Raw genomic sequence first — 57671 nt, forward strand, 5'->3', positions numbered from 1 at the left:
CAGAGTCAGAGGGAGACGCTTATAAGATTTAACCTCATCGCGAACAAGTGAAGTGATAACTTCTTCATGCGTTGCCCCTAAAGCAAATTCACGGCCATGACGGTCTTTTAGTCTCATCAGTTCAGGACCATACGTATACCATCTGCCTGATTCCTGCCATGTCTCAGCCTGCTGCAATGCGGGCATAAGCATTTCCACGGCATCTATTTTCTCCATTTCTTCACGAACAATCTGCTGAATGTTTTGAATCACTTTATACGCAAGAGGCATATAGCTGTATACCCCGCTCGTATTCTGTCTGATAAACCCTGCTCTCAGAAGAAGCTGATGGCTTTTTGCTTCGGCATCAGCTGGAACTTCACGGAGCGTAGGAATAAGCGTCAAGCTTTGTCTCATTTCTTCGCACCTCTGATTGATTTACTTTTCGTTTACAAGAACAGCCGCTGGATATCGTTCCATGTGACAACCAGCATAAGAAGCATTAAGAAAGCTACTCCGATAAACACAACAAATGCTTCTTTTTCCCTGTTAATCGGTTTGCCCCGAATCGCTTCAATAAATAGAAATAACAACCTTCCTCCGTCAAGTGCCGGAATCGGAAGCAGGTTGACAATCCCAAGGTTAATGCTTAAAAACGCAGCAAACTGGAATAAGTTCACTAACCCTGTTTTCGCCACCTGATCTGTCATGTCATATATGCCGACAGGACCTGACAACATATCAAGTTTAAATTGGCCTGTTACTAATTTGCTTAAGTTGGTTAAAATGGCTTTAGTGACATCAACTGTTGATGTCGCGCCGTAAGCAACTGCTGAGAGAACGCCTTTTTCAGTCGGCGCATAGGAACCGAAACGCCCGATTGTTTTTTTGTTCTCATCTTTAACAGCTTCCGGAGTCACTGAAATATGAAGCGTTTTGTTATCTCTTTTTACTGCTACGTCCATTTCTTTTTCCGGATTTTCTTTTACAGCAGAGACAATGTCCGTCCAAGACCTCATTTTCTCTCCGTTAATGCTTTGAATATAATCCCCTTCTTTTAGCCCCGCTTCGGTCGCCCGTCCATTGTCAGTCAGCTGCCCGAGCACAGGCTCATTTGACGGCACGCCTTGAATCAGCCCAAGCATCACTAAAATGACGTAAGCTAAAATAAAGTTCATAATCGGCCCTGCAGCAATCGCTTTAATTCGCTGCCACACAGGTTTGGAACCAAATTGGCGATTATACGGCGCAATCTGCACTTCTTCTCCGTCTACAATGAAAAAGGATGTTTCACTGACGGTAAAGCTGGAAAGTTCATCTTCTTTCCCCTGTTCATAGCCGGTGATCTTCATGTCATGCTCTAAATCCGCAGTTTCTACTTCAATGACTAAAGCATCCGGGTATTTTTCCTTTTGATTGATGATGACTTTCTCAACTTGATCGTCTTTATTAAACAGAAGCCCGACCGTGTAACCGGGTTTTACCTCAATCATTTCCGGATCTTCGCCGGCCATACGGACAAATCCGCCGACCGGAAGCAGCCTGATGGTATAAACTGTTTCATTTTTTTTGAAAGAAAAAATCTTTGGACCGAATCCGATCGCAAATTCACGGCAGAGAATTCCCGCTCTTTGGGCTAGCAATAAATGACCCAGTTCATGGAAGAAAACGAGCGTTCCGAAAATAATAATAAACGCTATAACTGTATTCACGAACATACCACCTTATGTGAGTATTGAATTGACGTATCCCCGGGTATCTTTGTCCACTTCTTGAATGTCCGCCAGGTTCGGTTTGTTCATTACCTGATGGCGGGATAGTGCCTTTTCGATACAGTCTTCAATAGCCAAAAACGGTATCTTACCGGCTAAAAAGGCAGCGACAGCTACTTCATTTGCTGCATTTAGCACTGTCGGCATTGTTCCTCCCATTTTACCTGATTCAAACGCAAATTGTAAGCATCGGAACCTGTCAAAATCAGCTTTCTCAAAATGAAGGCAGCCGATTTCCCATAATTCAAGCCTTTTGGCATCTGGTAATGGCAACCGGTCAGGATAGGTTAGGGCATATTGAATTGGAACCCTCATATCAGGAGTTCCAAGCTGTGCGATCACACTTTTGTCATGAAACTCAACCATTGAATGGATGATGCTCTCCTTATGTAAAACCACATCAATTTGTTCATATGGGATATCGAAAAGCCAATGTGCCTCGATCACCTCTAATCCCTTATTCATCATTGTAGCCGAATCGATCGTAATTTTTGCACCCATTGACCAATTCGGATGTTTTAATGCGTCCTCAACTGTTACTGATTCGAGCTCCTCCCGCGTCTTGTCCCGAAAGCTTCCGCCGGACGCTGTAATGATGAGGCGTTCAATATTTTTTGCCTGTTCGCCTTGGAGTGCTTGAAATATTGCCGAATGCTCACTGTCAACAGGCAGCAGCGGAACATCGTATTTCTTAGCATGTTCTTTAACTATATGCCCGGCAGTGACAAGAGTTTCCTTATTTGCAAGCGCAATTGTTTTTTTCTGTTCAATTGCCTTTAACGTCGGGATAAGACCGACGCTTCCGAGCAAGGCATTGACAACAACATCGACTTCCTCCATAACTGCCGCTTCAATCAGGCCTTCTTCTCCAAGCCCGATTTGGCAATCAAATGAAAAAGAAACTTGTTTTAATTTATGATATGTATCCAGATCACCGACAGAGACAAACTTCGGCTGAAAAGCCTCTATCATCGGAACAGCCTTATCAATATTTCTGCCAAACGACATAGATACCAGCTGAAATTGATCTTGATGCGTACGCAATACGTCAAGCGTCTGTTCGCCGATTGATCCTGTTGCTCCTAAAAGACAAATATTTTTCAAAGTGCCACGACTCCTATTCTTTTTGCTGCATAATCATTCTCATATTCATATTAGACTTTTTTATGAAAAAAGGGCAAGCAGAAAGTACAAGAAAGGCATGACAAACAAGAAACTGTCAAAACGGTCCAAGATACCGCCATGACCCGGGAGAATATTCCCAGAATCCTTAACATCGTAATGTCTTTTCAAGGCGGATTCCACTAAATCTCCAAGTTGTCCGAAAATGGATAAAAACAGTGTGATCAACAGCAGATAGATATACGGAATCGGAAGATGTACAACAAGTTGAAAAATCGTCGCAAGTACAAGTGCGATGACAATTCCGCCTGCGAATCCTTCCACTGTTTTATTCGGACTGATTTCAGGCCACAGTTTTCGCTTACCCAGCGCTTTCCCGACAAAATATGCACCGGAATCAGTAGACCAAATCACAACACACGCGTAAAAAATGTATGTTAACCCATATTGGTCAAGATTTCTGATTTCTATAAAATAATGAAAACACATTCCAATGTAAATTGCTGCAAGCGTAATAAACCCGACTTCATCAAAAGTAAAGGTGTTTTTCACCAACACTGTGTAAGTCAGCAAAAGCAGTACCGCGAACAAAGCGACTTCCACTTTTGAAATACCGTCCGCCGCTAAAAACGAATACTGGCTTGGCAATAAGAACATCCACAATAATAAAAGACCGATCAAACCTGGCAGTGAAACCATTCTCAGCTTTTTCATCCGTAATAGTTCAAAAAGCGCTACACTGCCCATAGCATAAACTAATATGGTGAACGGCAATTTCCCGACAATAACCAAAAATAAAAATACAATTGCTGCCAGAACACCTGTCAAAATTCTTTGTTTCATGTCCACCATCCTCTAAATTCCGCCAAACCTCCGGCCCCTCCGCTGATACTCTCCTAACGCCTCTAAGAAGTGATCTTCTTTAAAGTCAGGCCACAGGACGTCAGTAAAGACAAATTCGCTGTAGGCAACCTGCCATAGCATAAAATTACTCAGTCTGATCTCCCCGCTCGTTCGAATTAAAAGTTCAGGATCCTGCAAAGATTCAGTCATTAAATAATTAGAAAAAAGAGATTCATCAATGTCTTCAATATTCAAAGATCCTTCCTTCACTTTTTCCGCGAGCGATTTTGCAGCAGTGACAATTTCAGTACGGCCTCCATAATTGAGAGCAAAATTAAGGATCATTCCGTCGTTTTGCGCCGTATCTTGTACAGCCTTTTCAATTGCACGTAAGGTGTGCGCCGGCAGAGCCGTTTCATCTCCTATAATCCGGACCCGTACATTTTCCTCAATAAGCTCTGGAAGATACGTATTTAAAAATTCTTCCGGAAGCTTCATTAAAAAATCGACTTCCATTTTCGGCCTCTTCCAGTTCTCTGTTGAAAATGCATACAATGTCAGTACTTTGACACCTAGTTCGTTCGCAAGCTTCGTTGTCCTTTTTACCACCTTCATCCCCTCATGGTGGCCTGCAATTCGGGGAAGAGAGCGTTTTTTAGCCCAACGGCCATTTCCATCCATAATAATGGCGATGTGTTCGGGAATTTCTCCCTTAAGTATGTCTTCTTTTGTATAACGTTCTAAGTTGGAAGCCGCAGTTTGCTGATTCTTCCAATTTTTGAGTATGTTGAGCATGAGATTCCTCCGTCACCCAAAAAGGTTGCATTCCCTGCTGATAATCAACAGTATTAACAAAAAAACCCCCTGTAAACATGAGAGGGTCTTTTCACTATTATCTATTGTACATAGTTTTTCATTAAACTTCCATGATTTCTTTTTCTTTGTCTTTTGTGACACCGTCAATTTTTGACACATATTCATCTGTCAGTTTTTGAACGTCTTCAGTGGAAGCACGCAGTTCATCCTCAGTAATGTCTCCGTTTTTCTCAAGCTTTTTGAGATCATCGTTCGCATCGCGGCGTACATTTCGGACAGCTACTTTCGCTTCTTCAGCATATTTTTTTACAACTTTGACTAATTCTTTCCGTCTTTCCTCTGTCAGTGCAGGAATTGCAATTCGGATCATATTCCCGTCACTTGTCGGCGTTACGCCTAAGTCAGCTTTTAAAATCGCTTTTTCGATATCACCAATAGCTGTTTTGTCATAAGGCGTTACCACAAGCATACGAGCTTCAGGCACGTTAATAGAAGACAGCTGATTTAAAGGTGTCTGCGCTCCGTAATATTCAACCGTTACTTTATCTAATAAAGATGGATTGGCACGGCCTGCACGTACAGAAGCCAATTCACGCTGATAAGCAGCAATTGCTTTTTCCATTTTTTCTTTTGTTTGAGTTAATACTTCTTTTGACACGTTATTTCCCCCTCACGATCGTTCCGATTGATTCACCGATAACGGCACGTTTGATATTTCCTTCTTCCATAATAGAAAAGACGATAAGCGGAATGTCATTATCCATGCATAAAGATGATGCTGTTGAATCCATGACTTCCAGGCCGTCTTTTAGAACGTCAAGATAAGAAAGTGTTTCATACTTAACAGCTGATTCATCTTTTCTAGGATCAGCGTTATACACACCATCAACATTATTTTTAGCCATTAAAATCACGTCTGCTTCAATTTCAGCAGCCCGCAGAGCAGCTGTCGTATCAGTTGAGAAATATGGGTTTCCTGTGCCCGCAGCGAAAATAACGACACGTTTTTTCTCTAAGTGGCGTATCGCTTTTCTTCTTATGTACGGTTCAGCAACTTGTCTCATTTCAATGGATGTTTGCACTCTGGACTGGATTCCGAGTGTTTCCAAGCTGTCTTGAAGAGCAAGCGAATTCATAACAGTCGCCAGCATTCCCATGTAGTCAGCAGTTGCACGGTCCATGCCCAGGTCACTTCCTGTTTTTCCGCGCCATAAATTGCCGCCGCCTACTACAACAGCCACTTCGACTTCAAGCTCAGCGATTTCTTTCACTTGCTTTGCAATGGATTGAATGACAGTTGGGTTAATTCCGTTTCCCTGTTCTCCTGCCAATGCTTCTCCGCTAAGCTTTAATACGATACGTTTGTATTTTGGTTTTTCCATGATAACCTCCAAGTGTAAACATTGCCGTTTTCTATTATGCAAGAGAAAAAAAGGTTTGTAAATATAGTTTTAAAAATAGGGAACACAAAGTGTGTCCCCTATACTGCCTGAAAAGACGCGACTTCGCCGCGAAATCTTTTCGCCATTATTTTTTCACTTGGTTCATTACTTCTTCAGCAAAGTTTTCTTGACGTTTTTCGATGCCTTCTCCAACTTCATAGCGAACATAAGTTTGAACAGTTGCGTTTTTCGCTGCAACAACTTGTTTCACTTTTTCATCTGGGTTTTTAACGAACGCTTGGTCTAAAAGACAAATTTCTTCGAAGAATTTGTTCAGACGGCCTTCAACCATTTTCGCTACGATGTTTTCAGGTTTGCCTTCTTGAAGGGCTTGCTGAGTTAAGATTTGACGCTCATGATTTCTTTCTTCTTCAGATACTTGATCACGAGAAATATAACGAGGGTTAACCGCAGCAACGTGCATTGCGATATCTTTCGCAGTTTCTTCATCAGTTGTACCGTTGAGAACAGTTAATACACCGATGCGGCCGCCCATGTGAAGGTAAGCACCGAATGCAGAGCTGTCGTCTTTTGTAAGAACTGTAAAGCGGCGAAGTGTGATTTTCTCACCGATTTTAGCAACTGCGTTTGTGATGTACTCCTCAACAGTAGCGCCATTTTCCATTTTTTGACCCATTGCTTCTTCAACATCTGCTGGAGCATTTGTAAGAAGGTGGTCAGCTAAAGTGTTAAGAAGCTCTTTGAAGCCTTCGTTTTTCGCAACGAAGTCAGTTTCAGAGTTGACTTCAAGGATAACGCCTTTGTTGCCGTCAGTTTTAATAATAGTAGAACCTTCAGCTGCGATACGGTCAGCTTTTTTCGCTGCTTTCGCAATTCCTTTTTCTCTTAAAAGGTCAATTGCTTTATCCATATCTCCGTCAGTTTCAGTTAACGCTTTTTTACAATCCATCATGCCCGCGCCAGTTTTTTCACGCAGTTCTTTTACTTGCTGTGCAGTAATAGCCATTAGTATTCCTCCTTATATGTTTAAACAAGAGTATGTATATCACACATTTTTCTTGAAAAAAGGTGATAAAAGGCAGTCCCTCTTATCACCTTTTGAATAGGTTACGCAGTTGTTGTTTCTGTTTCTGGTGCAGTTTCTTCAGCAACTTCCGCTTCTTCTTCGCCTTGCTTCGCTTCTAAGATTGCATCTGCCATTTTAGAAGTTAGAAGTTTAACAGCGCGGATAGCGTCATCGTTCGCTGGGATTACAACATCGATTTCATCAGGATCACAGTTAGTATCAACGATACCGATGATAGGGATGTTTAATTTGCGAGCTTCCGCTACAGCGATGCGCTCTTTACGAGGATCGATGATGAATAATGCATCAGGAAGACCCTTCATATCTTTAATTCCGCCTAGGAATTTTTCAAGACGCTCTAATTCTTTTTTCAATTGAACGACTTCTTTTTTAGGAAGTACTTCAAACGTACCGTTTTCTTGCATTTTTTCAATGTCTTTAAGACGTTTAATACGTTTTTGGATTGTTTCGAAGTTTGTTAATGTACCGCCCAACCAGCGTTGGTTGACGTAGTACATGCCAGAGCGTTGAGCTTCTTCTTTAACAGAATCTTGAGCTTGTTTTTTTGTTCCGACGAAAAGGATTTTTCCGCCTTCAGCAGCAAGATTTTTAGTGAAATTGTAAGCTTCCTCTACTTTTTTGACTGTTTTTTGAAGGTCAATGATGTAGATTCCGTTACGCTCCGTGAAAATGTAACGCTTCATTTTTGGGTTCCAACGGCGTGTTTGGTGACCGAAGTGAACACCAGCTTCAAGCAATTGCTTCATAGAAATGACTGACATGTTATTTCCTCCTAATATAATGGTTTTTTTCCTCCGCTTAGGTCATTTTTGTGCAGAACTGCCGCCTGCAGCACCCTCTGCATAAATCGTTAAGCGTGTGTATTTAACACCAAGACATAATATAACACAGCTTTATCCGACAATCAAGAATCCTTTACACCTTTGGAGCGAAATTTTAAAAATAGCTCGATTTCTGTCTTTCCGCTCTTCAGTTTCTGAGCTATTTGACTGGCTGAATACCCCTGTTCATATAAATCTATGACCTGGTCTTCAAAAGATTGGACATCGCTGTTTACGCTCTCTTCCTGACGCTCAACCTCAGTAATCAGGCCTTCAATATGTTCAGGAAGATTTTCTTCTTCTTGAACTGCATCCCGCTCTGCATATTTTTCAGAGCGCTGAAGGTCTGACTTTTGGGTTTCTTTTTCGGCTTGGCTTGAAGGTGAATCGGTATTTTCTATCAGTTTCTCATTTTCTTCTTTTAATTCAAGAAGAAATGCCGCTAAGGTGTTTTCCGTCTCTTCAAGTATCTTTTTTTGCTGTTTTTCTGTTTCTTTCACAGCCGCGAGCCTCGTATACAGGATAATGACAGCGTACAGAAGAACGCCGTGGAGCGCAAAGCTTAAAAGCCATAATAGTGTTGACATGTTTTTCACTCGCTAACCATGAAATTCATTATTGAATCACTTTTTCAAGCAGATTCTTTAATTTAAATAGTGCCTTTGAATGGATCTGTGATATGCGGGACGTAGAAAGATTTAATACTTGCCCGATTTCTGTCAATGTCAACTCCTCTTTGTAGAACAAACTGACTACCAGCTGTTCTTTTTCAGAGAGTTCGTGAATTTTTTCGGCAAGCTGTGCAATCAGTTCATCCTTCATAATCTTTTCCTCAGGCGGAACATTTTTGTCATCTCTGATCATGACCTGAATGTTTTCACCATCATCTTGATCATGAAGCTTTTCATCAATTGACAGCAGATTGGCAAAAAAACCTTCATTCATTGTTGACACTACATCCTGTACCGTCATTCCGAGTTCCTCTGCAATTTCTGCGGGCGTTACGTTCCGAAGATAGCGCTGTTCAAGCTTTTCAATTGTCGCTTCAACCTTCTTTGTTTTTTCACGTGAGGTTCTGGGCAGCCAATCTTCTTTACGAAGCCCGTCTATGATTGCACCGCGAATTCTAAACGAGGCGTAGGTATCAAATTTTAAGTCCCGGCTGGGGTCAAATTTTTCAAGGGCATCATATAAACCAAGCATACCAAGGCTCATAAGATCGTCTTTATGCACTGATTTTGGCAGTCCGACAGAAATTCTGCCTACATGATATGTGACAAGCGGCATGTAACGGCGCATTAAATCGTCACCGGCTTTAGGATCTTTCCACTCTTTCCAGCGCGTCCAAAGCACCTGATCTTCATAATTCAAGGATTGCATTGTTATCCCCCTAATACCTTAATTAAATCGTTTTTTCACCTTGTTTAACAGTTCGAATATGCAGCATGCAGGACTTCGGTTCAAATTCTATCGTCCGGCCGCTTGAGCCGCCCGTATCTTCACTAATGATGGGAATTTTATATAAAGATAGCTGTTCCTTTATCGCTAATACATTTCTCGGTCCGATCTTCATCAAATCATTTGTCGATTTAAATTTAAACATTTCTGATCCGCCGGCTAACTTTGCTTTTAATGCAAATTTCCGGCACCCCGCTTCTACCAGCATATCAATTGTGGTTTTCACGGCGGTGTCAGCGTACTTAGCCCGATTGAGTGCGGCAGTTTTCGATAACGTTGAATCCGGCAGCATAACATGGACAAGCCCCGCTGTTTGCTTTTCTTTATCGTAAAGCACCAGCCCCACACATGATCCTAAACCAGAGGTCCGGATAGTATCCGGAAAGCGGGCGATCTTTACGTCAGCAATTCCAACCTTTACAACAACAGCCTCAGTTGTACTCATATTGATGCACCCAAGGCGACAAAGAGCTTTTCAAATGAATCATAGTCCGGCAGCATAAACATATGCGCTTTCAGCTCCTGCTGATGGCCTTGGTCAAAAATTGACGTGTCGACAACAATGGCGTGTTCTCCAACCTGACTGAGCTCCATCAGCCCTTCGCTGATCACAGCGCCGAACATGTCCAATGAAACTTCAGGAACGCTTGGATAAAGCTGGAGTTTCGTCAAATCCGCCAAGGCTGTTAAATATGATCCTGCTAAAATATTGCCCAGTTCATGCAAAGCGGATGAGCTCATATGATCTTCACCTAAGTCCTCTATATCAAATTCGGGGTTTCCAATCAGCTCTCTGATAAACTGCTCCGCCTGATAAAAAGGCATTATAAAGAACATTGAACCCGTTAAGTCGCCTTCCATTCTTAAAAAGATGCTGGCAACCGGGATATCGGCGCCGCCGAAAAAATCGACAAGATCATCGAAAGACAGCAGCTTTGCAAACGGGACTTCCATATCTATCTTTCTATTTAACAGCAGGGCCATTGCAGAGGCGGAGTGGCCGGCGCCAATATTGCCGACTTCCCGCAAAATGTCCATCTGCTCTTCTTTGATTCCATTAAAAATACTCATGTCATAACCCCTTTAAGATTAAGCTTGATCGGGCACAGCGGACTGAGATGATTCTTTATCCAAAACCGCGTTCGCATCAATAATATTTAAAAGTCTGTTCTCTTGTTTCACAATCTGTTCGATCGATACATCTGTATCTTTCTGGACGCTTTCTGGAGCAGATTCTATTTCATTTTCGTGTACGGTAATCACATCATTCGCTTCATCCACAATCCAGCCGACTTCAATATCACGATAAGCAATAATGATAATTCGTGTTTCATCGGTAATTTCATACTCTGGCAAATTCAGGCGCTTTCTTAAATCAATAACCGGAGTCACCACCCCGCGCAAATTGATTACCCCGCAAATATATGGTTCGACGCCAGGCACTCTCGTCGGCTTTTGCCATTTTTCAATTGATTTCACCTGAGTGACGGAAATGGCATATTCTTTGCCATTTACCACAAAGACAATCATTTTTTCGCCTGTTTTAATTTCTGCAGTCATGTGAGACACCTCCCCGAATGGTTAAATAATCAGTGCATTACAATCAATAATGAGTGCTACGTCTCCGTCTCCTAAAATAGTAGCTCCGGAAATTGCAAAGACGTTTGTTAAATAATCTCCGAGTGATTTCAGCACAACTTCCTGCTGGCCAATAAAGGAGTCCACCACAAATGCAGTAGGTTTGTCGCCTTTTTTCACGACAATGATATGGAGCTGTTCCGCGTCTAATCTTGTATCTTCTATTTTAAACTCTTCTTTTAAATAAACGACAGGGACAATGTGCCCTCTGAAGTCAATCACTTCACGGTCATGCGTTTGTAAAATGTCTTTTCTGTTAATAACTGCTGTTTCAATGATTGAAGAAATCGGAATGGCAAATATCTCTTCTTCCAATTTGACCAGCAGAACTGAAATAATGGACAATGTAAGCGGAAGCTGGATGCTGAATAGAGAGCCTTGGCCTTCTACAGATTTTACACTGACTGAACCGCCAAGAGACTCCAGTTTATTTTTCACAACATCAAGTCCGACGCCACGACCGGAAATATCAGAAATTTGATCAGCAGTTGAGAACCCTGGAGCAAAGATCAATTCGTAAATTTGATTGTCTTCTAAGGTTTCAGCTTCTTTTTCCGTAATGACGCTGCGCTCAAGCGCTTTTTCAAGAATTTTTTTACGATTAAGGCCTGCACCGTCATCCTCTACTTCGATAAAGACATGGTTGCCGCTGTGATAGGCTTTCAGCACAACATTTCCCGATTCCGTTTTTCCTTTTTGCAGGCGCGTTTCCGGAGACTCGATACCATGATCAATACTGTTTCTGATCAAGTGCACGAGAGGATCTCCAATTTCATCAATTACTGTTCGATCCAGTTCAGTTTCCGCACCGATGATCGATAGTTCTATTTTTTTATTCAGCTCTTTTTGAAGCTGGCGAATCATTCTCGGGAACCGGTTAAAAACAGTTTCAACCGGAACCATTCTCATATTTAGAATAATCGATTGCAAATCTCCGGAAATTCTGGTCATTCGTTCAACTGTTTCAGTCAGTTCATTGTGCTCAAGCTCTTTTGCAATCTGCTCTAGACGCCCGCGGTCAATGACAAGCTCTTCGAATAAGTTCATTAAAGAATCAAGTCTGTCAATGTTGACACGAATTGTTTTAGATCCGCCGGCTGTATGCTTCGCCTGGTCATCGTTTTTAGCAGGCTGTTTTTGTTTCTCCTGCTTAACAGGTACAGGGGCTGATGAATCCGCCGACTTAGGTTCTTCCGGCTTTTCAGCTGATGTTAAAGGAGCCCCTTGAATGACTTCGACATGCTCAATTTCTGAAACTCCATTGATTAATTGTTTAATTTCTTCCGCTGATTGGTGTGTTAAGAAGCAAACTTGAAAGTCAGTGCCGAAATCTTCTGTTTCGAGCACTTCCGCACTTGGGATTGTTTTGGCTACTTCTCCGACTTCATTAAGCTTTTCAAACACCATATATACACGAACTGCTTTTAACATACAGTTTTCGTTCAGAGAAATTTTGATTTCATATCGTTTAAAGCCTTGCTCCTCAGCTTCTTGTATGACAGTCCGTTCAAATTCGTCATATTCCCAATCAGATGCTGAACTCTGTGCTTCTGCAGGTTCCGCAGAAGCAGCCATTTCAGCATGCGCACCATTAACATCAAGCTTGGCGCTTACTTCTGAGATATCTCTTTTACCATCTCCGCCGTCAATAATAGACTGAACCATAGCTTCCAGGTGGTCCAGAGCTTCAAACAAAATATCAAGCCAGTCTGCGGTAACTGCCATGTCTCCGTTTCGGAATGCATCCAGCACGTTTTCAAGCAGGTGGGTTAGATGTGCTAAATCCGTATAGCCCATCGTTGCGCTCATTCCTTTTAATGTATGGGCAGCCCTGAATATATCATGAACGAGCTGAAGGTCAGTCGGGTCTTTCTCTAAAAGGAGAAGCTTTTCATTACATGTTTGTAAATGTTCTTTACTCTCATCAATAAAGACATCTAAATACTGATTCATATCCATTTGAATCACACCCTCTCTTTTTTCACACAGCTTGTGATGGATGCTGCGATATCTTTCACATGTTTAATCTCATGAATGAGGCCCGCTTTAACAGCAGCTTTTGGCATCCCATATACGACACAAGATTCTTCAGACTCCGCAATGGCTTTCACATTGCCGGCCGTAAGCATGTCTTTGAGGCCGGCAGTGCCGTCACTGCCCATCCCGGTCATAATAACCGCTACTTTTTCATAGTCTGCCAGTTTACCGACAGAACGGAATAAATAATCGGCTGATGGTTTATGACGGCTCGGTGTATCGAGATTATCAAGAACGATCTGGAGTCCCCCGCTGTTTTTGATAACAGATATGTTTTTTCCGCCCGGTGCTATGTAAACACAACCGTTAAGAGCTGCTTCACCATCTTCAGCTTCTTTTACTTGAATGTCAGATAAATGATTCAGACGCTCAGCCAAAGAAGCAGTAAAACCTTCAGGCATGTGCTGAACAACAACAACTGGTGCGTTCAAATCCTTAGGAAGCTTCGGTATCACCTTTTGTAACGCCCTCGGACCGCCTGTTGATGTGCCGATACACACAATTTGTCTGCCTGTGCTTGTTTTCAGTTTGCTTAATTCAGGCTTTACAGCACGCACTATAGGCTCAGGCCGCACTGCCTGTGATACTGGATGTTTCCTCTGTCCGGAAAGTCCAGCCGCGACAACACGCTCAACTAATTGTTCTTTAATTTTATACAAATCCAGAGATATAGAACCCGATGGCTTTGTAATAAAGTCAAAGGCACCGATCTCTAAACAATTAATTGTGCACGCTTTTCCTTTCTCAGTCTGGCTTGACACCATGATGACCGGCAAGTTATAAATCTCAATAATTTTGCGCAGTGTGTCTGTCCCATTCATGACCGGCATTTCAACATCAAGAGTAATAACATCCGGCTTTAGCAATTCGATCTTCTTAAGCGCTTCTTCTCCGTTTCTCGCAGTTCCGATTACTTCTATCTGCTTTTCCTCGGTTAGAAAATCACTTATCATTTTTCTCATGAAAGCTGAATCATCAACTACAAGCACACGAATCAAATTAAGCCCTCCTCATTAAAAAAGAAGATAATTTCTCAATAAATGTCTGTTTGTCTTCTTTGTGTCTTGTTTCTTCTCTTTCAAACAAGGCGTCCGCTAAAAGACGGACTGACCGGCTGGCTTTTGCCTGAGGACTTTTTATGAAAAAAGGAACCTGTTCGACAACTGCTTTGCTCACGATCGCATCGTCAGAAATGGAACCAGCAAACTGAACCTGAACATCTAAAAACATATGAATCGTGCGGGAAAGGCGGGTAAAAGCCTCCAGCCCTTCCTTTTGATCATGGCACCGATTGACAGCCACCTTCATTGAAAGCTTATTTCCTGTCAAAACTAAGTGCTTGACAGCGCTGTATGCGTCCATAATGGCCGTCGGTTCGGGCGTTGTTATGATCAAAATATCTTCCGCTGATAAAATAAAAGGCAGCTGATCTTTTGATAAGCCCGCTCCCATGTCAAACAGGACATAATCGAACTGGCTTAACGCATGAGAAAGCTCATTGGCAAAAAACGTCCATTTTCTCTGATCCAGCCGAAACATCACATCAAGACCGGTTCCCCCTGATATATACCGCAAACCCTTTGGCCCAGTGGATAATGACTGCATCAAAGGTTTACGATCGGTTAATATATCGATAATTGTGGCGGACGATGAGTTTCCCATTAATATATCAATGTTCCCCATCCCGATATCAAGATCGATGAGCAGTACCTTCTTACCTTTATCCTGCAGCGCAAGGGCCATGTTTAAGGTAATATTGGATTTCCCGACACCGCCCTTGCCGCTGATGACAGCAAGTGTCTTTGCTTTTTGTGAATAAACCATTGGCAGAACACGCTGACGCTTTTCCATTTTCGCCCGTAAAGTTGCTGCTTGGTCAAATCTGTTCATCTGCACAGCATCCTTACAAAATCAAGAGGTGATACAGTCTGTATATCCTCCGGAACATTCTGGCCGTTTGTGATAAACCCGACACCTATTTTGGATTCTGAAAGTATATTAAATACAGAACCTAAGGAAGCAGTTTCATCTATTTTCGTAAAAATAAACTGATTGACAGGGACAGATGAAAACCGTTTGATAATATGCTTCATATCCTCATATTTTGCAGTCGCGGATAAAACGAGAAATGACTGAATACTGCTCTCAAAAGGGATTGTCTCTTTCAATTCATCAATGTACTGCTGTTCCTTGAAGTTTCTTCCGGCTGTATCGATAAACACATGGTCATACTCAGTGAATAACTCTTTCGCCTTCTCGAATTCTTCTTTTGTGTAACAAACTTCCAGAGGAGCCTGCAGCAGTTCGGCGTATGTTTTCAACTGTTCAACAGCTGCAATCCGATACGTATCTGTTGTAATAAAAGCGATTTTTTTCTGTTTTTCAAGCATAGATATGGCTGCGAGCTTAGCCAGTGTTGTTGTTTTACCTGCTCCCGTTGAACCAAACAGCACGATATACTTTGAATGAATAGGCTCCTGCCACTTGTCTGCTGAAGGCAGTGTATCACATAGTATATCTTCGAGTTTACCGATCACGTTTTCTTCCGTCAGACCGCCCGTTTCCACAGAGCAACGAAGCAATTTTTTCAGCGCGTTCGTCTTCGTTGACTCTTTAATCCCGCTTTCTTGCAAAAGCTTTTCTGTTTTTCGCAGCGGCTCAGGAAGTACAGATTGATAAACTGAAAAATCACCAGACTCATGCGGCTGCGGAAATTGAGGGGGATATGTCCTCTCCTCTATTTTCGGACTGCTGACCGGAGTTTTTAAGGTTTGTTCCGGCTCAGCTTCCTTCTGAGGTGTTTTTTTCTTAGGAAAGTCCTGATCCAATACGGCAATTACTTCAACAGCGGGCTTGTTAATGAGTCCAAACCATTTCCGCTTTTTAATCTTTTTCGAATTTAAGATGACGGCATCATTACCTAACTCTTTTCTGATAAGAAGTGCCGCTTCTTGCATTGAAGCAGCAGTAAATTTTTTTATTTTCATTAAATATCCACCACTCCAATGCTTTGTACCTCAACATTCGCCTCAAGTTCGTTATATGAGAGTACCGGAAGATCAGGGAAGTATCGTTCAAGAAGCTGTTTCACATACATTCTGACAGGCGGCGAACAAAGAAGAATCGCAGTTTCCTGACGTAATGAGAGCTGTTCGGCTTCTTTAGCGACAGAGCGCACAATACTTTCTGAAATATCTGGTTCAAGCGACAAATAATTTCCGTGTTCCGTTTGCTGTACACCGTCAGCTATTGCCTTTTCTACACGACCCGAACAAGTAACAACCTTCAACACTTCATTTTCTTTGGAAAACTGGGCTGTTATTTGTTTAGCCAGTGCCTGTCTTGTATACTCTGTCAAAAGGTCAGAATCTGTTGTTAATTTACCATAATCAGCAAGCGTTTCAAAAATCGTTACTAAGTTTCGGATTGAAACTTTTTCTTTTAAAAGCTTAGCCAGCACCTTCTGAATATCACCGACAGACAACGGATTAGGCGTAACCTCTTCAACAAGCACCGGATACGTTTCTTTCAAGTGATCGATCAGCTGTTTCGTCTCCTGTCTCCCAATCAATTCGTGGGCATACTGCTTAATCTTCTCTGTAATATGGGTTGAAACGACTGAAGCAGGATCAACAACTGTATAACCAAGCATGTCAGCTTCATCTTTTATCGATTCGCCAATCCATTTTGCCGGCAGTCCGAATGACGGTTCCACTGTTTCAATCCCTTCAATGAGATCATCTTCTGGTGTAGGCGACATTGCTAAATAATGATCAAGCAACAGCTCGCCTTTTGCTACTTCGTTTCCTTTAATCTTCAATCGGTATTCATTAGGCTGCAGCGCTATATTGTCTCTGATACGCACCACAGGAATGACGAGCCCGAGTTCCAGAGCCAACTGACGGCGAATCATTACAATTCGGTCTAATAAATCACCGCCTTGATTGGCATCAGCAAGTGGTATCAAACCATATCCAAACTCAAATTCTATCGGATCTATGTGCAGAAGCTGAACAACGCTTTCAGGGCTTTTAAGGTCGTCAACCTCAGCCTCTTCCTCGAGAATCTCATCCACTTCTTCTTTTTCCTTACCTGATTTAGATAGCATATAAGCGCCGAAAGCAAGCAGTCCTGCAAGCGGTCCCGTCAGAAAAATGCCAATCGGAGTGAAAATACCAAGAAGCAGAATTGTAGATGCTGCGACGTATAAAAGCTTTGGATAAGCAAACAGCTGACCTATAATGTCATGCCCTAAGTTTCCTTCAGAGGCAGCTCTTGTCACGACAATGCCCGTAGCTGTAGAAATTAACAGCGCCGGAATTTGCGAAACAATTCCATCCCCTACAGTCAGCATCGTAAATTGTGAAGCGGCCTCTTGAATGGACATGCCCTGCTGAAGCATTCCGATAACGATACCGAAAATAATATTGATCATTACAATAATGATTCCGGCAATCGCGTCACCTTTTACAAATTTACTGGCACCGTCCATTGCTCCATAAAAGTCAGCCTCTCTTGCCACTTTTTCGCGGCGGTGCTTCGCTTCCTGTTCGGTAATCATCCCTGCGTTTAAATCAGCATCAATACTCATCTGCTTCCCCGGCATTGCGTCCAGCGTAAATCTTGCTGCAACCTCGGAAACACGTTCAGCACCTTTCGTAATGACGATAAACTGAATAATAATCAGGATGATAAATACAACAAGTCCAACTAATACATTTCCGCCGACAACGAAATTTCCGAACGTCTCGACGACTTTTCCGCCTTCACCATGTGAAAGAATTGAACGGGTCGTTGAGACGTTCAAGCCCAAACGAAATAGGGTTAAAAGCAGCAACAGTGACGGGAATATCGAAAACTGAAGCGCTTCCTGCATATTCATTGTGGTGAGAAGCACGATCAATGCAAGAGATATATTAATAATGATCAAAATACTTAACAGCCATGGAGGAAATGGAATCACCAGCATTGCCACAATGAGGACAACACTTATTAAAACGGATAAATCTCTTGTTGACATGCTGCTTTTTCTCTCCTTTTAAATCGAAAAATTCAATATACTTTTTGTTTTGTTTTATATACGTAAGCCAGAATTTCGGCCAAGACTTTAAAAAATTCTTCCGGCACAGCCTGGTCAATTTCTACCTGATCATATAACGCACGGGCAAGCGGTCTGTTTTCGACCATCATGACATCATGCTCTTTCGCAATTTTCCTGATTTTTAACGCGAGGTGGTCAACACCTTTTGCAACAATATAAGGAGCGTCCATTTTTTCTTCGTTATATTTCAGCGCAATCGCATAGTGAGTCGGGTTTGTGATAATGACATCTGCTTTTGGAACTTCCTGCATCATCCGCCTCATTGCCATTTCCCGCTGTCTTTGTTTAATTTTAGACTTGATAATCGGGTCTCCTTCAGACTTTTTGTACTCATCTTTTATATCCTGTTTTGACATTTTGATGTTTTTCTCATGGTCAAACTTTTGATATAAATAATCGAGACCAGCAAGAATCAACAAAGCCCCTGCACCGCTCAGCCCCATCCACAGGGTGAGTTTTGAAACAAAAGAAAGTGCCTCTTCGGGTGTCAGAAGCGGGAGCCGGAGAATTTCTCCATAATGCAGCCAAAGCACAGCGAAAGCAGAAAAACCGACTACAGTGATTTTCAAAATGGATTTAAGCAGTTCTACTATTGCCCGCATGCTGTAAATCCGTTTAAAGCCTTTAATCGGATCAAGTTTTTCAAGCTTAGGCTTTATGACCTCTGTAGAAAATAAGAAACCCACCTGCATGTAGTTGCTAACGACCCCTGCGACAAGAGCGACAAGCATAATCGGCGCAAGGACAAATGCCGTATCCTTTAATAAGCTGATAAACAGCATATGCACATTTGATTCTGAGAGCTTCATTGTGAGCGACTTGGTATAAAATGTTTCTATAAATAACAGCAGCCTGTCCCTCATAAACGGCCCAATCGCAATGAGTGAAAGGAATATCACTAATAAAGAAACGGCAGTATTGACATCAGCACTTTTGGCAACCTGTCCTTTTTTTCGCGTATCCTGCCGTTTTTTTGGAGTGGCTTTTTCTGTTTTCTCTCCGGCAAAAAACTGCAGGTCAACTCTAAGCTTCATTAAGAAACACCGACCAATGCTAAAAGATTCCGCATCGTTTCAATCGTTAAACTGAAGACATTCCTCACAACGACGAAGATAACAGACATACACACAATGAGCATGATGAAACTGACAGCGATCTTTAAGGGCAGACCGACCACAAATACATTTAATTGTGGAACAGTTCGAGCCACAATGCCTAATGCTAAGTCAACCAGAAACAAACTGGCCACAACAGGTGCTGACATTTGAAAAGCAATAATAAACATCGCATTAAAGCTTTTGGCGATAAAATAAGCAAACTTCTCATCGCCGAAATTCGGAAATGCCTGATCAACTGAAATATACTGAAAGCTGAAATAAATACCGTCGAGCAGCAAATGATGGGCGTTGACACTGAGCATAAACAAAAGTGCCATCGTATAGATAAACTGGCCGATCAGCGGACTTTGTGCTCCGGTTTGCGGATCAATAACGTTCGCAATTGAAAAACCCATTTGAAAATCAATAAACGAGCCGGCAATTTGAACTGCGGCGATCATCATATAAGCGATTAATCCCAGACAGAGACCAACCAAAGCTTCTTTAAACGCCAGAAGCATATATTGCCCATCTATCTCCAAAGAGGGAGGTTTATCAATGGTGTTGAAACAAATGACCGCGAGAAAAAAAGCAAATCCAATTCGATGAACAGCTGGTACATTTCGGTGTCCGAATAGCGGAATCGTTACAAAAAAAGCAGAAATTCTAATAAAAACCAATAAAAAAGCAGGAAATAAATCAATAATCGAATTCATCTCTACATTACCCTGCAAAACGATTTAAATTAGAAAACAGCTCTGTTGTAAATGAAAGAATGGTAGACAGCATCCATGGGCCAAAAAAAATCAGGGCCAGAAGAACTGCCACGATTTTCGGAATAAACGCCAAAGTCTGTTCCTGTATTTGAGTTGTCGCCTGAAATATGCTGACGATTAAACCGACCAGTAAAGCAATAGCCAATAATGGCCCGCTGATCATTAGCGTTACGTATACGGCTTTTTCCGCCATAGAAATTACAAATTCTGAACTCACGTTTAGCACCTACCCTAAAAGCTCTGAAGCAAAGATTTCACAATTAAATACCAGCCGTCTACTAAAACAAAAAGTAATATTTTAAAGGGCAGAGAAATCATAACTGGAGGGAGCATCATCATTCCCATTGACATTAAGACGCTCGCTACGACCATATCTATAATTAAAAATGGGATAAAAATCATAAAACCTATTTGAAACGCTGTTTTGAGCTCCGATATGGCAAAAGCGGGAACCATTGTTGTTAGCGGGATATCCTTTAATGATTCGGGTTTATCCATTTTCGCGTAATTCATAAACAGCGCCAGATCCTTCTGCCTTGTGTGTTTACTCATAAATTCTTTAATTGGTTCCTCAGCTTTCGTATACGCTTCGTCCAAGCTGATTTTGTTGTCCATCAATGGCGTCAGCGCCTCTTTATTAATCTCTGAAAAAGTAGGAGCCATAATAAAAAACGTTAAAAACAGCGCCAGCCCGATCAGAACCTGGTTTGGCGGCATAGATTGTGTCGCCAGTGAAGTCCTGACAAATGATAGAACAATGACGATGCGAGTAAAACAAGTCATAAGAATCAATATTCCAGGCGCCACTGAAAATACAGTTAACAATAATAGTAATTTAACAGATGAACTTACGTTTTGCGGATCGCTTGAACTGAAAATATTTATAAACTCATTCATGATGACGTGGGCCTTTCTTTTTTCCTTCAGAACGGTTTTGTTTTAACTCTTCAAGCTGCTCTTTTAACGCTTTTGAAAATGAAGGCAGTTTTTGCTGCGATTGATGTTCAGAACCCTTAAGCGGCTTCACAATCTTTTGCCACTCTATTTTGCTTGACATTGCCTCTTCATGCTGGCTGAGAATAACCTCAATCTCTTTTTCATCCTCAATTTCTTTCAGCAGCTGGATCGTTTCTCCTACACCAACGACGAGCACATTTTTTCCGACTTTGATCAATTGGATGGATCTGTTTTGTCCGACCGATGTGCCGCCAATATTTTCAACATATTGAAAAGGCTTAAGGAGCCGATTTCTTTTGTTCATGAGCTTAACCAGCCCGTAAATCAGCATGACAACAAATAGTAAAGCGAAAATCATCTTCACGAAATCAAAAGCTGAGACAGAAGGAGCAGCAGCCCCCTCCGTCTCATCAGCAGTTTGTGTTGTTTTTTCTTCCTTTTGCTCTGACTTATCTGCAGTTTTTTCATCTTTCTTTTGAAACCATTCGTTTACAGTTGAATTATCAGAGTCTGCCGCGGCAGCCGTAATCGGATGTACACTGTATAGAACGAAAAAACAAATAAAAGCGAAGAAATATTGACTCTTTTTCAACAGCCGTACACCCTTTAACTTAATGTTTTGTTGATTGCTTCAAGCACACGGTCTGCCTGGAAAGGTTTTACGATAAAATCCTTGGCGCCGGCCTGAATGGCATCGATAACCATTGATTGTTGTCCCATAGCAGAACACATAATGATTCTTGCCTGTGCATCAATTTGTTTAATTTCTTTTAATGCTGTTATGCCATCCATTTCCGGCATCGTGATATCCATGGTAACAAGATCAGGAGAATGCTCTTTATATTTTTCTACTGCTTGTGCTCCATTTTCAGCTTCCGCTACTACTTCAAAACCGTTTTTCACCAAAATATCTTTAATCATCATTCGCATAAATGCTGCGTCATCTACAATTAAAATTCTGTGTGCCATAATCTATTTCTCTCCTTGTGTTTCGTTATTTTAAATTATTAATGCGCTCTGCTTGGCTTAAAATGTCAGTGACTCTTACTCCGAAGTTTTCTTCAATAACAACGACTTCGCCTTTGGCAACGATTCGCCGATTCACTAAAATATCTACCGGCTCACCGGCTAACTTATCAAGCTCAATAATACTTCCGGCAGAAAGCTCCAAAATCTCTTTTACGCTTCTCTTCGTTCTGCCAAGCTCAACAGTGATCGAAAGCGGAATATCCAAAAGCATATCCAAGTTGTTTATAGGGGCTTGAGAAGCCTCATTGGGATCAAATGCGGAAAATTCCACCGGTGAAACCTGAACTGGTGCTGCTTTTTTTTGTGTTCCCTGCCTTTTTGGCGGCTGTTGCTGTGGTTCCCTACGCGGCTCTGGCGTCACAGGCGCTTTCGGCTGCTCATATGTAACATCAGGCTGCGGCGTTGTTTCTTCCTCTGCACTTTCTGTGTTCATCAGATTTGAAATTAAATCTTTCGCAAATGTCAGTGGGTAAAGCTGCATAATGCTGGAGTCTATTAAATCTCCCACCTTTAAGTTGAAAGAAACTTTCACCAGCATTTCATCATCAGGAATACGGTCTGTTCCCTTTTCTTCAGTGACATCGAGCAATTCAACCCGAGGCGGTGAAATATCAATTTTTTTACTGAATACAGTAGACATTGATGTGGCTGCCGACCCCATCATTTGGTTCATCGCTTCTTGAACCGCACTTAAATGGATTTCACCCAGAGAAGGGTCCGCGCCTTTTCCGTCTCCCCCAATCATTAAATCAGCTATGATTGCCGCGTCATTTTGTTCCACGACCAGCAAGTTGCTGCCGCTGAAGCCTTCCGTATAATTCACTTCAATAGCTACATACGGTTCAGGAAACGCATCGCTGATTTTACTTTTAGGAATGACAGTTACGCTAGGAGTCGTAATATCGACCTTTTGATTTAAAAGCGTTGACAGGGCTGTCGCAGAACTGCCGAATGAAATATTTCCGATTTCACCGATCGCATCACGCTCCATGTCCGATAAGTCATGTACTTCCGGAACCTCTGGCTCATCCGGCGTACCGCCAGTGCCGTTAAGAAGCGCGTCAATCTCATCTTGAGATAATCTATTATTCTCCATCTTGTTCACCTCTTATGTCGTGATCTAAAATTTGCACTGCCTGTTTTCGATTCACCCGGCCGGCTTGTCCTAAAAATTTCGGCTTATCTCCGACCAATACAGTAAGAGGATCCGTGACTGATTTGTCCAAAGTTATGCAGTCTCCGACTTCTAAACTTAAAAACTCTTCTATTGTCAGTTCAGATGTGCCAAGCTCGGCCACGACAGGTATTTGTGCTGTCATGATACGTTTTTCAAGCGACTTTGTTTCCTCAGGCTTCGGCTCATTTCTATCTGATTGCATCCAATAGTGGACCGAAAGCTTCGGTATGAGCGGCTCGAGGACAATATGCGGGATACAAAGATTAATAACACCGCTGATTTCACCGATTTGGGTATTGAGCGAGATGACCACGACCGTTTCATTAGGAGATACCATTTGAACGAATTGCGGATTCACTTCAAACTCAGTCATTTCCGGTTCAATATCAGCAATTGACTGCCAAGCTTCTTTATAATTTCCCAGTGCATTTTCAAATAAATTAGAAATGATTTTTGTTTCAATTTCTGTCAAGCTGTCAACCTTATTATGACTGATTCCAATACCGCCCATTACCCGATCCATCATCGTATAAGCAATTGTCGGATTAACCTCCATCATAATTCTGCCTTCCATCGGATGGACATCAAACAGATTCAGAATCGTCATGTTCGGTATTGACCTGATAAATTCCTCATACGGGACCTGGTCAACTGAGCTGACAGATATGTGAATATAGGTTCTGAGCTGAGCAGAAAAGTGAGTCGTTAGAAGTCTTGCAAAATTGTCATGAATTCTCGTTAAACTGCGGATCTGATCCTTAGAAAACCGCAGCGCACGTTTGAAATCATAAACCTTCACTTTCTTCTCTTTTTCTTCTTTTTTCAGCTCTTCAGCGTCCATTTCACCAGTTGATATTGCAGAAAGCAGTGCATCTATTTCATTTTGGGAGAGAACTTCTCCTGACATTTTCCTCACCTCCGTATTCTGTCAAATGATTGTTTATTGCAGATTAAAGGAGGTAATATACACTTTTTCTACTTTTCCTTCTTGGAGGTAGCTATTTATTTTATCTTTTAGTTCCTTCTTAAAGGCTTCTTTTCCCTTGTCTCCATCAATCGCATTAGCATTCGTATCAGCCAGCAGTGATATTACAGCGTCCTTCACTTGAAAATCACGTTTTTCAAGTTCTTCTTTTGATTTATCAGAGTCGGTCTCAAGTTTAATAGCAAGCCGGATAATGTTATCAGACTTTAAATTTGTTGTGATCTCTTCTACATCAACAGAAGATGCAACGATTTCATCAATGCTTTTTTCCGTTTCACTTTTTTCGGACTCACCGCCTAGAACAAAATAAGCCGCCGCCCCAAGAGCACCTATTACGATAAGAATAATTAGTAAAATGATCATTAAATTTTTCTTCATTCCGGTTCCTCTATTCCTTGATCCATTGAAAATATTTGTATTGTTCGGTAGAAAGTTGCGATCTTTTCCAGAACAGCTTCTTCATCTTCTTTTACTACAAACTTCTTACCATTTGAAAGAGTAATTGTAGTATCCGGAAAGCATTCAATCTGTTCAATAAACAGCGCATTCAGTGTAAAGGGCTGCCCATTCAAACGAGTTACTTTAATCATAAAACAGCGGAGAAGCGATTATCGCCTCCCCTCCCTCCTTAACGTTTAAGGTTAACCAGTTCTTGAAGGATTTCATCTGATGTTGTAATAATTTTTGAGTTTGATTGGAATCCGCGCTGGGCAACAATCATTTCAGTAAATTCGTCAGTTAAATCAACGTTAGACATTTCGAGAAACCCTGATTTAAGGGAACCTGTACCGCCGTCACCAGGCTGGTTGGCTGCACTTGCCGCTCCAGAGTTTAAAGATTCACGGTATAAGTTGTTGCCGATTTTATCTAAACCGTCGCTGTTTGCAAAAGTAACAACCCCGATTTGTCCGCCGTCTTGTGTTTGGCCGCCTGCATCAACGATTGATACGTTACCATCAGAGCCAATACTGAAGCTTTGTGCATCAAGAGGGATCTGAATCGTTCCCCCAGTCATATTTAACACATGGTAGCCATCTCCGGTAACAAGTGTTCCAGTATTATCTAAATAGAAGTTTCCTGCACGTGTATAAACTGTTCCGTCACCTGAATCAATTTGAAAGTACCCGTCACCGTCAATCGCTAAATCAAGTGTTCTTCCTGTGCTTTGTGTTGCGCTTGTTGAATGAATTGTATCAATTGTGCCAGATGATGAACCTAAACCGATCTGCTTAGAGTTCGTACCTCCAATTGCTCCTCCAGCCGCAGAACCGCCGGCAATCGTTTGGCTTACCATATCTTTAAAGGTAACACGGCTCTTTTTGAATCCTACTGTATTCACGTTGGCGATGTTGTTGCCGATAACGTCAAGCTTTGTTTGAAAGTTTTTCATACCGCTGATTCCAGAATAAAGTGAACGTAACATAATGTATTCCCCCAGATTTTTTTATTTAGAAGACTGTGCGACAGTCAACACATTAGACGGGCTGATTTCAGTACCATCATTAAGAACCAGATAATATTTTCCTTTTGACTGTTTTACTGAGTTTACTGTGCCTGTTTTTTCTGTTGCACCTCCGTCAGCAGTCCAAGAAACTTCTTTGCCCATCCAATCAAGGTACGTTGTAAACGGATCTTGTTTTTCGACGAATTGAGCCATTGTGGTATTTAAATTCACCATTTGCTCCAAGCTTGAAAAAGTCGCCATCTGGCTGATAAATTCTTTGTCATCAACCGGGTTGAGCGGATCTTGGTTTTGGACTTGGGCCATTAATATTTTTAAGAACTCATCTTTCCCCAAGCTGCTATTGTTAGTTGCCACGGTGCTTGTTTTTTCAGGCAGTTTATATTCTGAACTGATAGATGTCATTCTTCTTCCTCCATTTCAACCATCGACAGTTCATCAAGCAGATCGCCGAAATCATTTGATTCCTTTTTCTGTCTTTGCTGTTTCTGCCCCTCTTGCTGCTGTCTCTGTTCATCAGCAAGCTGGCCGTATATCGGCTGATCCCCGCTTTGAACCGGGAGAGTAAAACGGTCAATTTGGACGGCCATATTCGGCAGTGATTGCTTCAGCTGAGGAAGATGCTGTTCTAGCAGTTCTTTTGCTGATTGACTCGATGCAATAATTTTACTCTGAAACATCCCATTTTCATTTGTCAGCTTGATTGTGACAAACCCTAAATGTTCAGGATTCAGCCGAATGGTGAAACTTCCCGTTGATCTGCCGAATGGCGTATATTTCATCTGCTTCCACGCATTGATAACTTGATCAGCCGCCGTTTTTATCTCGGCAGTCGGTAAATCAGATGAGAGCTGCTGCAGATCGAGTGGTTGAACTGCCCCAGTGTTCCTGTACCCTGAAAAAAGCATTTGGAGTCCTGATTTACTATCTACGGGCTGAATACTTCCAGAAGCATCCGACGCGCTTTTGCTGAATGAATTCTGTGAGAGCGGTGTGAGGACACGCTTTCCAAAGTCTTGCGATGATTCGGATGATTTCGATAACAAGAAAGCTTTCAGCTGGCTTTCAGCTAAATTCCATTCTTTAGTCCCTTTTTGAGGAAGCATAGACATTTGCTCCATTAAACTTTGAAAACTTTTCAGCTCTGACGCTGTCATCGAATAAAGTTTTGAACCCGACTCATCTTTAGTGAATATTTGCTGTTTAAGATCCTGAATGAGCTGTTGAGATACACCCTGTTTTTCTAACGCAGAAAGAAATCGATCTCCACTCTGATAAATGACATGAGCTTCATTTCCATTCCCGCGTTCAGTCAGCTTATTCCCTTCTAGCAGTTGGCTAATGAACATCTGAATAAGGGCAAGTTCTTTATCATCCTCAGATACTTCATTATCCTGATTCGATTGCTCTGTATCAACATTCAGTTCTCCATTACTGTCAGCAGCTGAATCATAGTCAGCCAGAGTCGTTTTACCTTCTGAGATCATTTTTTCTAATTCTGCGAGCAATTGATCCGTCCCGCCGGACATTTTTGATTCAACTGCTTGCAACAGATTCTGCAACAATTGCTGAGCAGTTTCATCCAGCTGTTTCCCTGTTAGTTTGCTTAATGTTTGCAGAAGTTCCGCTTTATGTTTGTCTTGATCTTCAGGACTTGCTTTTAGCCAATCACTGATCTTTTTAAGGGCATCTGCTAGCTGGTCTCCGGAATTAGGAGCATCTTTCCCTTGTTCTGAGATTTCATTCAAACCCGCCTCAGACATAAGCCAGTTTTGAAAAACTCCCTGGCTACCTTTCACGGTTTTAGCCGCAGTACCCGCTGTAGTTTGCAGCAAAGGTCCCGCCAATTCAAGCAGCTTCACCTTTAATTCCCCCTATTCTTGGCTGGCAGCAATTTTTTCTGTATAGGTTGCCGCTTGCTCAGGAGTCATTTTCGCCAATATGTCGGCAAGCTGCTTTTTGCTTAGGCCATTCAATATTTTCAGCGCTTCCTGCTCATTTAATTGGGCAATAATTTTAGCAGCCTTTCCGCTGTCCATGCTCTTATATACACTAATCACTTTGTCATCCTCAGAAGAAGAATTCGAACCTGATGTTTCTTTAGTATGGTCTTCTGATGACTTCTTTTGATCCTCCGCCGTCTTTTCAAGAGAACGAATCTTTTGGTTGAGCCTGTCGATTTCAGATTTACTCGTTTCTAAATCTTTATTCAATATACTGATTTCACTTTTTTGAACCTTAATGGTCTTTTCCAGAGCTGCCGTATTACTGCTATCCTTACTTGATGCTGTGTCTTTTTTATTTTCGGTTTCAGGAACCCATTCTTTAAGAATCGGCGTTTTTGCCGCAGCCTCCTGTATCGGCTTTAAGACATTGACACCAGCCGCCCAAAGAACAATTCCCCCTGCGATTAGAAGAAACATCAGCGGAAGGATAATGATAAGCAAAACCGAACGGAACTTACCTGATTCTTTCTTTTTGCCTGACATTACATTCGCCCCTAATGGCCTTGAATCATAAACTGCTTGATTGAAATGTCGTCCATTTCTTTCATCTCTGCAGCTTTGTCTTCAAGAGCAAACATTTTAAACTGTTTTTCACGCATTTTTTCAAACTTTTTCACTTCAATATTTTTCTCTGTCAAAATTTCTTGTTTTTGATTCATCTGATTTCGTTTCATAATGACAAGCTTTTGATAATGATAAATTGTGTTGTCAAGATTCGACACAAATTGCTGATAATGCCTCATTTCTTGTACACTCATACCGCTTTTCAATTTCTCTTCCTTATTTTGTTCAAGCAATTCCTTTTTGCTCATATTCTCATATAATTTTTCAGCAACATTTTCAAATTCAGAAACTGATTGCTGATACTCAGATAAGGATTGATCTTTCTCATTTTCTTTTAGTTCCAGCAGCTTTTGGAATCTAAATTGATAGGCCACGTTTATTCCTCATTTCCTGTCAAACTAGTTAATGCAGCAATGCTCTCTTCCAATAATGCCGATTCGTCTGTTCCCTGTTTTAAAAATTGAATAAGCTGCGGATAAAATTGTATTGCTTCATCGATTTCTCTAGATGATCCTCTTTTGTAAGCTCCGATATTAATGAGATCTTCCGAATTTTGATAAGTCGATAAAAGCTCACGGAATTTATTAGCTGCACTCAGGTGTTTCCTAGTCGATATGTTAGACATCACCCTGCTGATGCTTTTTAGTACATTAACTGCAGGAAACTGGCCTTTATTGGCAAGCGCCCTGTCCAACACAATATGTCCGTCTAAAATCCCGCGAACAGTGTCAGCAATCGGCTCATTCATGTCATCACCATCTACCAATACTGTGTAAAACGCCGTAATGGTTCCGTGCTCATTTGCACCGGTTCGTTCTAATAAACGTGGTAAAATAGCGAACACGGAAGGTGTATAACCCTTTGTTGTCGGCGGCTCGCCGGCAGCCAGTCCAATCTCACGCTGGGCCATTGCCACCCTTGTGACCGAATCCATCATAAACATGACATTTTGGCCTTTATCACGGAAATACTCGGCAATTGCCGTTGCTGTATATGCCGCTTTTAATCTCATTAATGCCGGCTGATCTGAGGTGGCAACGACTACAATCGATCGTTTCAGCCCCTCTTTCCCAAGATCTTTTTCAATAAATTCCCGAACCTCTCGCCCGCGTTCTCCGACAAGTGCAATGACATTTAAGTCAGCCTCTGTCTGCTTGGCGATCATCCCCATTAATGTGCTTTTTCCGACACCGCTTCCTGCAAAAATACCAATTCGCTGGCCTTTACCGACTGTCAGCAAGCTGTCAATCGACCTGACTCCGACACCCATCTTTTCTCGAATAGGCGGCCGTTTCATCGGATTGGGCGGTGATTGCTCTGTCGATACAGGCGAAAGCCCTTTCGGCAGAAGTTTTCCATCAAGCGGCTCGCCAAAAGCATCGATGACTTGTCCGATCAGTCCGGCTCCGACTTTAACCCGAAGAGATTCACCAGTCGCTTCAACAATACTGCCGGGCGCAATGCTTGCAGCCTCTAAATAAGGCATAAGCAAAATATTCTCTTCCTGGAAGCCGACAACCTCAGCTTTAATGACTGTACCTGATTGCCCTTTTGCGTAAATCAGGCACACGTCTCCAATTGAGCTTGCAGGCCCTTTTGATTCAATCATCAGGCCGATCACCCGTTTGACTTTTCCATACCGTTTATACGAGTCCGTCATTTCAATACAATCTATCAGACTCTGTGTCTTCATTCAGCTGCACCCGCTTCCAGCGCTGTCAGAAGTTTATCTTTCAATTGCATTAATTGAGTGTCAACACTCGCATCTACTCTGCCAAAAGGAGTTTCTATATAACATGATCCTTTTTGAGCTTTTTCATCAGCATATATGCCAAGCCGGCATTCTTTATAAAGAAGTTGCATGATTTCATCTTTTTGCTGAAAAACAGTCTCATAGTAATACGGATCCACATATATTGATATATCGTCATATTCTCTTACTTCGTTTACGACCTGTTTCACAAGCAGGAGAAATGCCTCTTTATCATCAGATTTTTGCTGCCACACTTTTCCAGCTAGTGCAACGGCAAGCTCGACGATTTCTTCTGAAGCGTCTTCAAGCTTATCCTCAACAGCTTTTCTGGACATTCCAGTTATGCTGTTCGCTTGGCCGATCAGCTCGGCATACTGTTCAAGCGCTTCAGTTCTGCCCAATGCCATACCTTGTTCAAAGCCCTCGGCTTTTGCTTCCTCGATCAGCTTCTGTTTTTCAGCCGCCCAATCATTTTTTTCCTGTTCAATTTGACGGCGAATATTTTCTATATGGCTGTTGGCCTGCTCAGAAATCCGGTCAGCTTCCTCTTTCACCCGCGCCATAAGCGCTTCTGGGTTCTCTTCAGCCTGCAAAAGGTGAGAATGATCAATGTGCACCTCTTGTATAGAGAGTTTTCTTCTATCCTTTTGTGGAGAAAAAGATGATTCTTGTTTAATGATATTAGACAATAATATCGTCCCCTCCGCCTCTTGCTATCACAATTTCACCGGCTTCTTCAAGCTTTCTGACGATGCTTACAATTCTAGACTGAGCTTCTTCTACATCTTTCAAGCGTACAGGTCCCATAAATTCCATTTCTTCTTTGAAGGTTTCAACCATACGCTGTGACATATTGTTGAATACAATTTCTTTGACTTCTTCGCTTGCAACCTTTAATGAAAGGAGCAGATCGTCGTTTTCAACATCGCGGATGACCCTCTGAATTGCGCGGTTATCAAGTGTAACAATATCTTCGAAGACAAACATCCGCTTTTTAATTTCTTCAGCAAGATCGGGATCCTGAATTTCCAATGAATCCAAGATCGTCTTCTCTGTTCCTCTGTCTACCCCGTTTAACACTTCCACAACGGCTTCAATTCCGCCTGTTTGTGTATAATCCTGAGTAAATGCAGAAGATAATTTTTGTTCCAGAATCCGTTCTACCTCATTAATAATTTCAGGTGACGTTCTGTCCATAACTGCGATTCTTCTGGCGACCTCAGCCTGTACTTCGGGATTCAGCTCGGATAAAATTTGCCCGGATTGAACAGGGTCTAAATAAGACAAGATTAAAGCCATCGTCTGAGGATGCTCTTGCTGTATAAAATTTAAAATTTGTTCAGGCTCCGCTTTTCTGGCAAAATCAAATGGTTTAACCTGCAAAGAAGAAGTCAGCCTGTTTAGAATGTTTTCCGCCTTATTCTCTCCAAGCGCCTTCTCAAGAACTTGTCTCGCATAGCTTAGGCCGCCTTGAGAAATATAATCTTGCGCAATGGCTATATTATGAAATTCTTCTATAATTTCATCCTTTTTTTGATGATCGACACTTCGAACCCCTGATATTTCCAGGGTAAGCCTTTCAATTTCTTCATCGGTTAAGTGCTTATATACAGAAGCTGACACATCTAACCCCAAGGAAATCATGAGAATGGCTGCTTTTTGTTTTCCTGTAAGCTTATCTTGATCACGTCTCGCCATTTCTAATTCCTCCTAATCCTCGGCCAGCCAGCTTCTCAGCAGTTTTGCAAAATCTTCTGGCTTGTCTGTCGCCATCTTTTCAAGCTGTTTTCGTCTGACTGTTTCCGCTGTTTCATTTTCCTCTTCGTTGATATCAGGCAGATTGATCGGTTCTTGAGGAACCTCATACTCATATTCCTCAAATTCATCCTCTTGCGTCCGTTTCTTTCTAACCAGCATAATAATGAGAATGATGATGGCAGCAATCAAAATACCTCCTGCAATATAAACCCAAATCGGCACACCTAAGGCTTCTTCTGTATCAGCGTCCATATTTACTTTGCCATCAAAAGGCTGGACGGATAAGACAATTTTATTATTGATGTCCTCGTCGGTAAGCTCCTGGTCTTGTGCATCCTTATCAATAGAAGTTCTGACTACAGTTGAAAGTATTTTTTGAATATCTTCTTGTCTTTCAGCTGAAAGCGACTCGATATTTTTTGCGTCCGGCGGCTCCACCATCACTTGGATTCCCAAATCTCTGACTTTATAAGGGCTCTCTGCGATTTCTTTATGAATCCGGTTAACCTCATAGTTGATTTTTTCGCTGCTTTTTTCATAACCTCCGCCTTCGGTATTTTCCCCGTCAGCTTCGTAATTTGTTACATCATCGTCGCCTGTTCCGGCGATTCCGCCATTGGCTGCACCGTCACCCTGATATGTTTCAGATACCTTTTCCGCGCTGACTGCAATGCCTGCCATGTTTTCTTTATCTACAGGTTCGACAAAGTCTTCTGTGCGATTTTCTTTTGTGAAATCAATGTCTGCTGTAACGGAAACAACGACTTTATCTTGTCCCATCATCGTACCGAGCAGTGTCTGAACATGTTTTTGAACGTCTTTTTCGACTTGAGATTTAATCCCTTGCTGTGAAGAATAACTATCCGCGTAGGACCCTGCATCGCTGTCGGATTTATCGTAGTATGTAGAATTTTGGTCCATAATGACGATATTATCTTCTTTTAGGTTCGGCACACTTTTCGATACTAGATGATACAGTCCGTTAACCTGGCTTTGTTCAAGGGTATAGCCCGGTTGTACCTGCAGGACGATTGATGCGGATGCTGCAGATTGCTCCTCACCGACAAACACAGCGTCTTTCGGGAGGTTAATCATTACTTTGGAATTTTTAATACCGTCCATTTCATTGATCAAATTCGACAGTTCTGTCTGTGTTGCTTTCACTTTGACCATATCAAACTCATTGTCTGTCAAACCAAAGCCGGCATTCTGCCCAAAAAATGAATAATCAATTGATCCGGTTTTAGGAAGTCCTTCTGCAGCCAGCTGCACTTTCAATGAATCAACCTGATCCTCCGGAACACTTATCACTGTTCCGCCGTTTGAAAGTTCGTTTGGCACTTTTTTCGCATCAAGTTCTTCTTTGATGTGCCCTGCTTCTTCAGCAGATAAATCTTTGTACAGCGGCGCCATTTTTGAACTGGAAGCAAAAACACTGATAATAATTCCAAAAATAATAATTGCCGCTAAAGCACTAATCATTAAAATCTTTTGTAATTTAGATCTGTTTTTCCAAAACTCACTCGTTTTGTTTTTCATTTGCATTAGAGTACGATTCATGTTAACCCCCGGTCATTCCACTCTTTCTCTTAATCGTAAGACCCTCTACATTTGCATTCTCATAATCTCCTGATAGGCTTCCACAGCTTTATTGCGGAACTCTGTTGCAGCAGTTAGAGAGACGCTTCCTTTTTGAGCGGCGATCATGACCTCATCAAGATTTACATCTTTTCCTGCAGCCAAGGCATTAGTCATGTTGTCAGAAGCTACTTGGGACTCATTTAACGAACTAATAGAGTTTTTTAAAAGCTCCGAAAAGCTTGTTTGATTTGAAGAATCTGTTTTTTGGCTATTGTTTACTTGATTTGTTGCATTTTGAGTGTTTTGAGTATTTTGAACCTGAAAAGGAGAAATTGCATTAATCACATTCGTTCACCTTACCTTCCGATTTCTAACGCCTTCATCAGGATTCCCTTTGTGGCATTCATTGCTGTGACATTCGCCTCGTATGATCTTGTGCTGCTGACAAGGTCAACCATTTCTTTCAACGGGTCAACATTAGGCTTTTGTACATATCCTTCAGCGTTTGCATCTGGGTTTGCCGGATCATAGGCAAGATTAAAATCTGAATCATCTTCCGCGATTTTAGAAACCTTTACACCGTTTCCGGCATTGCCGCTTCCGCTCATTTTAGAATTGAGAATTGAAGAGAACGATTCACCTTTTGACTGAAGAGAAACCATTTTTCTTCTGTAAGGCACCCACTCTCCGTCCACCTGCTTAGCTCTAGTCGTATCCATATTAGCCAAGTTAGACGATACAACGTCCATTCTGACACGCTGAGCTGTTAAAGCTGATGCTGAAACATTTAAGCTATGAAAAGCTGTCATTATTTCCCTCCTGTTAATACGGCTTTCAGCGAATTAAATTTACCGTTCATTCTTTCAACTAAAGCTTGATAGTTGATTTGATTTTGCGCCAATTCTGTCATCTCTTTGTCGACGTCAACATTGTTTCCGTTTTGCTGATACGATGTATTCGCACTTGTTACAATTGAATAATTCGAATCAGTATCAGAAAAATCAACATGACGATAGTCTGTTTTTGTCGCTTCGAGACGCGAGGATTCTTGATTTAATAAATTTTGGAAAGAGACTTTTTTCGCCTTATAGTTCGGTGTATCTATATTGGCGATATTATTAGTTATGACTTTTTGCTTAATATTCGCTCTGCCCAAGGCATTTTCAAGATTTTGTATCGTTCCAGAAAATAAGCTCAAATCCACTTACCTCCATTTCAGTTTTTTTCACCCTCAATATCCTTGTCGAGAATTGTAAAACTATATGCTTATTGTAAGAAATAACAGGCATAAAGTCTATGAAGTTCGTGTAAAAAAATGTCCTCACAATTATCTATTTTACAACTAGGTATATAGTCCTAGATTATTTGAACTATGTTTTTCACCTTGATATAAGCCTGAAAATAGCGGAATTTCTGTTTTTTCGACATTTTTTCGTTATTTTTGAGTCTTTTTAATGAAAAATGTAAGATTTATTAAAAATATTACAAAGAAAGACTTTCAACCCAGGAAATAAAGCTTACCAATTTCCTTTATTTGAGCATAAAAAAGAACCCCCTTAAAAAGGGGTTCTTTCAGTGATTAATGAGATTTGAGATTTTCTAATTCAATTAGGAATTTGTTGTTAAGCACTTTGATATAAGTACCTTTCATTCCTAATGATCTTGACTCGATGACACCAGCGCTTTCCAGCTTTCTGAGTGCGTTCACAATAACAGATCGGGTAATGCCGACGCGGTCTGCGATTTTACTTGCAACGAGAAGACCTTCGTTTCCGTCAAGCTCTTCAAAAATGTGTTCAATTGCTTCAAGCTCACTGTAAGAAAGCGAGCTGATAGCCATTTGTACGACAGCTTTACTTCTTGCTTCCTCTTCGATTTCTTCTGCTTTTTCTCGCAAGATTTCCATTCCGACAACTGTAGCACCGTATTCAGCGAGAATTAAATCATCGTCATGAAATTGATCCTGTAAACGTGAAAGAATGAGTGTCCCTAATCTTTCTCCGCCTCCGATGATTGGTACAATTGTTGTCAAACCAGCTTGGAACAGGTCTCTGTTCTCAACAGGAAAAGCAGTATATTCACTGTTAATATCCAAGTTAGAAGATGTTTCAGGAACGTTAAACAGATTTTTCGTATATTCTTCAGGGAATTGACGATCCTCAAGCATTTTTTTCATGCGGTCATTTTCAATTTGCTGGTTAATAGAATATCCAAGGAGTTTGCCTCTGCGGCTTACAACGAAAATATTGGAATCAATTACGTCCCGCAGCGTCTCCGCCATTTCCTTGAAGTTCACCGGTTTCCCTGCTGCAGCTTGCAGCATGGAGTTAATAATTCTTGTTTTTTGTAATAAAGCCATGATAAATAATCCTCCTAAATATTCCTCATATTAAATTTTTCACAATATAAATTGACTTACATCTTTATTTTTGGCTATCGTTCCTAGCTTTTCTTCGACATACTGTGGTGTAATCGTTATTTTCTCCATTGTGACATCAGGAGCTTCAAACGATAGATCTTCTAATAGACGTTCAAGTATTGTATGAAGGCGTCTCGCACCGATATTATCTGTGTCCTGGTTCACATGATAAGCCACTTCTGCAATCTTACGAATAGCTTCGTCAGAAAATTCAAGAGATATACCTTCCGTCTGCAATAATGCCTGATATTGTTTCAGCAACGCATTATCCGGCTCAACCAAAATTCTCACGAAGTCGTCTACCGTGAGTTTGCTCAGTTCTACACGAATCGGGAAACGCCCCTGCAGTTCAGGAATCAAATCAGATGGTTTGGCCATATGAAACGCTCCTGCCGCAATAAATAACACATGGTCTGTTTTTACCGAACCATATTTAGTGACAACGGTTGAACCCTCAACGATTGGGAGGATATCCCGCTGAACGCCTTCTCTTGATACATCGGCAGAAGATGACGCGCCGCCGTTTTTTGCAATTTTATCAATCTCGTCGATAAAGATAATTCCGTTCTCTTCTGCTCTCTGAACAGCTTCCTGGCCGACTTCATCCATATCGATGAGTTTACTTGCTTCTTCATTCGTCAGAACTTTTCTGGCTTCTCTGACTGTCATTTTACGCCGTTTCTTTTTCTTTGGCATTAATCCACTCAGTGCGTCCTGCATATTCATGCCCATCTGCTCCATACCAGAGCCCTGCAGCATGTCGAACATAGAAGGCTGCTGCTCTTCGACTTCTACGGTTACATAGTGGTCTTCGAGCTCTCCTAAAGCCAGCTGATGCTCCATGCGTTTTCTTTTTTCTTCAATGTTTGCTTCTTCCTGGCTCTCCGCCTCATCTTCGCCACTCGGCTGGCTGCCGCCAAACAACATTTCAAAAGGATTTTTAACGCCTGATTGTTTTTTCTTCCCAGGAACTAACAGATGAACAATGCGTTTATTTGCATTTTCTTCAGCCTGCTCTTTTACTTCATTGATTTTCTCTTCTTTTATAAGCCGAACAGAAGTCTCCACAAGGTCTCTGACCATTGATTCAACATCTCTGCCTACGTAGCCGACTTCAGTAAATTTTGTTGCTTCAATTTTGATAAATGGCGCACCTGAGAGCTTGGCGATTCGTCTGGCAATTTCAGTTTTCCCAACGCCGGTAGGCCCCATCATTAAAATGTTTTTCGGAACGACCTCATCCTTCAGTTTTTCATCTAGAAGACTTCTTCTATAGCGGTTTCTTAATGCCACGGCGACAGCTTTTTTCGCGTTTTGCTGACCGACAATATATTGGTCTAACCGATCTACAATCTGTCTTGGTGTTAATGGTTTTTTTTCCATGCGCCTCAAGTCCTTTCTATTCAAGTTCTTCCAGTATGATTTGATCGTTCGTGTAAACACAAATTTCGCCCGCTGTTTCTAACGCGGCTCTAGCAATCTCACTTGCAGACATGTTTTCACCGGCATGTTTTTTCAAAGCTCTTCCGGCCGCCAAAGCGTAATTGCCTCCTGATCCAATCGCGAGAATGCCGTCATCTGGTTCGATTACCTCGCCTGTTCCCGATACGAGAAGCAAAGTATCCTGATTCATAACGATTAACATGGCTTCAAGCTTTCTAAGCACTTTATCGCTGCGCCATTCTTTAGCAAGCTCAACAGCGGCTCGTTTTAAGTTGCCGTTGTACTCTTCAAGCTTAGCTTCAAACTTTTCGAATAAAGTGAAAGCGTCTGCAACAGATCCCGCAAACCCAGCAAGAACCTTACCGTTAAACAGTTTTCTCACTTTTCGTGCAGTGTGTTTCATGACAACAGCCTGACCAAATGTCACTTGGCCGTCTCCGGACATAGCACTTCGTCCCTTATGCTGCACGGCAAATATTGTGGTCGCATGAAAAGATGACATAAAGGGCCTCCTTTAATTTTTCTTAAAAGCTCTTGGATGGTGAGACATATATGTGTTTCTCAACATTTCCTTCGAAACGTGCGTATATATCTGTGTCGAAGACAGATTGGAATGTCCGAGCAGTTCTTGAACACTTCTCAAATCTGCTCCTTCGTTTAACAGATGAGTGGCGAACGTATGTCGAAGCATATGCGGATGGATATGTAAAGTGCCGGACGCTTTTTGAACAAGCCCGCTTAAAATATGTCTGATGCCTCGGGCTGTAAGCGGTCCGCCTCTTTGATTCACGAATAATAGATCATGAGGTTCTTTTGCTTTCATCAGCAAGCACTGTCTTCCGCTATTCATATATACCTTCAACGCTTCGCGGGCGTAAGACCCAAAGGGGATATAGCGCTGCTTCTTGCCTTTGCCGTGAACAAGCACAGTGTCCATAAATAAATCAACATCGTTAACAGTTATGGAACAGCATTCACTGACCCTCATTCCGGTGGCATAGAGAAGCTCTAACAGCGCTTGATCCCTCATTCCGGCCGGCTGGCTTATATCTGAAACTTCAAACAGCTCCTCAAGCTCTTTTTGATATAGAAACTTCGGTATCCGTTTTTCTTGTTTCGGCAGATGAACAAGCTGAAACGGATTTTCTTCAACAAGCTTTTCCCGCATCAGAAACTTATAAAAGCTTCTTAATGCAGATATCTTTTTGCTTATCGTTCTTCTCGATAAACCTTTTTCATAGGCTTCCGTCAAAAAAATCCTAGTATCCTGATATGCAGCTTCTTCAAATCCATTTATACCTTGAACGCGCAGGAAAGTCTCGAATTCTTCAATTGAATCCACATAATTCACAATAGTATATTGTGAATAATTTTTTTCAATTTGTAAATATTCTACGAATAACTTTACGAAATTCTTAACATTATCCATACCTAAACCTCCCCAGAAAGGGCTTTTAAATGGTATCACAAATCGCGTTCAGGTTGCAATCAATACCTATATTGTTTTCAAAATTGTTTGAATTGTCTCAATCGCACGGTTCGCGTATTGTTCATTCCGCTCTTTTTTATTTTTAATTTTAACAGGCAATTCTTTTAAAAGCCCAAAGTTTGCATTCATCGGCTGGAAGTTCTTCTGGTTTGTTGTTGTAATATAGTGAGCCATACTGCCTATCGCTGTTTCCTGAGGGAAAGTGACAAGCTCTTCTCCTAGTACAAGTTTAGCCGCATTAATGCCTGCTATGAGTCCTGATGCAGCTGATTCCACGTATCCTTCTACTCCCGTCATTTGGCCTGCAAAGAACAAATCACTGCGGTTTTTAAATTGATAAGTCGGCTTTAACAGGCTTGGAGAGTTAATGAATGTGTTTCTGTGCATCACGCCGTATCTGACGATTTCTACATTTTCTAACCCCGGAATCAATTTGAGAACTTCTTTTTGGTCTCCCCATTTTAAATGAGTCTGGAATCCTACAATATTATAGAGTGTTCCCGCAGCATCATCCTGTCTGAGCTGGACGACAGCATAAGGACGTTTTCCTGTCTCAGGATGCTCTAATCCAACCGGCTTCATCGGTCCGAAAAGCATTGTTTTCTTTCCCCGTTTTGCCATGACTTCAATCGGCATGCAGCCTTCAAAGAAAATCTCTTTTTCAAATTCTTTTAAAGGGACTGTTTCTGCTGATGTTAATGCTTCATGAAAACGATCAAACTCTTCTTCTGTCATCGGGCAGTTCAAATACGCCGCTTCACCTTTATCATAACGGGATTTCAAGTACACTTTATCCATATCAAGGCTGTCTTTTTCTACAATTGGCGCCGCTGCGTCATAAAAATATAAATAGTCTTCTCCAGTCAGCTCCTTTAGCTGGGCAGACAGCGATTCAGACGTTAACGGTCCCGTGGCAATAACGGTAGGACCTTCTGGAATTTCCGTCACTTCTTCATTCATTACGGTTACGTTTGGATGGTTTTTTACCCGATTTGTCACGCTTGCGGCAAATTCATGACGGTCTACCGCGAGAGCACCGCCGGCAGGCACCGAACATTCGTCAGCGGCCGCGATGATGGCTGAATCTAGTGCCCGCATTTCTTCCTTTAATACACCGACCGCATTAGCAAGTGTGTTGGAGCGCAAAGAGTTGCTGCACACAAGCTCGGCAAATTTATCTGTATGGTGCGCAGGGGTTTGTTTAACAGGACGCATTTCATATAATTTGACTTGAATTCCCCGTTTGGCAAGCTGCCATGCCGCTTCACTTCCTGCGAGTCCGGCTCCGATTACATTCACTGTTTGTTGGTTCATCTTTCACATCTCCTAGTTTATTATTCAAGGCCTTCTTTTAACACACAAAGAAGGTGAGCAAGACCCTGCTCACCGCTACTTCTGTGGTTCTTCCTTATAATCGCATTCCACGCATTGGACTTGTATGCCTTTTTTGAGTTTTTTCTCGACAAGCATTTTTCCGCATTTCGGGCATTTTCGTTCAATTGGTTTGTCCCAGGAAACGAATTCACAGTCCGGATAACGGTCACAGCCGTAAAAAACCCGTTTCTTTTTCGATTTTCGTTCAACAATATTTCCTTCACCGCAGCTCGGGCACTTCACGCCGATTTGTTTCACAATCGGCTTTGTGTTCCGGCAATCCGGAAAGTTGGAGCAAGCTAAGAATTTACCGTACCGGCCCATTTTATATACCATTGGAGAATTGCACAATTCACAATCTTCCCCTGCATATTCAGGCTCGATTTCAACTTCTTTCATTTCCGCTTCAGCTTTTTTCACACGTTTTTCAAAATCCGCGTAGAAGTTATCAATAATCTTAACCCATTCGGTATCGCCTTCTTCAACATGATCAAGGTCTTTTTCCATTTTCGCTGTAAACTCAACGTTAATGATTTCAGGGAAAAATTCCATAATCAAGTCAAGAACGATCTGCCCCAGTTCAGTCGGAACAAAACGTTTATTATCCAAAGACACGTAGCCGCGCCGCTGAATGGTATCAAGCGTCGGAGCATATGTGGAAGGACGGCCGATACCGAGTTCTTCAAGAGTTTTAACGAGTCGTGCCTCGGTATATCGCGGAGGCGGCTGGGTAAAATGCTGCTCCGGTTCTATATCTTTTGATAATACCGTGTCGCCTTCTTGTAAGTCAGGCAGCATCCGGTTTTTTTCTTCCATTTGGTCGTCTTTTCCTTCAACATACACCTTCATAAACCCGGAAAACTTGACTTTACTTCCATTTGCACGAAATGTCAAACCATTGTTTGTCAGATCGACACTCATTGTATCGAGAATTGCAGGTGCCATTTGGCTGGCAACAAAGCGCTCCCAAATTAATTTATACAATCTCATCTGATCTCTGCCGAGTACTGCTTTTAATTCACTAGGTTTTCTGAGAACTGATGTCGGACGGATGGCTTCGTGGGCATCCTGGGCACTTTCATTCTTTTTCGCAGGCTTTCGTTTGCCGCCTAAGAACTCTTTTCCGTATGCCTGATCAATAAATGCAGCAGCTTCATCAACCGCCGTATTTGAAATACGGGTTGAATCCGTTCTCATATACGTGATCAGACCGACAGTTCCTTCTCTTCCAAGATCGATTCCTTCATATAATTGCTGTGCAATCATCATCGTTTTCTTCGCTCTGAAATTGAGTTTGCGAGCCGCTTCCTGCTGCAGGGTGGAAGTGGTAAAAGGCAAGGCCGGATTACGTTTACGTTCCTTTTTCGTTACTTTTTCAACTGTATATTTATTGCCTTTAAGCTGAGAAAGAATGTCTTTTACGTCGGCTTCACTATTTAAAGGAAGTTTTTTGCCGCTTTTTCCGAAAAAGCTCCCTTCGAACGTTTCCTGTCCTTTTAAGAACGTACCGTCAATGGTCCAATATTCCTCCGGCTTAAAGTCGTTAATTTCTTTTTCACGGTCAGTAATCAAACGGAGGGCAACGGATTGAACGCGGCCTGCGCTAAGCCCTTTCTTGACTTTTTTCCATAGGATAGGACTGATTTTGTATCCGACAAGCCTGTCTAAAATACGTCTCGCCTGCTGTGCATCCACTAAATCCATATTGATCATGCGGGGATGTTTAAACGATTCCTTAATGGCGTCTTTTGTAATTTCGTTAAACACCACACGGCAGTCTGAATTGAGATCTAAATCAAGGCTGTGTGCCAAGTGCCATGCAATCGCTTCCCCTTCTCTGTCGGGGTCGGCTGCGAGATACACTTTTTTAGCTTTTTTCGCAGCCGTTTTCAACTCTTTTAATACCGGCCCTTTACCTCGAATGGTAATATATTTTGGTTCGAAATTCTGTTCTATGTCAACTCCCATTTGACTTTTTGGAAGATCCCGGACATGTCCCATTGATGCTTTTACTTTATATTTTTTACCTAAGTAACGTTCAATCGTTTTCGCCTTAGCAGGCGATTCCACGATGACTAGATAATCAGACATTTTCATCCCCCTCAAGAGGTGTTCTCTCTCTTTTCAAGTATTTCAATTTTATTTTTGCTGCTGTCTTTATTTGGCTTTCAACATTTCATTCTTTATGATGAACGTCATTATTTAAATAGAAAACAATATGCAACTTTAAATCCTCACTATTATTAAATATTACAATGCCGTTTGTCAAACGATAATTCAAAAGGGTTCCGTATATTGAACGTTTCTTTCAGGAAGCTCCTCGAAAACATCCTCTGCTGACCATATGGCTTTAGCCCCCTGCTGAATCAGTTTTATAGGACCTCCGGCGTAAGGATCAAATAATGAACCGGGTACGGCAAAAACTTCTCTCCCTTGTTCCAGTGCTTGATATGCAGTAATCAGCGAACCGCTTTTTTCTTTGCCCTGCACAACAATAATGCCTTCACTTAATCCGCTGATGATGCGGTTTCTCATAGGGAAATGCCATTTTTGGGGTTTAGTTTCAGGTGGATGCTCTGACAGAAGGATATGGTGTTTTGCCATGTGATTTGCTAACTGAAGGTTTTCCCGGGGATAAATGTGATGAAATCCCCCTGCAATGACGCCGATTGTCCGCCCCTTCGCCTTAATACTTGCCGCGTGGGACATTCCGTCTATCCCAGACGCAAGTCCGCTGACAATCACCCACTCTTTGCGGCAAAGCTCTTTAGTAAGGTGATTGACAACATGTATCCCATAAGCTGTTGGATTTCTTGTACCTACAATTCCAATTTTCCTCCCTTCGGAAAGAAGAGCCATATCACCCTTTGCAAACAGGACGGCGGGGGGATCATAAATGGTTTTCAGCCAGAAAGGATATTGCTCAGAAGAAATCGGGATGGGGATAATGCCTTGCTCATGGTAAGCAGCAAGTACACGCTGAAGCTTTGGATAATGTTTTTCTATTTTGTTTTTTAATGCAGCTGCCTCTCTTTTACCGCGAGTAACAGTTTCTAACACGGGTGATGTCAGCGACATAGATGGATCGGCTTTCCACCATTTTAATAGAAGGGATGGGGATAATAATTGATTGATTCTGCAAATCATTAAACAGGCAGCGGCCTGATCCAATATATTGACCTCCTTTTGACAGAAAAAAGATAGAACAGCCTTGACGGCTGTTCCTTCTTTATTAATGCGTTTTGCAAGTTTCGAACAAGTTCTTCTCTTTCAGCACCTTAATTAACGTTTCGCCCATTACAGAAGGTGTGTCTGCAACTTCGATTCCGCATGCATTAAGGGTTTTGATTTTTTCATCAGCTGTACCTTTTCCGCCGGAAATAATGGCGCCGGCATGTCCCATGCGCTTCCCTGGAGGTGCTGTTTTACCGCCGATAAAACCGACTACCGGTTTTGTCATGTTGGCTTTTACCCACTCTGCCGCTTCCTCTTCGGCAGTACCGCCGATTTCGCCAATCATAATGACAGCATGTGTGTCAGGATCTTCGTTAAACGCTTTTAAAACGTCAATAAAGTTTGTTCCATTTACAGGGTCGCCGCCGATTCCAACAGCTGTAGATTGTCCTACACCGGCTTCTGACAGCTGGTGCACCGCTTCGTATGTTAATGTTCCTGAGCGCGATACAACGCCTACATGACCCTTTTTATGGATATATCCAGGCATAATGCCGATTTTGCATTCTTCAGGCGTGATGACACCAGGACAGTTCGGCCCTATCAGTCTCGTTTTCTTGCCTTCCATAAAGCGTTTTACCCTTACCATATCCAAAACCGGAATATGTTCAGTGATGCAGATCACGAGATCAAGCTCCGCATCTACCGCTTCCATAATCGCATCAGCTGCAAACGGTGCCGGCACATATATAACAGATGCGTTAGCGCCGGTCGTTTGAACTGCGTCAGCCACTGTATTAAATACAGGAACCCCTTCCGCTTCAGTTCCGCCTTTTCCAGGTGTTACACCGCCTACGATATTTGTGCCGTATTCGAGCATCTGTTTCGTATGAAATAAAGCGGTAGAACCTGTAATCCCTTGCACAATAACTCTTGTATCTTTATTAATAAAAACACTCATTATCTGGTCCCCTGCCTTTCATTCTTTCTTAAACTAAGGATACGATTTTCTGCGCGCCGTCAGCCATTGATTCCGCAGATGTAATATTTAACCCTGATTCACTAAGGATTTTCTTCCCTAGATCCACGTTTGTGCCTTCTAGACGGACGACAAGCGGCAATGTCAAACCGACTTGTTTAGTCGCTTCAACAACCCCTTCTGCGATGACATCACATTTCATAATGCCGCCGAAAATGTTGACAAAAATCCCTTTAACGTTTTGATCAGAAAGAATGATTTTGAATGCTTCCGTGACTTTTTCTGCGGTTGCACCGCCGCCCACATCAAGGAAGTTGGCCGGTTCTCCTCCGTAATGCTTGATAATATCCATTGTGGACATTGCAAGTCCCGCGCCGTTTACCATACAGCCGATATTTCCATCAAGGGAAATGTAGCTTAAATCATATTTGGACGCTTCGATTTCTTTCGGATCTTCTTCATCCAAGTCTCTGTATTCCATAATATCTTTTTGTCTATACAACGCGTTGCTGTCGAAATTCAATTTCGCATCAAGCGCCATCACACTTCCGTCGCCGGTGACAACGAGCGGGTTGATTTCAGCGATAGAGCAGTCTTTCTCAACAAACGCTTTATATAGTCCAAGCATAAATTTAGCAGCTTTTCCCACAAGTTCTTTTGGAATATTAATAGCGAATGCAATTTCTCTGGCTTGATAGCCTTGGAGGCCGACAGCCGGATCGATTACAGCTTTTTTGATTTTTTCCGGTGTTTTTTCCGCAACTTCTTCAATTTCTGTTCCGCCTTCTTCAGAAGCCATCAGAACGATTCTGGAAGTAGCGCGGTCAAGCACAAGACCCACGTAGTATTCTTTTTTAATATCGCAGCCTTCTTCAATAAGTAAGCGTTTTATTACTTGGCCGTCCGGACCCGTCTGATGTGTAACTAGGGTCTTCCCTAAGAGCTCTTCGGCATACGCTTTAACTTCGTCTAATGATTTTGCTATTTTTACCCCACCAGCTTTGCCTCGACCGCCAGCATGAATTTGAGCCTTTACGACATAAACCGAGCTGGATAAGTTCTTTGCTTTCTCAACTGCTTCTTCTGCTGTAAAAGCCACTTTACCTTCAGGAACAGATACCCCATAATTTCTGAGGACTTCTTTTCCCTGGTACTCATGGATATTCATTTCCCATCCTCCTAACTTATGTAACAAAACTAAAATAGACTGCGCTTTCATTCTATAATAATACTGGAAGAATTGTCTAGAGTTCGATGCAAAATCTTTAAATCCTTCTAAACATTCAAACTTTTATTTTATTAAAAACATAAATTTCAAACAGAGGATGGGGAATATTCTCGCTATTTTTTGTTTTTCATGCTTTCGTCCAACCTATAAACGAACGAAAAAATCTCGGCCACCGTTTCATAAAGAGCTTCCGGGATTTGATCATCTACAGTCAAATGGCGCATTAATTCGACAAGGGTCCGATCTTCTTGAATCGGAACCCCTGCATTTTTCGCTTCTTTGATAATATTGTCGGCTATATGGCCCTTACCTGTCGCAACCACTTTCGGCGCCTTGTCGTTTCGTTCGTCATAATGGAGAGCCATAGCTTTTCTGACCGGCATCTGCTCTTTCATATTTTCACATCCACTTCCTGATCACTGATGCTTGTTATATATTGATCAATTGCAGTCTTCTCTTCGGTGTGAATCCTTTTTTTAGCGTTTACCCCTGAAAGGCTGTATCCCATTTCCATAAGGCCTTGTTTTAGCACAGGCACCATCGGATCGATCGCTGCCTGAAGATCGAATTCAGTCTCAATTGTAATGGTCATGACTTTTTGCTGTATCAAACAATCAACGACTGTTTCTTTTAACGTATCCAACTGCAGCAAAAACAAAAGGCGGCAATGGGAGGGATCCAGCTTTCCATCCGCTTCTTTCTTTCCTTTAAACAGAACGGTCATGTCCTGAACCCCTGACTTCGAGAACAGCGGAAATGACATCACTATTTGGCTGTATGACGGATGGTCCTGCTGCATGAAAAGCTGGCCGTTTAATTTGTGAAAAAGCTGATCGGCTTCCCGTTTGACAGGTTCGGCTACCTCATGCGACCCTCTTGCGGCCTGAAGAGCCAACTTCATGGATTGTATTTCATCAGGGGTGACCGCGCTTCCTTGTTCAAACGCTTTAATGAATGCAAGCTCGTCCCTTGCGCCGATTGCCATCTTCACTTTGGTTAAGAAAGAAAGAACATCTGCCTTATCAGCCAAACTAGGCGCTGTATGCTGAACAGCCTTTAAAAAGACTTCGGCTTCCTGATCTGTGACTTGTGCAGCCTGTAAAACAGCTGAAGCGGCAGGTGACTTACTATCACCCGATGAAGCAGCCGCTTTCATCCAATTTGCTGCTTCTTTCACAATTTGAAGACTGTTTTTTTCAGCAGATTCCGTCAGCTTTGTCAGTAACTGCCGGGCTTCTTTGATTGGAATGTCTGCTGCGGTTTTAGCTGGCTCTCCTTGTACGCCTCTCTGTTCCGCTGTGTGGTTTACAGGCGGCAAACCGGCCTTTTCGGGAGAGCCGGATGGTGCGCTAAGCTCTCTATTTCCGGCTGGATTACCTGAAGAAGGCGCTTTGGTATTGTCCGTTATAGAGACAAGCTTATCGATCAGACGTTCTGCATGAACATCGATTTCGCTATTAAAAAGTGTTGTAATTGCTTCTTTGAGCTTTGTCATCATTTGGCTCTGCTGAGGGTTTTGGTTAATAGCCTGAAGCAGCTGAGATACGTGCTGATGCAGCGGAACAGGCGATTTCACAGCATGAACACCGCTCAAAACCTCGGGGTGAATGGGTAATTCACGCTTTAAAGCGAACAGAACCGTTTCAATCGCTTTTTTTGTGTCTGACGCAGGCAGCGCATCCATCCAGCGGACAGCTGTTTTGATATCATTTTCTGTTACGGGTGTTTTGCTCTTGAGCATTGCTCCTGTCATCATTAGAGCAGCGTTTGACGGCTTTACTGATATGGCATTCAGGAGCTTTCCCGCTGCTTCCTGAATGGTTTTGGGATTTTGGTTAAAGCTTTGAACGACCTGAAGGCGGCCTGTTTGTTCTGCCGTGTTTTTTTCGTAGGAAAACCAATAGTACGCCTGAGGACGAAGCTGGGTTTCAAGTTTTCCCTGGACAGTTTGATTGCCGACTTGGATCAGCGCATGCTGATCTCCTAATAAACGAAGCACTTTTCCTAAAAGAAGACGCTTCTCCCCGTTTTGCGCTTCGCTGACATTTGCTGATTCCTGCGGGATTGCTGTATTTTTAAAAAGGTGCTGCAGCGCTTTTTGCACATCATTTCGTATATTCATTTACAAGAGGTGCCTCCTTGTCCATTGATTTATCTGATAGATTGAACAGGAGCGAAAGTTTTGCGGTGCAATTCAGTTGGGCCGTATGCAGCGAGAGCTTCAAGATGCTCTTTTGTCCCATAGCCTTTATTTTTTTCAAAGCCATACATGGGGTAGGTTTCGGCATAGACGCTCATCATCCGGTCTCTTGTTACTTTCGCGATACACGCACCTGCCGCAATAGACACGCTTTTGGCATCACCTTTTATAATTGACGACTGAGCCGTGTCGAGCGGCAGTGTCATTGCGTCAACAAGCAAATAATCAGGTGTATCTGACAAATCCTGTATCGCTTTCACCATTGCCATCTTTGAAGCCTCATATATATTGATTTCATCAATCACAGAGGCTTCTACAATTCCTATTCCGACCGCCAGTGCTTCTTTCATAATAAGTTCGTAATATTCATCACGCTTTTTTTCTGAAAGCTTTTTGGAGTCTGTCAGCCCAAGTATTTCACATTCCTTCGGAAGGATGACTGCGCTGGCGACAACAGGTCCCGCCAATGGCCCCCGGCCGACCTCGTCAACACCTGCGATCAAGCGAAATCCTTTGTTTCTTGCCAGCCTTTCATAGGAAGTCATATTCAGCCATTGTTCTTTCAGCGCTTTTTCTTTCGCCTGCTTTTTAAGCCATTGCTCTACAAGCGTTTGAACGCTCTTTCTCGGATCGTTTACGCATTGGGCAAGAAATGGGTCTTGTTCATCCTTCACTTCCTGCAAACGGTCTTTAATGTCCTTTACGGTTAATGTATTCACTTTCTCTTCTCCCTTACTGTATGTATCGGATCGGTCAGGAAAAAATAAAGACCCGCATTTCTGCGCGCCTTTACTTAGCGGGCTGTTCAAATGACAGCCTGCCGAACTTTTCAGTGCGGATATCGCGAATGATGACTTCAGTCGTTTTATCGTAGTTAATAAGCCCTCCGCTCATGAGACAGCCGCGCTTTTCACCTATTGCATCAAACAGCTCTGCAATGTCCTCTGGGATCTCATCAAGGCTGTAACGCTCTTTAAGCCGTTCAGGATAATGTTCTTCGAGAAAACGAAGACCAAACACGGCCACGTCCTGCAGATTGAGAATTGTATCTTTAATAGCCCCGGTGATTGCCAGCCTCAAGCCGACAAGCTCGTCTTCAAATTTAGGCCATAAAATCCCCGGTGTATCTAAGAGCTCTAATTCTTTCCCGACTTTGACCCACTGCTGAGATGTCGTAATACCAGGTCTGTCTCCCGTTTTTGCTATGTTTTTCTTTGCTAGCCGGTTGATAAGTGTTGATTTTCCGACGTTTGGAATACCGATAATCAAAGCGCGAATTGCTCTAGGCTTCACGCCTTTCGCCCTCATCCGGTCAAATTTTTCTTGGAGGATCTCTTTTGATGCCGGCACAATTTGATTTAAGCCTTGTCCGTTTACCGAATTAATGGACAGAGATCGAATCCCCTGATTCTCAAAGTGTTGTTTCCATTGCTGCGTAACTGCCGCATCTGCTTTGTCAGCCTTGTTTAACAGCATAATTCTCGGCTTATTTTTTAGAATGTCCTCAATCATTGGGTTTCTTGATGACATAGGAATTCTGGCATCTACCAATTCATATACAATATCGATTAATTTTAATTTTTCGGTTACTTCCCTTCTTGCCTTTGCCATATGGCCCGGGAACCATTGAATTGTCATGTGACACGAACACCGCCTTTATCTCTTCAGTATGCAAGATTCTTTGTTGTCCTTTATGTATTTTACGATGCCTGTCCGGCATTTTCAAATTGTGTATAAAAAAAGAGCTTGTTACAGGTAACAAGCTCTTTTCGTTCGTTATCATTATCGTCTGATCTCTTTAATACGAGCCGCTTTTCCGCGAAGTTCACGCAGGTAGTAAAGCTTAGCACGGCGTACTTTACCGTAACGTACAACTTCGATTTTCGCGATTTTTGGTGTGTGTACAGGGAAAGTACGTTCAACGCCAACACCGTAAGAAATCTTACGAACTGTGAACGTTTCGCTGATTCCACCACCACGACGCTTGATCACAACACCTTCAAAGATCTGAATACGCTCACGGTTACCCTCAACAACTTTAACGTGTACACGTAAAGTGTCACCAGGACGGAACGCAGGAAGATCAGTACGAAGTTGTTCTTTTGTGATATCTTCAATTAGTTTTTGCATCGTTTTCAACTCCTTCCAACAGATGCTCTTGGCCACAAAACCCGGCACAGCGGAACATCGTTTTCAAGCTTGCAGCGGATAAGCCCGCTTAAGCCACAAGTAGTATCTTATCACAATTTCATAGCCTATGCAATAAAATCTATTCTTTTTCCCATTCAGAAATCCATTTTCTTTGCTGCTCTGTAAGCGGATAGTCTTTCAGAAGATCCGGGCGTCTTACATAGGTTCTTCTGATCGATTCTTTATTCCGCCATTCGTTGATTTTCGCATGGTTTCCTGATAGAAGCGTTTCAGGCACTTTTAAACCTTTGTAATCCGCCGGTCTTGTATAATGCGGGTGCTCTAAGAGGCCGGTGCTGAATGAATCCTCAATATGGGAAGCCTCTTTGCCCAGCACACCCGGAAGCAGTCTAACCACACTGTCTGCAATCATCATTGCAGGGAGCTCACCGCCGGTCAGAACAAAATCGCCAATGGATATTTCATCCGTCACCAGATGCTCGCGAATGCGTTCATCGTAGCCTTCATAGTGGCCGCAAATGAACAGCAAATGCTCTTCCTTCGCTAATTGTTCGGCTTTTTTTTGGGTAAAGCGTTCACCTTGCGGGCAGACGAGAATAATACGCGGAGCAGCGGCTGCCTTTGATGTCAGGCCCTCGACCGCGTCAAAAACAGGCTGAGGCTTGAGAACCATGCCTGCCCCGCCGCCATAAGGATAATCATCAACAGTATTATGCTTGTTATCAGAATACTCCCGGAAATTTACGACTTGAAACTGCACCGCTTCTTTATCCTGCGCTTTTTGAAGAATCGATGAACCGAGCACGCCTTCAAACATTTCGGGAAACAGCGTCAAAAAGTCGATTTTCATTCGTCTATTAATCCTTCCATGAGTTCAACCTCAATTTTCTTTTCGCTGACATCGATATGTTTGACCACTGATTCAATGTAAGGAATCAGCGCGTCTTTTTTCCCTTTTCTCCCGATGACCCATACGTCATTAGCTCCAGGCGTCAAAATTTCTTTAACCTTTCCGATTAGTTGGCCGTCTTCGGTAAATACTTCACACCCAATGATTTCGTGGAAATAAAATTCTCCCGCATTCAGCTCTCCTAAATCTTCTTCAGGAACTTTAATGATCGCGTTTTTCAGTTCTTCCACTTCATTCATGCTTTGTCTTTCTTTAAACTGCAGCAAATGAAATTGTTTATGCAGTCTGTGCGTGTTCACCGTTACTTCCACGGGCTCGTTACGTCCGTCTATAAACAGATACAGCGTGTTGCCCGGCTTGTACCGTTCTTCGGCAAAATCTGTTTTCGAAATCACCCGCACTTCGCCTTTAATTCCGTGGGTATTTACGATCTTACCTACGTTAAACCATCGCTTTGTCATATCATCACCTCTGGCGAATTTCAATTACTTGTCCGTCTTTTATGACGATGGTGTTTGCCGCTGTTTTCTCATGCCAGTTATCCCCGGCTTCAATTGTCAGCAGCGCATCGACTTCCTTTTCTTTCATCTCACTGCCAAGCGGCAATGTATGTACTTGAGCAATTTGAAAATCGATTATTTTTATGTTATCTTTTCGCTTTTCTATTGCCTTTTTAAATTGTTCAATCATATCTGGATTTTGCTGTTCTTTCTCATGTTTTCTAAGCTGAAAATAGAGCTGGCTGCATTCTCGTTCAAGCATTTGTTTCTTTTCGGCAAAAGAAGCTAAAAGCTTTTCCTTGCTGCGCTCGGTTAAGACTTGCATAACGGCTACACGGTGAATAATTTGCATCGCACCAAGCTCCCCGCTTTTAAAACTTTTTGTCGCTCAGGTTTTCAATTTCACCTAAGCTTCTATCAGTTTACCCTTTTTTGCGTGTAAAAAAAGGGGAGGTGCCGGCCCTCTCCCTTTTAGTCAAATATCTCAAATTGAACTTTCTTAGAAGACTGTGCGCCAGCTGCAAATACAGCTGTTCGAATCGCTTTTGCAGTCCGGCCTTGCTTTCCGATAACTTTACCGGTATCTGACTTATGGACAGATAAGCGCAGCGCAATCTTTTGATCGGTTTCTTCTCTTGTGATGCGAATGTCATCTGGATGATCAACAAGCGGCGTCACAATTTTGACAATCAAATCTTCCAAGTGTTGATCAGTCATTACTTGCCTTGTTTAGCGTTGTGGAATTTTTCCATGATTCCTTGGTTAGAGAACAAGTTACGAACTGTGTCAGAAGGTTTAGCTCCAGTTTGAAGCCATTTAAGAGCAAGCTCTTCATCAATTTTCACTTCTGCTGGTTTTACAACCGGGTTGTAAGTTCCGACTGTTTCGATGAAACGGCCGTCACGTGGTGAACGAGAATCTGCTACAACAATACGATAGAAAGGAGATCTTTTTGATCCCATACGTTTTAAACGAATTTTTACTGCCATTTTACTAGCACCTCCGAAAATATTTCAACAAGATAGTATATTAACAATGATAAAAGTGTTTGTAAAGTGTTTTTTCTTAACAACGGTTTTATCATGTATAACCGATTACATAAAAGGTAGCTTAAACCCTTTTTTCTTGCCTTTTGACATGTTTGTCATCTGCTTCATCATTTTTTTCATTTCGTCAAACTGCTTAAGCAGACGGTTGACTTCCTGCACGGATGTCCCGCTTCCTTTCGCAATCCGCTTCCGCCGGCTGGCATTGATGATATCCGGCTGTTCTTTTTCACGAACAGTCATGGATTTAATGATTGCTTCCACATGATTCAGCTGTTTTTCATCAACTTGGATGTTTTTCAGGCCTTTCATTTTACCTGCACCCGGCATCATTTGCAGAAGTTCATCAAGCGGCCCCATGTTTCTGACCTGCCCGAGCTGCTCCAGAAAATCGTCCAATGTGAAGCTCATTGTTCTCATTTTTTGTTCCAGCTCTTTGGCTTTATCTTCATCGACGCTGGCCTGTGCTTTTTCAATCAATGTCAGCACGTCGCCCATGCCGAGAATCCTTGATGCCATGCGTTCAGGATGGAACGATTCTAGCGCATCAAGCTTTTCGCCTAAACCAGCGAACTTAATCGGCGTGTTTGTGACCGCGCGAATAGAAAGCGCAGCACCTCCGCGTGTGTCTCCATCAAGCTTAGTCAGCACAACACCGGTTAAACCGAGCTGTTCATTAAAGCTTTGGGCTACATTCACAGCGTCCTGACCGGTCATTGAATCGACAACCAGGAAGATTTCTTCCGGATTCGCGATTTCCTTCACGCTGGTCAGTTCATCCATCAATTCATGGTCAATATGCAAGCGGCCGGCCGTATCCAAAATGACATAGTCATAATGTTCTTCCTTGGCTTTTTCAATAGCCTGTTTAGCTATTTCTACAGGACTGACCTGATCACCAAGTGAGAAAACAGGCATGTCAAGCTGTTTGCCAAGCGTTTCCAGCTGCTTAATGGCGGCTGGGCGGTAAATATCGGCAGCAACCAGCATCGGTTTGCGATTATGCTTTTTGCGCAGCAGATTCGCAAGCTTACCGCTTGTTGTCGTTTTACCGGCACCCTGGAGACCGACCATCATAATAACAGTCGGCGGCCTTTTCGCGGTGGCGATTTTGCTCTCTTCGCCGCCCATCAGCTCAGTCAGTTCCTCTTTAACAACTTTAATGACCTGCTGGCCGGGCGTCAGACTTTTCATGACGTCTTGGCCTACAGCGCGTTCACTTACTTTCTTGACAAAATCCTTGACTACTTTAAAGTTAACGTCAGCCTCAAGCAGCGCAAGACGAACCTCACGCATCATATCTTTTACATCTTGTTCACTGACTTTCCCTTTTCCGCGGATTTTGGAAATCGTCTGCTGCAGTCGGTCGGCTAATCCTTCAAATGCCATAGTTTGCCGCCTCCTAATCTAATTTCTCAAGCGCTTCAATCAGAGCTGTAATTTCTTCCTCTTCTTTTGAACCGGAAGCAAGCTCCTTCAGCTTATTAAACATCTCTTTACGCTCCTGAAACTTTTTCAAAAGGAGCAGCTTTTCTTCATATTGTTCAAGCATCGCTTCTGTTCGTTTGATGTTATCATAAACAGCTTGTCTTGAAACCTCATATTCTTCGGCTATTTCGCCTAGGGAGAAATCGTCCAAATAATAAAGCGACATATAGCTCTTCTGTTTTGACGTCAACAACGACTGATAAAAATCAAACAGATAATTCATTCTCGTTGTCTTTTCGAGTGACATTTGAGCTCTCCCCTTTGTTAAGTCAAATCCCTTTACGATAACTTAGTTTACATGGTTTTACGGAGACTGTCAAGTTTTTATCTTGTCATAGCAATGATTATTTTTTCCAAAATACACTAAATATCACCCAATTTATTCCGATATTGTATATGAACCCTATTTAAAAGGAGGATTTTTCATGAAAAAAATCGGTTTATTGTTTATGCTGTGCTTGGCAGCTGTGTTTACAATCATTGTCCCGGCACAGCAAGCAGACGCTGCTGAGGCGCCTTATAAGGCTACAATCACAAATATCAGCACGGATGGAGGGGTTTACGGTAAAATCAATTACGGTCAAGGTCAATTTTGGCGAGTGAAGTACAATATCACCATAAGCGGCAAATTGCTCGACCAAAACGGACAGCCGGTGCCAAACGCTCCAGTAAGATTTGAAGCAGATACGAAAGTCGGAAATACAACAAAAACAGCTTCAGGAACAACCGATGAAAACGGAACGTTTGAGGTTCCAATGTATTTGGGACCAGCTGCTGGGTACTATACGTATTACACATCTGTTTCCGTTCATTACTATGACATCATCCCTTTTAGAGCTTATTCAGGAGATTCGAGACTGGTATCCACTGATAACAGCCTTTATCATTTCGCCTATCAAGTGAGAAGATAATAATAGAAAAAGGCCTTTTTAGGGGCCTTTTTCTTAATCCTCGGCTTTTTCAACTAAATCTGAAAACAGGCCGTATACATACGATTCAGCGTTAAATTCCTGGAGATCATCAACTTTTTCACCTAACCCGACTAGTTTAACCGGGATGTGAAGCTCGTTGCGGATCGCAAGGACAATACCGCCTTTTGCCGTACCGTCAAGCTTCGTTAAAGCAATGCCTGTAACGTTTGTTGCTTTAGAAAACTCTTTCGCCTGCGCCATCGCGTTTTGGCCGGTTGTGGCATCAAGAGCAAGCAGCACCTCATGCGGCGCTTCAGGCACTTCTCTTTCGATGACGCGCTTCACTTTTTCAAGCTCTTTCATCAGGTTTACTTTGTTTTGGAGACGCCCTGCTGTATCACAGATTAATATATCAGCGTTTCTTGCTTTCGCAGCATGGACAGCATCATAGATAACAGCCGCAGGATCGCTTCCGGCCGTCTGCTTAATGACAGGCACTCCCGTACGCTCTCCCCATACTTCCAGCTGTTCAATGGCGCCCGCTCTAAATGTGTCTCCAGCAGCAAGTACGACAGATTTCCCTTCTTGCTTCAATTTATGGGCAAGCTTTCCGATTGTTGTCGTTTTGCCGACTCCGTTTACACCTACCAGAAGGATTACATTTAAACGCCCATCCTGAATGTTCAATTCAGAAATTTGCTCATCTCCGCTGTTATAAATCTCGACCAGTTTCTCAGAAATAACAGACTGGACTTCCATCGGATCTTGAATATTTCTGCGTTTCACTTCTGTTTTCAGCTCATCTATTAATTCCATAACGGTTGTAAAGCCGACATCCGCGCTGATAAGAACCTCTTCAAGTTCTTCAAAGAAATCCTCATCCACTTTACGGTAACGGGATACAAGATCATTCACTTTGGTTTGAAAGGAGTTTCTTGTTTTTTCAAGGCCATCCTTAAACTTTTCAGATACGGAATCTGTCTGTTTTGTGATTTTCTCTTTTAATTTTTTAAAAAAGCTCATCTTTTACCCTCTTTCCTCGTTACTGTACGAATTCTTTTGTTTCTTCCAGCTTAACTGAGATTACCTTGGAAACACCGGATTCCTGCATGGTTACGCCGTATAGCACATCCGCTTCCTCCATCGTCCCTTTTCTGTGGGTAATCACGATAAACTGGGTATCACTGCTGTATTTTTTTAAATACTGCGCAAATCGGAAGACATTCGCTTCGTCAAGCGCAGCCTCTACTTCGTCAAGGACGCAAAACGGCACAGGACGAACCTTTAAGATTGAGAATAAGAGCGCTATAGCAGTAAGCGCACGCTCTCCGCCTGACAGAAGGTTTAAGTTTTGCAATTTTTTCCCCGGCGGCTGTGCGATAATCTCGACTCCTGAGTGAAGCAGATCGTTCGGATCGGTGAGCCTTAGTTCAGCTCGTCCTCCTCCGAATAAGGAACGGAAGACTTGATCAAAGTGTGAGCGGATTTGGACGAATGTGTCGTTAAAGCGTTTCGTCATTTCTTCATCCATTTCTTCAATCACTTGGAACAGGGTATTTTTCGCTTCTGTCAAATCTTCTTTTTGTTCCGACAGAAACTTATACCGTTCGTTGACCCTCTCAAACTCATCTATGCTTCCGAGGTTTACAGCACCCAGCTCTTCGATTGCGAGTTTAATCAGCTTCACGCGCTTTCTGGCTTCCTCTGGATCAGCTTCAAGCTGATATGTCTCTTTTGCCCCCTCAAAGGACAAGCTGTATTCCTCCCGCAAGTACTGAAGCAAATTATCAAGCTCAACTTCCATCCGGCCCAGTTTGACCTCTTCATCTTTTAAGAGCGTTGTTTTTTGTTTATACAGCCGTTTCATTTCTTTCAGCTCACGCTCATACGTATCAAGCCCATGCTGAAGCTTGATACGCTGGTCGCGTCTTAACGCAATCAGTTCGATCGTTTTCGTTTTGTCATTCAATTTATGTTTTGCAGCTTCTTCAAGCTTTTCTTCGCCGCTCGAGCTTGATGACATCTCTGACGTTAAGAAGCTCAAGTCTTCTTTCGCTTCTTTTAACGCAAACTCTGTTTCTGCGAGCTCTTTCTTTAGTCTGTCAAGGTTGTCCTCTTCCCCCTGGCATGCCTGCTCTTTTTTGGCCGCTGTGATCTTCAGCTCGGTCAGCTCATTGGAGAGAGACTCTTTCGTTGAGGATTGCGTTTGTTTTTGTTTTGTCAGTCTGTCCATGTCCTCTTCAAGCTGCTTCATCTTTTCGGATACGGCAGAAAGCTCTTCTTCCAGCTTGCGTTTGCGCGTTTTCTTCTCTTCATCGCTTTCTGACAGAGCGGATTTTTCTTGATCATAGAGCTCTAAATGGGTGTTGATATTTTTCTCGGCAACTTGAAGTTCGTACAGCTGGCCTTTTACATCCTGCTGCTTTAATCTCAAGCTTTCCCCTGTTTCTCTTAAATCAGCCAGTTTATTCTCTATATCCTGAAGGGATTGCTTGAGTGTTTTGACTTCTTGTTCAAGCAGTGCTGTTTTCTCTTCCATTTCAATGAGCCGTTTGCTCACATCTTCAAGCTCACGGCTTCTTCCAAGCAGCGAGTTATTTTTCTTTTTAACCGCTCCGCCCGTCATTGAACCACCCGGATTCACGACATCTCCCTCAAGGGTTACGATGCGGTACCGGTGGCTGAGAAGCTTCGCAAGCTCGTTTGCACCCTTTAAATCCTCTGTGATCAGCACGGTTCCAAGAAGATTCTGGATGATGCGCCGATACGCAGGGTCAAATGTGACAAGTTCACTGGCAACCCCGAGAAATGACGAATGCTGCGCTGCTGTTTCCGCGTCCCGGCTTTGAAGCTGGCGGTCTCTGATGACAGAAAGAGGCAGAAACGTCGCTCGGCCGAAGGAATTCTGTTTTAAATATTGAATCGCTTTGCGGGCAGACTGTTCATCGTCGGTCACGACATGCTGGGCAGAAGCGCCGAGCGCAATTTCAATGGCCGTTTCATACTTTCGGTCTGTTGACATCAGCTCAAGGACCGCTCCGCGAATCCCGCCAAGGCGCTCCTTCACTTTCAGCACTTCTTTAACACCTTGATAAAAGCCGGAGAAATCACCCTGCATCGTCTCAAGCATGTCCTTT

At 42.4% G+C, this 57671-nt stretch carries 65 protein-coding genes (2 of these 65 only partly in view); 1 reads left to right on the forward strand and 64 read right to left on the reverse strand.

Annotation, left to right across the window (positions count from 1 at the left end; genetic code table 11):
- The 62 genes from proS to V6D41_RS06140 form a co-directional block, all read right to left on the reverse strand.
- On the reverse strand, positions 1-396 hold the 5' portion of the coding sequence (gene proS, locus V6D41_RS05835) for a proline--tRNA ligase (protein WP_333517576.1). Its footprint begins 1299 nt before the window's first position; only the first 396 of its 1695 coding nucleotides appear in the window; the start codon lies at positions 394-396; the stop codon falls past the left edge of the window.
- A 32-nt stretch (positions 397-428) separates the two neighbouring features.
- The gene (gene rseP / locus V6D41_RS05840; RefSeq protein WP_333517577.1) at positions 429-1697 is read right to left on the reverse strand and encodes an RIP metalloprotease RseP; all 1269 of its coding nucleotides are present in this window, start codon (positions 1695-1697) and stop codon (positions 429-431) included.
- A gap of 6 nt (positions 1698-1703) precedes the next feature.
- Complete coding sequence (gene dxr, locus V6D41_RS05845; protein ID WP_087991628.1) at positions 1704-2855, reverse strand: 1-deoxy-D-xylulose-5-phosphate reductoisomerase; 1152 nt, start codon at positions 2853-2855, stop codon at positions 1704-1706.
- Positions 2856-2915: 60 nt separating this feature from the next.
- Entirely contained in the window at positions 2916-3725 is an 810-nt protein-coding gene (cdsA, locus tag V6D41_RS05850; RefSeq protein ID WP_333517578.1) for a phosphatidate cytidylyltransferase, read from the reverse strand.
- Between the two features lie 3 nt (positions 3726-3728).
- On the reverse strand, positions 3729-4511 hold the full coding sequence (locus V6D41_RS05855) for an isoprenyl transferase (RefSeq protein ID WP_087991626.1): 783 nt from the start codon (positions 4509-4511) through the stop codon (positions 3729-3731).
- Positions 4512-4632: 121 nt separating this feature from the next.
- Complete coding sequence (gene frr / locus V6D41_RS05860) at positions 4633-5190, reverse strand: ribosome recycling factor (protein WP_333517579.1); 558 nt, start codon at positions 5188-5190, stop codon at positions 4633-4635.
- 1 nt (position 5191) lies between these two features.
- Positions 5192-5914: a UMP kinase gene (pyrH, locus tag V6D41_RS05865; protein WP_333517580.1), complete on the reverse strand. Its 723-nt coding sequence runs from the start codon at positions 5912-5914 to the stop codon at positions 5192-5194.
- Between the two features lie 145 nt (positions 5915-6059).
- On the reverse strand, positions 6060-6941 hold the full coding sequence (tsf, locus tag V6D41_RS05870; protein ID WP_333517581.1) for a translation elongation factor Ts: 882 nt from the start codon (positions 6939-6941) through the stop codon (positions 6060-6062).
- Between the two features lie 101 nt (positions 6942-7042).
- Positions 7043-7783, reverse strand: coding sequence for a 30S ribosomal protein S2 (gene rpsB, locus V6D41_RS05875; RefSeq protein ID WP_087991623.1), 741 nt, complete (start codon positions 7781-7783; stop codon positions 7043-7045).
- A gap of 143 nt (positions 7784-7926) precedes the next feature.
- Entirely contained in the window at positions 7927-8430 is a 504-nt protein-coding gene (locus V6D41_RS05880) for a Swarming motility protein SwrB (protein ID WP_148961814.1), read from the reverse strand.
- A 28-nt stretch (positions 8431-8458) separates the two neighbouring features.
- Positions 8459-9223 carry an RNA polymerase sigma-28 factor SigD gene (gene sigD / locus V6D41_RS05885; protein WP_010331078.1) on the reverse strand — a complete coding sequence of 255 codons (765 nt, stop codon included), beginning with the start codon at positions 9221-9223 and terminating at the stop codon, positions 8459-8461.
- 22 nt (positions 9224-9245) lie between these two features.
- Positions 9246-9746 (reverse strand): chemoreceptor glutamine deamidase CheD, encoded by a 501-nt coding sequence (gene cheD, locus V6D41_RS05890; protein ID WP_333517582.1) that lies wholly within the window; start codon positions 9744-9746, stop codon positions 9246-9248.
- The gene (gene cheC, locus V6D41_RS05895) at positions 9743-10372 is read right to left on the reverse strand and encodes a CheY-P phosphatase CheC (RefSeq protein ID WP_087991620.1); all 630 of its coding nucleotides are present in this window, start codon (positions 10370-10372) and stop codon (positions 9743-9745) included. Before cheC ends, cheD begins: the two co-directional genes overlap by 4 nt.
- An 18-nt stretch (positions 10373-10390) precedes the next feature.
- Positions 10391-10861: a chemotaxis protein CheW gene (gene cheW, locus V6D41_RS05900; protein ID WP_087991619.1), complete on the reverse strand. Its 471-nt coding sequence runs from the start codon at positions 10859-10861 to the stop codon at positions 10391-10393.
- A gap of 21 nt (positions 10862-10882) precedes the next feature.
- Positions 10883-12898, reverse strand: a complete 2016-nt coding sequence (gene cheA / locus V6D41_RS05905) for a chemotaxis protein CheA (protein WP_333517583.1) — start codon at positions 12896-12898, stop codon at positions 10883-10885.
- A gap of 5 nt (positions 12899-12903) precedes the next feature.
- Entirely contained in the window at positions 12904-13974 is a 1071-nt protein-coding gene (gene cheB / locus V6D41_RS05910; RefSeq protein ID WP_333517584.1) for a protein-glutamate O-methylesterase CheB, read from the reverse strand.
- A gap of 1 nt (position 13975) precedes the next feature.
- Complete coding sequence (flhG, locus tag V6D41_RS05915) at positions 13976-14872, reverse strand: flagellum location/number ATPase FlhG (protein ID WP_333517585.1); 897 nt, start codon at positions 14870-14872, stop codon at positions 13976-13978.
- A complete protein-coding gene (locus tag V6D41_RS05920) occupies positions 14863-15963 on the reverse strand; it encodes a flagellar biosynthesis protein FlhF (protein WP_333517586.1) in 1101 nt (366 codons plus the stop codon). Before V6D41_RS05920 ends, flhG begins: the two co-directional genes overlap by 10 nt.
- Positions 15963-17996: a flagellar biosynthesis protein FlhA gene (gene flhA / locus V6D41_RS05925; protein ID WP_333517587.1), complete on the reverse strand. Its 2034-nt coding sequence runs from the start codon at positions 17994-17996 to the stop codon at positions 15963-15965. Before flhA ends, V6D41_RS05920 begins: the two co-directional genes overlap by 1 nt.
- Positions 17997-18028: 32 nt before the next feature.
- Complete coding sequence (flhB, locus tag V6D41_RS05930; RefSeq protein WP_333517588.1) at positions 18029-19111, reverse strand: flagellar biosynthesis protein FlhB; 1083 nt, start codon at positions 19109-19111, stop codon at positions 18029-18031.
- Positions 19111-19890 carry a flagellar biosynthetic protein FliR gene (gene fliR / locus V6D41_RS05935; RefSeq protein ID WP_333517589.1) on the reverse strand — a complete coding sequence of 260 codons (780 nt, stop codon included), beginning with the start codon at positions 19888-19890 and terminating at the stop codon, positions 19111-19113. Before fliR ends, flhB begins: the two co-directional genes overlap by 1 nt.
- A gap of 7 nt (positions 19891-19897) precedes the next feature.
- The gene (gene fliQ, locus V6D41_RS05940) at positions 19898-20167 is read right to left on the reverse strand and encodes a flagellar biosynthesis protein FliQ (protein ID WP_003220888.1); all 270 of its coding nucleotides are present in this window, start codon (positions 20165-20167) and stop codon (positions 19898-19900) included.
- A gap of 14 nt (positions 20168-20181) precedes the next feature.
- Positions 20182-20847: a flagellar type III secretion system pore protein FliP gene (gene fliP, locus V6D41_RS05945; protein WP_087991608.1), complete on the reverse strand. Its 666-nt coding sequence runs from the start codon at positions 20845-20847 to the stop codon at positions 20182-20184.
- A complete protein-coding gene (gene fliZ, locus V6D41_RS05950; RefSeq protein ID WP_148961822.1) occupies positions 20840-21499 on the reverse strand; it encodes a flagella biosynthesis regulatory protein FliZ in 660 nt (219 codons plus the stop codon). Before fliZ ends, fliP begins: the two co-directional genes overlap by 8 nt.
- Positions 21500-21513: 14 nt before the next feature.
- Positions 21514-21876, reverse strand: coding sequence for a chemotaxis protein CheY (gene cheY, locus V6D41_RS05955; protein WP_014476812.1), 363 nt, complete (start codon positions 21874-21876; stop codon positions 21514-21516).
- A 25-nt stretch (positions 21877-21901) separates the two neighbouring features.
- Complete coding sequence (gene fliY, locus V6D41_RS05960; RefSeq protein WP_148961823.1) at positions 21902-23032, reverse strand: flagellar motor switch phosphatase FliY; 1131 nt, start codon at positions 23030-23032, stop codon at positions 21902-21904.
- A complete protein-coding gene (gene fliM / locus V6D41_RS05965) occupies positions 23022-24020 on the reverse strand; it encodes a flagellar motor switch protein FliM (protein WP_003220879.1) in 999 nt (332 codons plus the stop codon). Before fliM ends, fliY begins: the two co-directional genes overlap by 11 nt.
- 33 nt (positions 24021-24053) lie before the next feature.
- Complete coding sequence (fliL, locus tag V6D41_RS05970) at positions 24054-24476, reverse strand: flagellar basal body-associated protein FliL (protein WP_333517590.1); 423 nt, start codon at positions 24474-24476, stop codon at positions 24054-24056.
- Positions 24473-24688, reverse strand: a complete 216-nt coding sequence (gene swrD, locus V6D41_RS05975) for a swarming motility protein SwrD (protein WP_333517591.1) — start codon at positions 24686-24688, stop codon at positions 24473-24475. The genes fliL and swrD overlap by 4 nt, the downstream gene beginning before the upstream one ends.
- Before the next feature lie 38 nt (positions 24689-24726).
- A complete protein-coding gene (gene flgG / locus V6D41_RS05980) occupies positions 24727-25521 on the reverse strand; it encodes a flagellar basal body rod protein FlgG (protein ID WP_087991601.1) in 795 nt (264 codons plus the stop codon).
- A gap of 21 nt (positions 25522-25542) precedes the next feature.
- Entirely contained in the window at positions 25543-25965 is a 423-nt protein-coding gene (gene flgD / locus V6D41_RS05985; protein WP_333517592.1) for a flagellar hook assembly protein FlgD, read from the reverse strand.
- A complete protein-coding gene (locus V6D41_RS05990; protein ID WP_333517593.1) occupies positions 25962-27422 on the reverse strand; it encodes a flagellar hook-length control protein FliK in 1461 nt (486 codons plus the stop codon). Before V6D41_RS05990 ends, flgD begins: the two co-directional genes overlap by 4 nt.
- Positions 27423-27434: 12 nt before the next feature.
- Positions 27435-28049, reverse strand: coding sequence for a MotE family protein (locus tag V6D41_RS05995; RefSeq protein ID WP_333517594.1), 615 nt, complete (start codon positions 28047-28049; stop codon positions 27435-27437).
- 11 nt (positions 28050-28060) lie between these two features.
- A complete protein-coding gene (gene fliJ / locus V6D41_RS06000; RefSeq protein ID WP_087991596.1) occupies positions 28061-28504 on the reverse strand; it encodes a flagellar export protein FliJ in 444 nt (147 codons plus the stop codon).
- Between the two features lie 2 nt (positions 28505-28506).
- Positions 28507-29823, reverse strand: a complete 1317-nt coding sequence (gene fliI / locus V6D41_RS06005; protein ID WP_333517595.1) for a flagellar protein export ATPase FliI — start codon at positions 29821-29823, stop codon at positions 28507-28509.
- A complete protein-coding gene (fliH, locus tag V6D41_RS06010; RefSeq protein ID WP_333517596.1) occupies positions 29820-30572 on the reverse strand; it encodes a flagellar assembly protein FliH in 753 nt (250 codons plus the stop codon). Before fliH ends, fliI begins: the two co-directional genes overlap by 4 nt.
- Entirely contained in the window at positions 30565-31581 is a 1017-nt protein-coding gene (fliG, locus tag V6D41_RS06015; protein ID WP_087991592.1) for a flagellar motor switch protein FliG, read from the reverse strand. The genes fliH and fliG overlap by 8 nt, the downstream gene beginning before the upstream one ends.
- A 12-nt stretch (positions 31582-31593) precedes the next feature.
- Positions 31594-33201, reverse strand: a complete 1608-nt coding sequence (gene fliF, locus V6D41_RS06020; protein ID WP_333517597.1) for a flagellar basal-body MS-ring/collar protein FliF — start codon at positions 33199-33201, stop codon at positions 31594-31596.
- Between the two features lie 45 nt (positions 33202-33246).
- A complete protein-coding gene (fliE, locus tag V6D41_RS06025) occupies positions 33247-33567 on the reverse strand; it encodes a flagellar hook-basal body complex protein FliE (protein WP_148961830.1) in 321 nt (106 codons plus the stop codon).
- Positions 33568-33578: 11 nt separating this feature from the next.
- On the reverse strand, positions 33579-34031 hold the full coding sequence (gene flgC / locus V6D41_RS06030) for a flagellar basal body rod protein FlgC (protein ID WP_333517598.1): 453 nt from the start codon (positions 34029-34031) through the stop codon (positions 33579-33581).
- Complete coding sequence (flgB, locus tag V6D41_RS06035) at positions 34031-34420, reverse strand: flagellar basal body rod protein FlgB (protein ID WP_333517599.1); 390 nt, start codon at positions 34418-34420, stop codon at positions 34031-34033. Before flgB ends, flgC begins: the two co-directional genes overlap by 1 nt.
- A gap of 381 nt (positions 34421-34801) precedes the next feature.
- Positions 34802-35581, reverse strand: coding sequence for a GTP-sensing pleiotropic transcriptional regulator CodY (codY, locus tag V6D41_RS06040; protein ID WP_003238551.1), 780 nt, complete (start codon positions 35579-35581; stop codon positions 34802-34804).
- Between the two features lie 39 nt (positions 35582-35620).
- Positions 35621-37024, reverse strand: coding sequence for an HslU--HslV peptidase ATPase subunit (hslU, locus tag V6D41_RS06045; RefSeq protein WP_442893047.1), 1404 nt, complete (start codon positions 37022-37024; stop codon positions 35621-35623).
- Positions 37025-37040: 16 nt separating this feature from the next.
- Entirely contained in the window at positions 37041-37586 is a 546-nt protein-coding gene (gene clpQ / locus V6D41_RS06050; protein ID WP_010331108.1) for an ATP-dependent protease subunit ClpQ, read from the reverse strand.
- A 12-nt stretch (positions 37587-37598) separates the two neighbouring features.
- Positions 37599-38513, reverse strand: a complete 915-nt coding sequence (gene xerC / locus V6D41_RS06055; protein WP_087992063.1) for a tyrosine recombinase XerC — start codon at positions 38511-38513, stop codon at positions 37599-37601.
- 66 nt (positions 38514-38579) lie between these two features.
- A complete protein-coding gene (gene trmFO / locus V6D41_RS06060; protein WP_087992064.1) occupies positions 38580-39887 on the reverse strand; it encodes an FADH(2)-oxidizing methylenetetrahydrofolate--tRNA-(uracil(54)-C(5))-methyltransferase TrmFO in 1308 nt (435 codons plus the stop codon).
- 75 nt (positions 39888-39962) lie between these two features.
- A complete protein-coding gene (gene topA / locus V6D41_RS06065) occupies positions 39963-42038 on the reverse strand; it encodes a type I DNA topoisomerase (protein ID WP_333517600.1) in 2076 nt (691 codons plus the stop codon).
- Positions 42039-42224: 186 nt separating this feature from the next.
- Positions 42225-43118, reverse strand: coding sequence for a DNA-processing protein DprA (dprA, locus tag V6D41_RS06070; protein WP_333517601.1), 894 nt, complete (start codon positions 43116-43118; stop codon positions 42225-42227).
- A gap of 61 nt (positions 43119-43179) precedes the next feature.
- On the reverse strand, positions 43180-44082 hold the full coding sequence (gene sucD / locus V6D41_RS06075; protein WP_333517602.1) for a succinate--CoA ligase subunit alpha: 903 nt from the start codon (positions 44080-44082) through the stop codon (positions 43180-43182).
- Positions 44083-44110: 28 nt separating this feature from the next.
- A complete protein-coding gene (gene sucC, locus V6D41_RS06080) occupies positions 44111-45268 on the reverse strand; it encodes an ADP-forming succinate--CoA ligase subunit beta (RefSeq protein WP_333517603.1) in 1158 nt (385 codons plus the stop codon).
- A 173-nt stretch (positions 45269-45441) separates the two neighbouring features.
- Positions 45442-45723 (reverse strand): FlhB-like flagellar biosynthesis protein, encoded by a 282-nt coding sequence (locus V6D41_RS06085; protein ID WP_333517604.1) that lies wholly within the window; start codon positions 45721-45723, stop codon positions 45442-45444.
- Positions 45720-47450 carry a hypothetical protein gene (locus V6D41_RS06090; protein ID WP_333517605.1) on the reverse strand — a complete coding sequence of 577 codons (1731 nt, stop codon included), beginning with the start codon at positions 47448-47450 and terminating at the stop codon, positions 45720-45722. The genes V6D41_RS06085 and V6D41_RS06090 overlap by 4 nt, the downstream gene beginning before the upstream one ends.
- 29 nt (positions 47451-47479) lie before the next feature.
- Positions 47480-48247, reverse strand: a complete 768-nt coding sequence (rnhB, locus tag V6D41_RS06095) for a ribonuclease HII (RefSeq protein ID WP_333517606.1) — start codon at positions 48245-48247, stop codon at positions 47480-47482.
- Between the two features lie 70 nt (positions 48248-48317).
- Positions 48318-49166 carry a ribosome biogenesis GTPase YlqF gene (gene ylqF, locus V6D41_RS06100; protein ID WP_148961838.1) on the reverse strand — a complete coding sequence of 283 codons (849 nt, stop codon included), beginning with the start codon at positions 49164-49166 and terminating at the stop codon, positions 48318-48320.
- A 144-nt stretch (positions 49167-49310) separates the two neighbouring features.
- Positions 49311-49658, reverse strand: coding sequence for a 50S ribosomal protein L19 (gene rplS, locus V6D41_RS06105; protein ID WP_003220825.1), 348 nt, complete (start codon positions 49656-49658; stop codon positions 49311-49313).
- 139 nt (positions 49659-49797) lie between these two features.
- Positions 49798-50529, reverse strand: coding sequence for a tRNA (guanosine(37)-N1)-methyltransferase TrmD (gene trmD / locus V6D41_RS06110; RefSeq protein ID WP_333517607.1), 732 nt, complete (start codon positions 50527-50529; stop codon positions 49798-49800).
- Positions 50526-51050 carry a ribosome maturation factor RimM gene (gene rimM, locus V6D41_RS06115; protein WP_087992073.1) on the reverse strand — a complete coding sequence of 175 codons (525 nt, stop codon included), beginning with the start codon at positions 51048-51050 and terminating at the stop codon, positions 50526-50528. The genes trmD and rimM overlap by 4 nt, the downstream gene beginning before the upstream one ends.
- Before the next feature lie 4 nt (positions 51051-51054).
- Positions 51055-51441 carry a YlqD family protein gene (locus tag V6D41_RS06120; RefSeq protein ID WP_202327684.1) on the reverse strand — a complete coding sequence of 129 codons (387 nt, stop codon included), beginning with the start codon at positions 51439-51441 and terminating at the stop codon, positions 51055-51057.
- A 119-nt stretch (positions 51442-51560) separates the two neighbouring features.
- The gene (locus V6D41_RS06125; RefSeq protein WP_087992075.1) at positions 51561-51806 is read right to left on the reverse strand and encodes a KH domain-containing protein; all 246 of its coding nucleotides are present in this window, start codon (positions 51804-51806) and stop codon (positions 51561-51563) included.
- Positions 51806-52078: a 30S ribosomal protein S16 gene (gene rpsP / locus V6D41_RS06130; protein WP_010788590.1), complete on the reverse strand. Its 273-nt coding sequence runs from the start codon at positions 52076-52078 to the stop codon at positions 51806-51808. The genes V6D41_RS06125 and rpsP overlap by 1 nt, the downstream gene beginning before the upstream one ends.
- 105 nt (positions 52079-52183) lie before the next feature.
- Entirely contained in the window at positions 52184-53524 is a 1341-nt protein-coding gene (ffh, locus tag V6D41_RS06135; RefSeq protein ID WP_087992076.1) for a signal recognition particle protein, read from the reverse strand.
- A gap of 13 nt (positions 53525-53537) precedes the next feature.
- The gene (locus V6D41_RS06140; protein ID WP_003238590.1) at positions 53538-53870 is read right to left on the reverse strand and encodes a putative DNA-binding protein; all 333 of its coding nucleotides are present in this window, start codon (positions 53868-53870) and stop codon (positions 53538-53540) included.
- Positions 53871-54048: 178 nt separating this feature from the next.
- On the opposite strand from V6D41_RS06140, the gene V6D41_RS06145 reads away from it, so the two are divergent.
- Entirely contained in the window at positions 54049-54534 is a 486-nt protein-coding gene (locus V6D41_RS06145; RefSeq protein WP_148961842.1) for an Ig-like domain-containing protein, read from the forward strand.
- Between the two features lie 33 nt (positions 54535-54567).
- On the opposite strand, the gene ftsY is transcribed toward V6D41_RS06145, so the two are convergent.
- Both ftsY and smc read right to left on the reverse strand, forming a co-directional pair.
- The gene (ftsY, locus tag V6D41_RS06150; protein ID WP_087992079.1) at positions 54568-55557 is read right to left on the reverse strand and encodes a signal recognition particle-docking protein FtsY; all 990 of its coding nucleotides are present in this window, start codon (positions 55555-55557) and stop codon (positions 54568-54570) included.
- Between the two features lie 19 nt (positions 55558-55576).
- On the reverse strand, positions 55577-57671 hold the 3' portion of the coding sequence (gene smc, locus V6D41_RS06155; protein ID WP_333517608.1) for a chromosome segregation protein SMC. Its footprint extends 1466 nt past the window's final position; only the last 2095 of its 3561 coding nucleotides appear in the window; its start codon lies off the right edge, out of view; its stop codon occupies positions 55577-55579.

This window comes from Bacillus sp. 0102A, assembly GCF_036765155.1.
GTDB classification, from domain to species: Bacteria; Bacillota; Bacilli; order Bacillales; family Bacillaceae; genus Bacillus; species Bacillus subtilis_G.

Excerpts from the sequence above, each read along its gene's own strand:
- fliI (WP_333517595.1), bottom strand. The coding sequence starts at position 29,823 with ATGAAGACACAGAGTCTGATAGATTGTATTGAAATGACGGACTCGTAT.
- rpsP (WP_010788590.1), bottom strand. The coding sequence starts at position 52,078 with ATGGCAGTAAAAATTCGTTTAAAACGTATGGGATCAAAAAGATCTCCT.
- codY (WP_003238551.1), bottom strand. The coding sequence starts at position 35,581 with ATGGCTTTATTACAAAAAACAAGAATTATTAACTCCATGCTGCAAGCT.
- trmFO (WP_087992064.1), bottom strand. The coding sequence starts at position 39,887 with ATGAACCAACAAACAGTGAATGTAATCGGAGCCGGACTCGCAGGAAGT.
- rimM (WP_087992073.1), bottom strand. The coding sequence starts at position 51,050 with ATGACAAAGCGATGGTTTAACGTAGGTAAGATCGTAAATACCCACGGA.
- fliL (WP_333517590.1), bottom strand. The coding sequence starts at position 24,476 with ATGAAGAAAAATTTAATGATCATTTTACTAATTATTCTTATCGTAATA.
- fliM (WP_003220879.1), bottom strand. The coding sequence starts at position 24,020 with ATGTCAGGAGAAGTTCTCTCCCAAAATGAAATAGATGCACTGCTTTCT.
- cheD (WP_333517582.1), bottom strand. The coding sequence starts at position 9,746 with ATGAGTACAACTGAGGCTGTTGTTGTAAAGGTTGGAATTGCTGACGTA.
- V6D41_RS05880 (WP_148961814.1), bottom strand. The coding sequence starts at position 8,430 with ATGTCAACACTATTATGGCTTTTAAGCTTTGCGCTCCACGGCGTTCTT.
- rplS (WP_003220825.1), bottom strand. The coding sequence starts at position 49,658 with ATGCAAAAACTAATTGAAGATATCACAAAAGAACAACTTCGTACTGAT.
- flgG (WP_087991601.1), bottom strand. The coding sequence starts at position 25,521 with ATGTTACGTTCACTTTATTCTGGAATCAGCGGTATGAAAAACTTTCAA.
- V6D41_RS05995 (WP_333517594.1), bottom strand. The coding sequence starts at position 28,049 with ATGTCAGGCAAAAAGAAAGAATCAGGTAAGTTCCGTTCGGTTTTGCTT.
- flgD (WP_333517592.1), bottom strand. The coding sequence starts at position 25,965 with ATGACATCTATCAGTTCAGAATATAAACTGCCTGAAAAAACAAGCACC.
- fliY (WP_148961823.1), bottom strand. The coding sequence starts at position 23,032 with ATGGAGAATAATAGATTATCTCAAGATGAGATTGACGCGCTTCTTAAC.
- V6D41_RS05855 (WP_087991626.1), bottom strand. The coding sequence starts at position 4,511 with ATGCTCAACATACTCAAAAATTGGAAGAATCAGCAAACTGCGGCTTCC.
- fliG (WP_087991592.1), bottom strand. The coding sequence starts at position 31,581 with ATGGCGAGACGTGATCAAGATAAGCTTACAGGAAAACAAAAAGCAGCC.
- sucC (WP_333517603.1), bottom strand. The coding sequence starts at position 45,268 with ATGAATATCCATGAGTACCAGGGAAAAGAAGTCCTCAGAAATTATGGG.
- sucD (WP_333517602.1), bottom strand. The coding sequence starts at position 44,082 with ATGAGTGTTTTTATTAATAAAGATACAAGAGTTATTGTGCAAGGGATT.
- fliP (WP_087991608.1), bottom strand. The coding sequence starts at position 20,847 with ATGAATGAGTTTATAAATATTTTCAGTTCAAGCGATCCGCAAAACGTA.
- trmD (WP_333517607.1), bottom strand. The coding sequence starts at position 50,529 with ATGAAAATCGACTTTTTGACGCTGTTTCCCGAAATGTTTGAAGGCGTG.
- cheW (WP_087991619.1), bottom strand. The coding sequence starts at position 10,861 with ATGACTGCAGAAATTAAAACAGGCGAAAAAATGATTGTCTTTGTGGTA.
- ffh (WP_087992076.1), bottom strand. The coding sequence starts at position 53,524 with ATGGCATTTGAAGGATTAGCCGACCGACTGCAGCAGACGATTTCCAAA.
- topA (WP_333517600.1), bottom strand. The coding sequence starts at position 42,038 with ATGTCTGATTATCTAGTCATCGTGGAATCGCCTGCTAAGGCGAAAACG.
- pyrH (WP_333517580.1), bottom strand. The coding sequence starts at position 5,914 with ATGGAAAAACCAAAATACAAACGTATCGTATTAAAGCTTAGCGGAGAA.
- V6D41_RS06085 (WP_333517604.1), bottom strand. The coding sequence starts at position 45,723 with ATGAAAGAGCAGATGCCGGTCAGAAAAGCTATGGCTCTCCATTATGAC.
- flhA (WP_333517587.1), bottom strand. The coding sequence starts at position 17,996 with ATGTCAACAAGAGATTTATCCGTTTTAATAAGTGTTGTCCTCATTGTG.
- V6D41_RS06125 (WP_087992075.1), bottom strand. The coding sequence starts at position 51,806 with ATGACTGATCAACACTTGGAAGATTTGATTGTCAAAATTGTGACGCCG.
- ylqF (WP_148961838.1), bottom strand. The coding sequence starts at position 49,166 with ATGACAATTCAATGGTTCCCGGGCCATATGGCAAAGGCAAGAAGGGAA.
- fliR (WP_333517589.1), bottom strand. The coding sequence starts at position 19,890 with ATGAATTCGATTATTGATTTATTTCCTGCTTTTTTATTGGTTTTTATT.
- cheC (WP_087991620.1), bottom strand. The coding sequence starts at position 10,372 with ATGAGTATTTTTAATGGAATCAAAGAAGAGCAGATGGACATTTTGCGG.
- V6D41_RS06120 (WP_202327684.1), bottom strand. The coding sequence starts at position 51,441 with ATGCAAATTATTCACCGTGTAGCCGTTATGCAAGTCTTAACCGAGCGC.
- cheY (WP_014476812.1), bottom strand. The coding sequence starts at position 21,876 with ATGGCACACAGAATTTTAATTGTAGATGACGCAGCATTTATGCGAATG.
- V6D41_RS05920 (WP_333517586.1), bottom strand. The coding sequence starts at position 15,963 with ATGAAAATAAAAAAATTTACTGCTGCTTCAATGCAAGAAGCGGCACTT.
- cdsA (WP_333517578.1), bottom strand. The coding sequence starts at position 3,725 with ATGGTGGACATGAAACAAAGAATTTTGACAGGTGTTCTGGCAGCAATT.
- V6D41_RS06090 (WP_333517605.1), bottom strand. The coding sequence starts at position 47,450 with ATGAATATACGAAATGATGTGCAAAAAGCGCTGCAGCACCTTTTTAAA.
- sigD (WP_010331078.1), bottom strand. The coding sequence starts at position 9,223 with ATGCAATCCTTGAATTATGAAGATCAGGTGCTTTGGACGCGCTGGAAA.
- flhB (WP_333517588.1), bottom strand. The coding sequence starts at position 19,111 with ATGAAGCTTAGAGTTGACCTGCAGTTTTTTGCCGGAGAGAAAACAGAA.
- V6D41_RS06140 (WP_003238590.1), bottom strand. The coding sequence starts at position 53,870 with ATGTCACTCGAAAAGACAACGAGAATGAATTATCTGTTTGATTTTTAT.
- swrD (WP_333517591.1), bottom strand. The coding sequence starts at position 24,688 with ATGATTAAAGTAACTCGTTTGAATGGGCAGCCCTTTACACTGAATGCG.
- hslU (WP_442893047.1), bottom strand. The coding sequence starts at position 37,024 with ATGGAAAAAAAACCATTAACACCAAGACAGATTGTAGATCGGTTAGAC.
- fliF (WP_333517597.1), bottom strand. The coding sequence starts at position 33,201 with ATGAATCGTACTCTAATGCAAATGAAAAACAAAACGAGTGAGTTTTGG.
- rseP (WP_333517577.1), bottom strand. The coding sequence starts at position 1,697 with ATGTTCGTGAATACAGTTATAGCGTTTATTATTATTTTCGGAACGCTC.
- rpsB (WP_087991623.1), bottom strand. The coding sequence starts at position 7,783 with ATGTCAGTCATTTCTATGAAGCAATTGCTTGAAGCTGGTGTTCACTTC.
- ftsY (WP_087992079.1), bottom strand. The coding sequence starts at position 55,557 with ATGAGCTTTTTTAAAAAATTAAAAGAGAAAATCACAAAACAGACAGAT.
- xerC (WP_087992063.1), bottom strand. The coding sequence starts at position 38,513 with ATGGATAATGTTAAGAATTTCGTAAAGTTATTCGTAGAATATTTACAA.
- cheA (WP_333517583.1), bottom strand. The coding sequence starts at position 12,898 with ATGGATATGAATCAGTATTTAGATGTCTTTATTGATGAGAGTAAAGAA.
- flgC (WP_333517598.1), bottom strand. The coding sequence starts at position 34,031 with ATGACAGCTTTTCATAGCTTAAATGTTTCAGCATCAGCTTTAACAGCT.
- V6D41_RS06145 (WP_148961842.1), top strand. The coding sequence starts at position 54,049 with ATGAAAAAAATCGGTTTATTGTTTATGCTGTGCTTGGCAGCTGTGTTT.
- tsf (WP_333517581.1), bottom strand. The coding sequence starts at position 6,941 with ATGGCTATTACTGCACAGCAAGTAAAAGAACTGCGTGAAAAAACTGGC.
- clpQ (WP_010331108.1), bottom strand. The coding sequence starts at position 37,586 with ATGTCATCTTTTCATGCGACCACAATATTTGCCGTGCAGCATAAGGGA.